The sequence below is a fragment of the Actinomadura sp. J1-007 genome (genome assembly GCF_009793335.1).
Classification (GTDB): Bacteria; Actinomycetota; Actinomycetes; order Streptosporangiales; family Streptosporangiaceae; genus Spirillospora; species Spirillospora yumaensis.
This window is the reverse complement of the sequence record NZ_WING01000001.1, coordinates 3,754,565-3,809,167: the sequence shown is the minus strand read 5'-3', so window position 1 is coordinate 3,809,167 and position 54,603 is coordinate 3,754,565. Positions and strand designations below refer to the sequence as shown.

Annotated in this window: 59 protein-coding genes and 4 pseudogenes (2 of these 63 only partly in view); 35 read left to right on the top strand and 28 right to left on the bottom strand. The window is 70.2% G+C overall.

Annotated elements, in window-relative coordinates:
* The 3 genes in view from GEV43_RS17335 to GEV43_RS17325 are tightly spaced (at most 29 nt apart) and all read right to left on the bottom strand, a layout consistent with a single transcriptional unit that may run on beyond the window.
* Nucleotides 1-709, bottom strand: partial view of a 1-deoxy-D-xylulose-5-phosphate synthase N-terminal domain-containing protein gene (locus GEV43_RS17335; RefSeq protein ID WP_206681196.1) — the beginning only. Its footprint begins 872 nt before the window's first position; the window shows 709 of its 1,581 coding nt (coding positions 1-709); its start codon is at nucleotides 707-709; the stop codon falls past the left edge of the window.
* A 29-nt stretch (nucleotides 710-738) separates the two neighbouring features.
* The gene (locus tag GEV43_RS17330) at nucleotides 739-1,572 is read right to left on the bottom strand and encodes an SDR family oxidoreductase (RefSeq protein WP_160821600.1); all 834 of its coding nucleotides are present in this window, start codon (nucleotides 1,570-1,572) and stop codon (nucleotides 739-741) included.
* Between the two features lies 1 nt (nucleotide 1,573).
* Nucleotides 1,574-2,626 carry an N-acetylneuraminate synthase family protein gene (locus GEV43_RS17325; RefSeq protein ID WP_160821599.1) on the bottom strand — a complete coding sequence of 351 codons (1,053 nt, stop codon included), beginning with the start codon at nucleotides 2,624-2,626 and terminating at the stop codon, nucleotides 1,574-1,576.
* A 499-nt stretch (nucleotides 2,627-3,125) separates the two neighbouring features.
* Between GEV43_RS17325 and GEV43_RS17320 the strand changes: the two genes are divergently transcribed.
* The gene (locus GEV43_RS17320) at nucleotides 3,126-3,980 is read left to right on the top strand and encodes an aldo/keto reductase (RefSeq protein ID WP_160821598.1); all 855 of its coding nucleotides are present in this window, start codon (nucleotides 3,126-3,128) and stop codon (nucleotides 3,978-3,980) included.
* A 2-nt stretch (nucleotides 3,981-3,982) separates the two neighbouring features.
* Nucleotides 3,983-4,957 carry a quinone oxidoreductase gene (locus GEV43_RS17315; protein ID WP_160821597.1) on the top strand — a complete coding sequence of 325 codons (975 nt, stop codon included), beginning with the start codon at nucleotides 3,983-3,985 and terminating at the stop codon, nucleotides 4,955-4,957.
* On the opposite strand, the gene GEV43_RS17310 is transcribed toward GEV43_RS17315, so the two are convergent.
* Nucleotides 4,906-5,862, bottom strand: coding sequence for a LysR family transcriptional regulator (locus GEV43_RS17310; protein ID WP_160821596.1), 957 nt, complete (start codon nucleotides 5,860-5,862; stop codon nucleotides 4,906-4,908). The two genes, GEV43_RS17315 and GEV43_RS17310, sit on opposite strands and share 52 nt — an antisense overlap.
* 695 nt (nucleotides 5,863-6,557) lie before the next feature.
* Between GEV43_RS17310 and GEV43_RS54925 the strand changes: the two are divergent.
* Nucleotides 6,558-6,869 (top strand): annotated as a pseudogene (locus GEV43_RS54925) (N-6 DNA methylase); the annotation flags it as partial.
* 59 nt (nucleotides 6,870-6,928) lie between these two features.
* Here GEV43_RS54925 and GEV43_RS54920 read toward each other — a convergent pair.
* Nucleotides 6,929-7,240, bottom strand: coding sequence for a hypothetical protein (locus GEV43_RS54920; RefSeq protein ID WP_309240071.1), 312 nt, complete (start codon nucleotides 7,238-7,240; stop codon nucleotides 6,929-6,931).
* Between the two features lie 170 nt (nucleotides 7,241-7,410).
* Here GEV43_RS54920 and GEV43_RS17300 point away from each other — a divergent pair, with 170 nt between their 5' ends.
* The 3 genes from GEV43_RS17300 to GEV43_RS17290 all read left to right on the top strand — a co-directional run bounded on the left by GEV43_RS17300 (nucleotide 7,411) and on the right by GEV43_RS17290 (nucleotide 9,760).
* Nucleotides 7,411-7,980: a hypothetical protein gene (locus GEV43_RS17300; protein WP_160821595.1), complete on the top strand. Its 570-nt coding sequence runs from the start codon at nucleotides 7,411-7,413 to the stop codon at nucleotides 7,978-7,980.
* 677 nt (nucleotides 7,981-8,657) lie between these two features.
* The gene (locus GEV43_RS17295; RefSeq protein ID WP_160821594.1) at nucleotides 8,658-9,458 is read left to right on the top strand and encodes a hypothetical protein; all 801 of its coding nucleotides are present in this window, start codon (nucleotides 8,658-8,660) and stop codon (nucleotides 9,456-9,458) included.
* A complete protein-coding gene (locus tag GEV43_RS17290) occupies nucleotides 9,455-9,760 on the top strand; it encodes a hypothetical protein (RefSeq protein WP_160821593.1) in 306 nt (101 codons plus the stop codon). The genes GEV43_RS17295 and GEV43_RS17290 overlap by 4 nt, the downstream gene beginning before the upstream one ends.
* A gap of 132 nt (nucleotides 9,761-9,892) precedes the next feature.
* On the opposite strand, the gene GEV43_RS17285 is transcribed toward GEV43_RS17290, so the two are convergent.
* Nucleotides 9,893-10,261 (bottom strand): VOC family protein, encoded by a 369-nt coding sequence (locus GEV43_RS17285; RefSeq protein WP_160821592.1) that lies wholly within the window; start codon nucleotides 10,259-10,261, stop codon nucleotides 9,893-9,895.
* A gap of 339 nt (nucleotides 10,262-10,600) precedes the next feature.
* Nucleotides 10,601-11,461, bottom strand: a complete 861-nt coding sequence (locus GEV43_RS17280; protein WP_206681194.1) for a LysR substrate-binding domain-containing protein — start codon at nucleotides 11,459-11,461, stop codon at nucleotides 10,601-10,603.
* Nucleotides 11,462-11,565: 104 nt separating this feature from the next.
* Here GEV43_RS17280 and GEV43_RS56140 point away from each other — a divergent pair.
* A pseudogene (locus GEV43_RS56140) lies at nucleotides 11,566-11,811 on the top strand (tautomerase family protein); the annotation flags it as partial.
* A 534-nt stretch (nucleotides 11,812-12,345) separates the two neighbouring features.
* On the opposite strand, the gene GEV43_RS17270 reads toward GEV43_RS56140, so the two are convergent.
* Complete coding sequence (locus GEV43_RS17270; protein WP_160821591.1) at nucleotides 12,346-13,248, bottom strand: LysR family transcriptional regulator; 903 nt, start codon at nucleotides 13,246-13,248, stop codon at nucleotides 12,346-12,348.
* 188 nt (nucleotides 13,249-13,436) lie between these two features.
* Between GEV43_RS17270 and GEV43_RS17265 the strand changes: the two genes are divergently transcribed.
* The 11 genes and pseudogenes from GEV43_RS17265 (at nucleotide 13,437) to GEV43_RS17220 (ending at nucleotide 20,684) form a co-directional block, all read left to right on the top strand.
* Nucleotides 13,437-13,742 (top strand): DUF1330 domain-containing protein, encoded by a 306-nt coding sequence (locus tag GEV43_RS17265; protein WP_160821590.1) that lies wholly within the window; start codon nucleotides 13,437-13,439, stop codon nucleotides 13,740-13,742.
* Nucleotides 13,743-14,816: 1,074 nt separating this feature from the next.
* Nucleotides 14,817-15,224, top strand: a pseudogene (locus GEV43_RS54915) (DUF6192 family protein); the annotation flags it as partial.
* Nucleotides 15,220-15,747 carry a DUF6192 family protein gene (locus GEV43_RS48075; protein WP_309240015.1) on the top strand — a complete coding sequence of 176 codons (528 nt, stop codon included), beginning with the start codon at nucleotides 15,220-15,222 and terminating at the stop codon, nucleotides 15,745-15,747. The pseudogene GEV43_RS54915 and the gene GEV43_RS48075, both read left to right, overlap by 5 nt.
* Nucleotides 15,748-15,782: 35 nt before the next feature.
* The gene (locus tag GEV43_RS17255) at nucleotides 15,783-16,220 is read left to right on the top strand and encodes a hypothetical protein (RefSeq protein ID WP_160821589.1); all 438 of its coding nucleotides are present in this window, start codon (nucleotides 15,783-15,785) and stop codon (nucleotides 16,218-16,220) included.
* A 54-nt stretch (nucleotides 16,221-16,274) separates the two neighbouring features.
* Nucleotides 16,275-17,312, top strand: coding sequence for an IS5 family transposase (locus GEV43_RS17250; protein ID WP_160821588.1), 1,038 nt, complete (start codon nucleotides 16,275-16,277; stop codon nucleotides 17,310-17,312).
* Between the two features lie 251 nt (nucleotides 17,313-17,563).
* The gene (locus GEV43_RS17245) at nucleotides 17,564-17,746 is read left to right on the top strand and encodes a hypothetical protein (protein WP_160821587.1); all 183 of its coding nucleotides are present in this window, start codon (nucleotides 17,564-17,566) and stop codon (nucleotides 17,744-17,746) included.
* A gap of 54 nt (nucleotides 17,747-17,800) precedes the next feature.
* On the top strand, nucleotides 17,801-18,346 hold the full coding sequence (locus tag GEV43_RS17240; RefSeq protein WP_175250075.1) for a DinB family protein: 546 nt from the start codon (nucleotides 17,801-17,803) through the stop codon (nucleotides 18,344-18,346).
* Nucleotides 18,347-18,730, top strand: coding sequence for a cytochrome P450 (locus GEV43_RS17235; protein ID WP_302931241.1), 384 nt, complete (start codon nucleotides 18,347-18,349; stop codon nucleotides 18,728-18,730).
* 274 nt (nucleotides 18,731-19,004) lie between these two features.
* Entirely contained in the window at nucleotides 19,005-19,634 is a 630-nt protein-coding gene (locus tag GEV43_RS17230; RefSeq protein WP_160821585.1) for a hypothetical protein, read from the top strand.
* Nucleotides 19,631-20,047, top strand: coding sequence for a hypothetical protein (locus GEV43_RS17225; RefSeq protein ID WP_160821584.1), 417 nt, complete (start codon nucleotides 19,631-19,633; stop codon nucleotides 20,045-20,047). The genes GEV43_RS17230 and GEV43_RS17225 overlap by 4 nt, the downstream gene beginning before the upstream one ends.
* A gap of 196 nt (nucleotides 20,048-20,243) precedes the next feature.
* A complete protein-coding gene (locus GEV43_RS17220) occupies nucleotides 20,244-20,684 on the top strand; it encodes a hypothetical protein (protein ID WP_160821583.1) in 441 nt (146 codons plus the stop codon).
* Nucleotides 20,685-20,790: 106 nt separating this feature from the next.
* Here GEV43_RS17220 and GEV43_RS17215 read toward each other — a convergent pair whose 3' ends face one another.
* Together GEV43_RS17215 and GEV43_RS17210 are read right to left on the bottom strand one after the other, a co-directional pair.
* The gene (locus GEV43_RS17215; RefSeq protein WP_160821582.1) at nucleotides 20,791-21,198 is read right to left on the bottom strand and encodes a hypothetical protein; all 408 of its coding nucleotides are present in this window, start codon (nucleotides 21,196-21,198) and stop codon (nucleotides 20,791-20,793) included.
* A 203-nt stretch (nucleotides 21,199-21,401) separates the two neighbouring features.
* Nucleotides 21,402-21,578: a hypothetical protein gene (locus GEV43_RS17210; RefSeq protein WP_160821581.1), complete on the bottom strand. Its 177-nt coding sequence runs from the start codon at nucleotides 21,576-21,578 to the stop codon at nucleotides 21,402-21,404.
* A gap of 475 nt (nucleotides 21,579-22,053) precedes the next feature.
* Here GEV43_RS17210 and GEV43_RS17205 point away from each other — a divergent pair, with 475 nt between their 5' ends.
* Nucleotides 22,054-22,470, top strand: a complete 417-nt coding sequence (locus tag GEV43_RS17205) for a DUF3592 domain-containing protein (RefSeq protein ID WP_160821580.1) — start codon at nucleotides 22,054-22,056, stop codon at nucleotides 22,468-22,470.
* 174 nt (nucleotides 22,471-22,644) lie between these two features.
* Complete coding sequence (locus GEV43_RS17200) at nucleotides 22,645-22,875, top strand: hypothetical protein (protein WP_160821579.1); 231 nt, start codon at nucleotides 22,645-22,647, stop codon at nucleotides 22,873-22,875.
* Nucleotides 22,876-23,467: 592 nt separating this feature from the next.
* Here the strand turns inward: GEV43_RS17200 and GEV43_RS17195 are convergent.
* On the bottom strand, nucleotides 23,468-24,067 hold the full coding sequence (locus GEV43_RS17195; protein ID WP_206681191.1) for a hypothetical protein: 600 nt from the start codon (nucleotides 24,065-24,067) through the stop codon (nucleotides 23,468-23,470).
* A gap of 7 nt (nucleotides 24,068-24,074) precedes the next feature.
* Here GEV43_RS17195 and GEV43_RS46875 point away from each other — a divergent pair, with 7 nt between their 5' ends.
* A complete protein-coding gene (locus GEV43_RS46875) occupies nucleotides 24,075-24,272 on the top strand; it encodes a hypothetical protein (protein WP_164717138.1) in 198 nt (65 codons plus the stop codon).
* 444 nt (nucleotides 24,273-24,716) lie between these two features.
* On the top strand, nucleotides 24,717-25,070 hold the full coding sequence (locus GEV43_RS17190; protein ID WP_160821577.1) for a permease-like cell division protein FtsX: 354 nt from the start codon (nucleotides 24,717-24,719) through the stop codon (nucleotides 25,068-25,070).
* 48 nt (nucleotides 25,071-25,118) lie between these two features.
* Here the strand turns inward: GEV43_RS17190 and GEV43_RS54910 are convergent.
* Nucleotides 25,119-25,265, bottom strand: a pseudogene (locus GEV43_RS54910) (SAM-dependent methyltransferase); the annotation flags it as partial.
* Nucleotides 25,266-25,411: 146 nt separating this feature from the next.
* Between GEV43_RS54910 and GEV43_RS17180 the strand changes: the two are divergent.
* The 3 genes from GEV43_RS17180 to GEV43_RS17170 all read left to right on the top strand — a co-directional run bounded on the left by GEV43_RS17180 (nucleotide 25,412) and on the right by GEV43_RS17170 (nucleotide 27,678).
* The gene (locus tag GEV43_RS17180) at nucleotides 25,412-25,552 is read left to right on the top strand and encodes a hypothetical protein (RefSeq protein ID WP_160821576.1); all 141 of its coding nucleotides are present in this window, start codon (nucleotides 25,412-25,414) and stop codon (nucleotides 25,550-25,552) included.
* A 177-nt stretch (nucleotides 25,553-25,729) separates the two neighbouring features.
* Nucleotides 25,730-27,172: an MFS transporter gene (locus GEV43_RS17175; RefSeq protein ID WP_309239681.1), complete on the top strand. Its 1,443-nt coding sequence runs from the start codon at nucleotides 25,730-25,732 to the stop codon at nucleotides 27,170-27,172.
* Nucleotides 27,169-27,678, top strand: a complete 510-nt coding sequence (locus GEV43_RS17170) for a MarR family winged helix-turn-helix transcriptional regulator (RefSeq protein ID WP_206681190.1) — start codon at nucleotides 27,169-27,171, stop codon at nucleotides 27,676-27,678. Before GEV43_RS17175 ends, GEV43_RS17170 begins: the two co-directional genes overlap by 4 nt.
* A 352-nt stretch (nucleotides 27,679-28,030) precedes the next feature.
* Here the strand turns inward: GEV43_RS17170 and GEV43_RS17165 are convergent, their stop codons facing one another.
* Together GEV43_RS17165 and GEV43_RS17160 are read right to left on the bottom strand one after the other, a co-directional pair.
* On the bottom strand, nucleotides 28,031-29,488 hold the full coding sequence (locus GEV43_RS17165; RefSeq protein WP_160821575.1) for an MFS transporter: 1,458 nt from the start codon (nucleotides 29,486-29,488) through the stop codon (nucleotides 28,031-28,033).
* A gap of 98 nt (nucleotides 29,489-29,586) precedes the next feature.
* Nucleotides 29,587-29,991 (bottom strand): hypothetical protein, encoded by a 405-nt coding sequence (locus GEV43_RS17160; protein WP_160821574.1) that lies wholly within the window; start codon nucleotides 29,989-29,991, stop codon nucleotides 29,587-29,589.
* 113 nt (nucleotides 29,992-30,104) lie between these two features.
* Between GEV43_RS17160 and GEV43_RS17155 the strand changes: the two genes are divergently transcribed.
* Nucleotides 30,105-30,938, top strand: a complete 834-nt coding sequence (locus GEV43_RS17155) for a MerR family transcriptional regulator (protein WP_160821573.1) — start codon at nucleotides 30,105-30,107, stop codon at nucleotides 30,936-30,938.
* Nucleotides 30,939-31,247: 309 nt separating this feature from the next.
* Here the strand turns inward: GEV43_RS17155 and GEV43_RS17150 are convergent, their stop codons facing one another.
* Nucleotides 31,248-32,165: a UbiA family prenyltransferase gene (locus GEV43_RS17150; protein WP_160821572.1), complete on the bottom strand. Its 918-nt coding sequence runs from the start codon at nucleotides 32,163-32,165 to the stop codon at nucleotides 31,248-31,250.
* A 524-nt stretch (nucleotides 32,166-32,689) separates the two neighbouring features.
* A complete protein-coding gene (locus GEV43_RS17145; RefSeq protein ID WP_160821571.1) occupies nucleotides 32,690-33,049 on the bottom strand; it encodes a hypothetical protein in 360 nt (119 codons plus the stop codon).
* Between the two features lie 1,079 nt (nucleotides 33,050-34,128).
* On the opposite strand from GEV43_RS17145, the gene GEV43_RS53810 reads away from it, so the two are divergent.
* From GEV43_RS53810 to GEV43_RS17130, 3 genes are read left to right on the top strand one after another with little or no spacing between them, the layout of a single operon-like run.
* Entirely contained in the window at nucleotides 34,129-35,019 is an 891-nt protein-coding gene (locus GEV43_RS53810; protein WP_302930843.1) for a trypsin-like serine protease, read from the top strand.
* 2 nt (nucleotides 35,020-35,021) lie between these two features.
* Nucleotides 35,022-35,201, top strand: a complete 180-nt coding sequence (locus GEV43_RS17135) for a hypothetical protein (RefSeq protein WP_160821569.1) — start codon at nucleotides 35,022-35,024, stop codon at nucleotides 35,199-35,201.
* An 18-nt stretch (nucleotides 35,202-35,219) separates the two neighbouring features.
* A complete protein-coding gene (locus GEV43_RS17130) occupies nucleotides 35,220-35,579 on the top strand; it encodes a snapalysin family zinc-dependent metalloprotease (RefSeq protein ID WP_309240014.1) in 360 nt (119 codons plus the stop codon).
* A 122-nt stretch (nucleotides 35,580-35,701) separates the two neighbouring features.
* Here GEV43_RS17130 and trpS read toward each other — a convergent pair whose 3' ends face one another.
* Nucleotides 35,702-36,682, bottom strand: a complete 981-nt coding sequence (gene trpS / locus GEV43_RS17125) for a tryptophan--tRNA ligase (RefSeq protein WP_160821567.1) — start codon at nucleotides 36,680-36,682, stop codon at nucleotides 35,702-35,704.
* 268 nt (nucleotides 36,683-36,950) lie between these two features.
* Here trpS and GEV43_RS17120 point away from each other — a divergent pair, with 268 nt between their 5' ends.
* Nucleotides 36,951-40,547, top strand: a complete 3,597-nt coding sequence (locus tag GEV43_RS17120; protein ID WP_160821566.1) for a hypothetical protein — start codon at nucleotides 36,951-36,953, stop codon at nucleotides 40,545-40,547.
* Between the two features lie 465 nt (nucleotides 40,548-41,012).
* Here the strand turns inward: GEV43_RS17120 and GEV43_RS17115 are convergent, their stop codons facing one another.
* A complete protein-coding gene (locus tag GEV43_RS17115; RefSeq protein WP_160824574.1) occupies nucleotides 41,013-41,816 on the bottom strand; it encodes an IclR family transcriptional regulator in 804 nt (267 codons plus the stop codon).
* A 325-nt stretch (nucleotides 41,817-42,141) separates the two neighbouring features.
* Between GEV43_RS17115 and GEV43_RS17110 the strand changes: the two genes are divergently transcribed.
* A complete protein-coding gene (locus GEV43_RS17110) occupies nucleotides 42,142-42,438 on the top strand; it encodes a hypothetical protein (protein WP_160821565.1) in 297 nt (98 codons plus the stop codon).
* A 232-nt stretch (nucleotides 42,439-42,670) separates the two neighbouring features.
* On the opposite strand, the gene GEV43_RS17105 is transcribed toward GEV43_RS17110, so the two are convergent.
* Nucleotides 42,671-43,078, bottom strand: coding sequence for an STAS domain-containing protein (locus tag GEV43_RS17105; protein WP_160821564.1), 408 nt, complete (start codon nucleotides 43,076-43,078; stop codon nucleotides 42,671-42,673).
* Nucleotides 43,079-43,154: 76 nt separating this feature from the next.
* Nucleotides 43,155-43,745 carry a DUF5994 family protein gene (locus GEV43_RS17100; protein ID WP_160821563.1) on the bottom strand — a complete coding sequence of 197 codons (591 nt, stop codon included), beginning with the start codon at nucleotides 43,743-43,745 and terminating at the stop codon, nucleotides 43,155-43,157.
* Nucleotides 43,746-44,568: 823 nt separating this feature from the next.
* Here GEV43_RS17100 and GEV43_RS17095 point away from each other — a divergent pair.
* Both GEV43_RS17095 and GEV43_RS46870 read left to right on the top strand, forming a co-directional pair.
* Nucleotides 44,569-44,925: a PRC-barrel domain-containing protein gene (locus GEV43_RS17095; RefSeq protein WP_160821562.1), complete on the top strand. Its 357-nt coding sequence runs from the start codon at nucleotides 44,569-44,571 to the stop codon at nucleotides 44,923-44,925.
* A 30-nt stretch (nucleotides 44,926-44,955) separates the two neighbouring features.
* Entirely contained in the window at nucleotides 44,956-45,120 is a 165-nt protein-coding gene (locus GEV43_RS46870) for a hypothetical protein (RefSeq protein ID WP_164717198.1), read from the top strand.
* Between the two features lie 26 nt (nucleotides 45,121-45,146).
* Here GEV43_RS46870 and GEV43_RS17090 read toward each other — a convergent pair whose 3' ends face one another.
* The gene (locus GEV43_RS17090) at nucleotides 45,147-46,121 is read right to left on the bottom strand and encodes a YihY/virulence factor BrkB family protein (RefSeq protein WP_175250073.1); all 975 of its coding nucleotides are present in this window, start codon (nucleotides 46,119-46,121) and stop codon (nucleotides 45,147-45,149) included.
* 166 nt (nucleotides 46,122-46,287) lie between these two features.
* Nucleotides 46,288-46,698, bottom strand: coding sequence for a DUF4440 domain-containing protein (locus GEV43_RS17085; RefSeq protein WP_206681189.1), 411 nt, complete (start codon nucleotides 46,696-46,698; stop codon nucleotides 46,288-46,290).
* A gap of 49 nt (nucleotides 46,699-46,747) precedes the next feature.
* Here GEV43_RS17085 and GEV43_RS17080 point away from each other — a divergent pair, with 49 nt between their 5' ends.
* On the top strand, nucleotides 46,748-47,338 hold the full coding sequence (locus GEV43_RS17080) for a TetR/AcrR family transcriptional regulator (protein ID WP_160821559.1): 591 nt from the start codon (nucleotides 46,748-46,750) through the stop codon (nucleotides 47,336-47,338).
* A gap of 48 nt (nucleotides 47,339-47,386) precedes the next feature.
* Here GEV43_RS17080 and GEV43_RS17075 read toward each other — a convergent pair whose 3' ends face one another.
* From GEV43_RS17075 to GEV43_RS17055, 5 genes are all read right to left on the bottom strand, one after another.
* Entirely contained in the window at nucleotides 47,387-48,712 is a 1,326-nt protein-coding gene (locus GEV43_RS17075; RefSeq protein WP_160821558.1) for a nucleobase:cation symporter-2 family protein, read from the bottom strand.
* A gap of 94 nt (nucleotides 48,713-48,806) precedes the next feature.
* Entirely contained in the window at nucleotides 48,807-49,637 is an 831-nt protein-coding gene (locus tag GEV43_RS17070; protein ID WP_160821557.1) for an SDR family NAD(P)-dependent oxidoreductase, read from the bottom strand.
* Nucleotides 49,630-50,046, bottom strand: coding sequence for a cupin domain-containing protein (locus GEV43_RS17065; protein ID WP_309239680.1), 417 nt, complete (start codon nucleotides 50,044-50,046; stop codon nucleotides 49,630-49,632). Before GEV43_RS17065 ends, GEV43_RS17070 begins: the two co-directional genes overlap by 8 nt.
* Nucleotides 50,047-50,116: 70 nt before the next feature.
* A complete protein-coding gene (locus tag GEV43_RS17060) occupies nucleotides 50,117-50,944 on the bottom strand; it encodes a phosphoenolpyruvate hydrolase family protein (RefSeq protein ID WP_160821555.1) in 828 nt (275 codons plus the stop codon).
* Nucleotides 50,941-52,182 (bottom strand): Tm-1-like ATP-binding domain-containing protein, encoded by a 1,242-nt coding sequence (locus GEV43_RS17055; RefSeq protein ID WP_160824573.1) that lies wholly within the window; start codon nucleotides 52,180-52,182, stop codon nucleotides 50,941-50,943. Before GEV43_RS17055 ends, GEV43_RS17060 begins: the two co-directional genes overlap by 4 nt.
* A 125-nt stretch (nucleotides 52,183-52,307) precedes the next feature.
* Between GEV43_RS17055 and GEV43_RS17050 the strand changes: the two genes are divergently transcribed.
* Nucleotides 52,308-53,750, top strand: a complete 1,443-nt coding sequence (locus GEV43_RS17050) for a PLP-dependent aminotransferase family protein (RefSeq protein ID WP_160821554.1) — start codon at nucleotides 52,308-52,310, stop codon at nucleotides 53,748-53,750.
* 61 nt (nucleotides 53,751-53,811) lie between these two features.
* Here the strand turns inward: GEV43_RS17050 and GEV43_RS17045 are convergent, their stop codons facing one another.
* On the bottom strand, nucleotides 53,812-54,603 hold the 3' end of the coding sequence (locus GEV43_RS17045; protein WP_160821553.1) for an ABC transporter ATP-binding protein. Its footprint extends 915 nt past the window's final position; 792 of the gene's 1,707 nt are visible here — the last part of the coding sequence; its start codon lies off the right edge, out of view; its stop codon occupies nucleotides 53,812-53,814.

Genomic DNA, 54,603 nt, shown 5'->3' with positions numbered 1-54,603 from the left:
TGATGACGGCCGGACGGCCGGCGTACTGCTCGGCACGCTGCCGGAACGCTGTGCCGATCTGGTCGAAGTCGTGCCCGTCGCAGCGCAGCACCGCCCAGCCGAACCCGGCGAACCGGGCTTCGAGATCTCCCAGGTCGTTGACATCGCGCACCCAGGTGTCCGACTGGATCCCGTTGTGGTCGACGATGACCGTCAGCTCGCCCATGCCCGCGTTGACGGCACCGCCCAGTGCCTCGTAGTTCTGTCCCTCCTGTAGTTCACCGTCCCCGGTCAGCACGAACACGCGCTGGTGGAGTCCGAGCATCCGGTTGGCCAGGACGAGGCCCTTGGCCTTGGAGATGCCCATGCCGAGTGAACCGGTGTTGAAGGGCATGTGCGGCGTCCGGACGTCGGGGTGGCCGGGCAACCCGCCGAGTCGCCGCAGCCGGTGCACCAGGTCCTCCTCCAGCCGACCGAGCCCGATGAGCGCGGCGTAGAGGCCCGGAGCGTCGTGCCCCTTGGAGGAGAAGAGCACGTCCACGTCGGCCAGCTCGTCCAGCAGGAGCCGGCTGACGAGGTCGGCAGCGCTGAAGCTGGACCCGAGATGGCCCGACCCCGCCTTCATGACCATGTAGAGGGTGTTGAACCGGCTGAGCGCGGAGAAGGCGCGCAGCCGCTCATGGCGATCGGTGATACCGCCGAGCACGCGGTCGAACTCGCCGGTCGGCAACCATTGCAAGACATCCTCCGGGTCTGTCGTCACCAGCACGAATAGCCGCCGTCGACGAGCAGTTCGGTGCCCGTCACATAGCCGCTGAGGTCCGAGGCGAGGAACAGCATCGGCCCGACCAGCTCGTCCGTCCGCGCCATCCGGCCCATGGGTGTGCGCGCGCCGAACAGCTCCCGGAACCGCCGGTCCTGCCCGCCGCTCACCCCGCCGGGCGAGAGCGTGTTGACGCGCACGCCCTGCCGCCCCCAGAGGGCCGCCAGATAGCGCGACAACGCGCACACTCCGGCTTTGGACATGCCGTAGGCGGGGGGTTTGAGGAACGGCGGGTCCTGGGCCAGGTGCTCGTACAGCCGGGGGTCGGGCGCCATCCCGGCGTACAACGACCCGATGTTGATGATCGAGCCGCGGCCGCGCCGCGCCATCTCACTGCCGAACACCTGGCACGCGCGCAGCACGCCGAGCGTGTTGACGTCGACGATGGCCGTGCTCACCTCGTCCGGGATGTCCCCGAAGCGCCAACTGTCTCCGTCGGCGGTCGGTGGCCGGTCGATGCCCGCGTTGTTGATCAGCACGGTCGGCGGCCCGAAGGCGTCCACACACTCGGCCAGCGCCTTCGCGAGCTCGTCCCGCACCGTGACATCGGATTCGAGCAGCAGAAGCCGGTCCGGCTCGTACTCCTTCAGTGAGGGAGGCGCATCGGTACTCAGGTCGAGACCTACGACGCGGGCGCCCGCGTCGAGCAGGGCGCCTGCCCAGATCGGTCCGAGCTTGCCCAGCGCGCCAGTGACGACGGCGGTCTCGCCGGTCAGATCGATGCCCGGACCGGAGGGTGCGGTGGTCCCGCCGGCCGACTGGTCGGCCATGTCAGGCGACGACATCGAAGGTGAAGTCGCTGTCGGCGGCCAGCTGACCGGTCAACGTCCGGCCCACCAGCTCCCCGATCAGGTACGGCCGCAGCCCGTCGCCCGGCGACTTGATGGCGATGTCACGCTCGCTGAGCACGTGACCGGCGGGCAGGTCGCGTGCGGCCACCAGCTTCTTGGCCATCTTGCGCAACGCGGCGGCCTCCGACGGCATCTGCCGCTTGGCCTGTCGCCCGAGCGCCTTGCGGGCCTCCCGCAGCCCCGACACCAGCTTGGTCAGGTGCGCCGGCTCCAGAGAGAAGTGGTGGTCGCTGCCCGGACGGTCGCGGTCGAGCGTGAAGTGCTTCTCCACGACGCGGGCGCCCAGCGCGTAGGCCACCATGCTCAGCTCGGTACCGAGGTCGTGGCCGGAGAAACCGACCACGACCTCGGGGAACTCGCGGCGGAACGTCTCGATGACCGACAGGTGCAGGTCGGCGGGCCCGGCCGGGTAGACCGCGGTGCACTGGAGCACGGCGAGTTCGGGGTTGATCGGCAGGATGGTGTCGACCGCGCGCCGGACGTCCTCCATGTTCGCGCCGCCGGTGGAGATGATGAGCGGCTTGCCGGTCTTGGCGGCGTACGCCAGCAGCGGCGTGTTGGTCAGGTCGGCCGAGGCCATCTTGATGGCCGGCACGTCCAGCTCGGCCAGGAAGTCCACGCTGGCGAAGTCGAACGCCGTGGAGATGAAATCGATCCCCACCTCCTTGGCCAGCTTGGCCAGCTCGGTGTACTCGTGGTGGCCGAACTCCAGCGCCTCCCGGTGCTTTCCATAGGTCGGGCCGTAGCTGTTGCGGCCGGTGTAGGGCTCGTTGTACATGCTGGCAGTGAACAGCGACCTGTTGTCGCGCTTCTGCAACTTGGCCGCACTGGCGCCGGATTCCGCAGCACGCACGACCAGTTCCCGCGCTTTGCCCACATCGCCTTCGTGGTTGTGCCCGATCTCCGCGATGACGTATGCATCGGTGTCGTCCGAAACGATGCGTTCGCCGATCGTGAGCTTCCGAACAGCCATTTTCTCTCCCGAACCTTGAAGGGTTGGCCGGCAGCACCTGGTGACTTGGCCGCCGTTGCGTCGACTTTCCCGCGGGGATTCAAATGATTAATACACACCACTCAATGACGGCGTCAACAGGGCGATCACCCCGGTCACCATGGGCGGATGAGAGATCTTTGAGTGTCGGGTATAGCAGGTCTAACCGATTCAATGGAAACGATCGGCTACGGAGCGCGGCACGCCCGGAGCACACTGTCGGCACAGGGCGGAAGCTATTGCGGTACTACAACAACGATCTGCTGCCTCCAACGTCACTCAGGACTTCATCAAGCACCTCTGAATAGCCACGAGAGAGATCCGGAACCAAGAGTTCCGGATCCCGGAGGCAGGGTTAAGCCGCACCGGAGGCCGCGGTTAAGAATCTTTCATGTCCCACAGCCGAATCCGATCTCCCGGATGAGGACCTTTCTTGGCAGAATGAAATTTCCCCGACACTCTCTGTCAGGAGGAAAGTCCGATGCACGACTCCACCCTTGCCATCGGCGGCGATCTCGTCGTCCATCGTCTCGGTTTCGGTGCCATGCACCTGACCGGCCCCGGAGTATGGGGGCCTCCGGCCGACCGCGAGGCCGCCGTCAAGGTCGCGCGACGGGCGGTCGAGCTGGGCGTCGACTTCATCGACACCGCCGACTCCTATGGTCCGGGCGCCAACGAGGAGCTGCTCGCCGACGCCTTGCATCCCTACCCCGAGAAGCTGGTCATCGGGACGAAGGTCGGGCAGAGCCGGCCGAGCGCCCGCGAATGGCGGCCCCTCGGCCGTCCCGAGTACATCCGCCAGCAGGCCGAGCTCAGCCTGCGCCGCCTCCGGCTGGACCGCATCGACCTGTACCAGTTGCACCGCATCGACCCGGCGGTCCCCGCGGAAGAGCAGTTCGGCGCGCTCGAACAGCTCCAGCGGGAGGGGAAGATCCGTCACATCGGGCTGTCGGAGGTGACGGTCGAACAGATCGAACTGGCCCGCCGCCAGATCGAGGTGGTCAGCGTGCAGAACCTCTACAATCTGGCCGACCGCAGGCACGAGGCGGTGCTCGACTACTGCGAACGTGAGGGCATCGCCTTCATCCCGTGGGTGCCGATCGCCTCGGGCTCGCTGGTCGGCCCGTCCGGCGTGATCGCCGAGGTCGCCGGGGAGTTGGGAGCGACTCCGGCCCAGGTCTGCCTGGCCTGGCTGCTCCACCGCTCCCCCGTGATGATCCCTATCCCGGGCACCAGCTCGGCCGACCACCTGGCCGAGAACGTGGCGTCGGCCGGCCTGGAGCTGTCGCAGGAGCAGTGCCGGCGGCTGTCCGGGGCCGGTCCGGAGATCGGCTGAACATGCGGGCGATCGTCTTCACCGAGCACGGCCCGCCCGACGTGCTCCGGTCGGTGCGGCTGCCGGATCCGCGGCCCGGTCCGGGCGAGGTACTGGTCGAGGTGGCCGCGGCCGGCGTCAACTTCATCGATGTCTACCAGCGGAGCGGCGTCTACCGGGTGCCGCTGCCCTATGTGGCCGGGGTCGAGGGCGCGGGCGTCGTCGCGGCCGTCGGCCCGGACGCGGACGGGGCCGGGTTCCGGCCCGGCGACCGGGCCGGTTGGGTCAACCTGCCCGGCGCATACGCCGAGCGCGCCGTCGTCCCCGCCGACCGCCTGGTCGCGATCCCGGACGGCATCGATCTGACAACCGCCGCCGCGGCGCTCCTGCAGGGGATGACCGCGCACTATCTCACCCACGACACCTACGCGGTGCGGCCCGGCGACACGGTGCTGGTCCATGCGGCGGCGGGCGGCATGGGTCTCATGCTCACACAGATGGTCAGGCTGCTCGGGGGACGTGTCATCGGCACTGTCTCGACCGAGAAGAAGCAACGGCTGGCGGAGGCCGCCGGAGCCGATCACGTGATCCGCTACCGCGACGCCGACGTGGTCGCACAGGTTCGCGAGCTGACCGGCGGACACGGCGTCGCGGCTGTTTACGACGGCGTCGGCGGGCCGACGTTCGAGGCGAGCTTGGCCGCGCTACGGCCGCGGGGGGTACTGGCCCTCTACGGCCAAGCCGGCGGCGCGGTGCCGCCAGTGGACCCGCAGCGGCTGAACACGGCCGGTTCGGTGTTCCTGACCAGGCCGAACCTCCAGCACCACATCACCGACCCCGCCGAATTGCGCGCGCGTAGTGTCGACCTGTTCCGTTGGATCGCCGAGGAGGCGTTGGAAGTGGGCATCCGGCGAGACCTGCGGCTCGCCGAGGCGCCGGTGGCCCATCAGCTGCTGGAGACCGGCGCATCGGCCGGAAAACTGGTCTTGGTGTTGTAGCTCAGCTCCGTGGGCAGGGCCGTTTCGACCAGTGCGTCGGTGGCGGCGCGAATGGCGGGCCGACGCGCCGATTCACGCCGCCACACCGCGTACACATGTCGGCTGAGCAGCGGCCGAACACCGATCACGCGCACCCCGGGCGGCACCGGTTCCCGGCCGAGCCTCGGGATCAGGCAGATGCCGAGGCCGGACGAGACCAGCGCCAACTGTGTGGAGTAGTCAGCGGCGGTATGCACTACATGGGGCTCGACGCCGCACGCCCGGAAGGTCTGCATCAGCCAGCTGTGACAGACCGAGCCCGGCGTCCAGGTGATCCAGTTCTCGTCGGCCAGATCGTCCAGTTCCAGCATGTGCCGTTGGGCCAGGGGGTTCTGGGCGGGCAGCGCCACGTCTGCGACGTCGTCCAGCAGTGACGCCTTCATCAGCCCTTCAGGCAGGTCGAGCGGGGCGTTGAACCAATCCTGGACCACCGCGATGTCGACGTCGCCGCGCACCAACTGCCGGATCGACATGTTGGGCTCGTCCTCGCAGATCTTCAGGCCCAGTTTCGGATGTTTCTCCTTCAGCGCGATGATCGCCGGTGGCAGCAGCCCTCGGACGGCTGTTGAGAACCCGGCAATGGAGAGTTGTCCAGCGATCGCACCACGATGCCCGTCCAGGGCCGATTCGGCCTCGTTGACCAACGACAGGATGCGCTCGGCGTAGTCGACGAGGATTACCGCTGCGTCGGTGAGCCGTACTCCGCGGCCCAACCGCTCAATCATCCGCTGGCCGGTCTCACGCTCCAGCTTGGTGATCCGCTGAGAAACCGCCGAAGTCGTAATGTGGAGAGTTTCCGCAGCACTGCTGAGCGAGCCATGCTTATGAACTGCATACAAGGCATGCAGCAAGGGAATCTCGAGCATCGCCGTCTGTTGCCCCCTTTGCGGGCAGTGCCCGCTCCCCCGTGCCGTTCCACTTGACAGATTGACCATATTATCGAAAATGGAAATGGTCAATGTCAAGCGACAATAACTTCACCCTTGCTTCTTGTCACTGAGCATGACCGATATCGGCCAACCGGAGCGCGCCCACGAGGCAGACCCGCCGGGTACCAGGAAGTGGGACCGCACATCGCCGACGCAGGCACCTACGAAGGGCCAGCAGGGCGGACGCTGTCGCTTCTATCTCCCTCCGAAGACCTGCCCAGCCGCCATATCAGGCCAAGCGCGAGGCTCTCTACTTGAGAGTTCCCGCAGGAGTGGATCGGGTGCACCTCCAGCCGCTTGCCATCGGCGGCCGAGAGCGGCAACTACCGTCGCCGCGACGAGCCAGTCAAACCTCTGAATGACCTTCCAGATCGGCAGCGTCGCGGATGGTTTCGCCGTAGTGGGCGAGGTCTTGGGAAGTCCGCGGATTCTGCGGCGCACGGCGGCGTGCGAGCCGCGGTCTTGGGCGACGAGTTCGAGCGTGACGACTTTGCCACGATGGTTCGCGGTGAGATATCGCCCAGGCAAAAGGTGAGTGTGGTCGCTCCGGTGTTCGGACGGACACCGGTCACCACAATGCCCCTTTTTCATCCTGTGGTGGCGCGGGACGCTGGTCACAGCATGATCGTGACGTGCTGGTTGGGGTCGTGGCGCAGAGAGACCCTGGTAGACGGGTTGATCACTACAATCATGTCGTCTGGACCAGGGGCCTGTGCGTGCTGTTCTATCGTGCCGCAGTCGGTTTGTCGCGTTCAACGCTGAACTACGTCGCGGGGCTGATCTGCCGCCGGCGCAAGGCGATCGACCCGGTGTGGCTCCTGCTGGCGATCGTCAAGGCCAAGAAGACCGAACTGCTCTTTCTCGCTCTGTTCTTGCGCCTACTCAAGCCCGGCGGTCGGGCCGCCGTGATCGTCCCAGACGGCGTCCTCTTCGGCTCGACGGGCGCACTCAAGAAACTGCGCCGCATCCTCGTTGAAGATTACAAACTCGACGCGGTAGTCAACTACCGGACGGCGTCTTCAAGCCCTACGCCAGGGTCTCCACCGCCATCCTGTCCTTCGCCAAGACCAACAACGGCGGCACCGACAGCGTCTGGTTTTACGAGGTCGCCGCCGACGGCTTCAGCCTCGACGACAAACGGACCCCGCTCCCGGCCGACGCGATCGGGAAGCGCCGCCAGCAGTTCAACCAGATGTACGATGTTCCAAAGGACACTCAGCATCTCGCCGGGAACGTACTCAACAACCCGAATTACCCGCAGCGCCGAAATCCCGACGGAACACTCGACTTCCTCACGGGCAACGACCTCCCTCACCACTTGCAGTCGTACTGGCAGGGGGCCAGAATCTACAGCCCAGCCGGCGACCCTTTGAGTCAGGTTCGCGTGGTGCAGAAGGGCGACGTGCTCGGCTGGGTGGGCCGCGACAGCAATGGAGTGCACAATTATGGGAAGATCACTCGATACCCGTTCTCGAAGTGGTTCACGTGAGTGAAGCTGACGTGGCGGACCGGCTCGCAGCGACTGGCCTAGCCTTCCAGAATTGGCATGAGAAGGACCGGAACTACATACCTGTAGGTCTCACGGCGCTGTCCATCCACTTCCCCGACGTTCCGGGACGCATGTACTCGTCGGTCGCGAACGACGATCCCGATATCTTGGAGAAGGCCAACGTCGGCTGGTACCGGACAGCCCGGGACGGGAACCTCTTCGAGTCGGCCGACCCGCGCTTCCTGGTGGGAGCGAAACCGACCACGGACGCCCGCGTCTGGCAATGGGCGGTGGTCCGTCTCACCGAGCCCTGGGACATCATGGGCGCGGGCGGTAGAACGGGCACGCTCGGCGTAGCCTGGTGCCGGCCGGGCTTCGCGATGCTCTCCCTCGACGGCGAGGTGATCGTGCGCGGCGATACCTGGGAGAACGAGATCGGCACCGTGCGAGTCCGCACTCCGCGCCATCGAGAGTTCCTCGATTTCGCGCGCACCATCGCCGACGACCCCAGCGAGCCACCCGCTTTCCGCACCGAAATCAAGACCTGGCTCCAAACCTTCGAATGATGATCCGACCGGCCCGCGCGGCCTGAACCCAGCACGACAGATTGGGACCGGCCCCCGCATTTCCGGTGGCACCGAAGGGCACAGTTCTCGCAAAAATTCCCGGTACAAACAGGCGCAGGCGAGAGAGAACCTGGCCTTGCATCCCTTCAACGTTCCCCGCGCGTGACGGCAATGTCGAGCCGCACGCGAGCGTCGGAATCTGCATGCGGGCTCGCACCAACTTAACCGGGTGGATGCATACTATGCGCCAAGCGGAATGCGGTAGGGCATAACGAGCGGCGAATGGGCAGGCCATGTGCTGTCGGTACGTGTCCCCCCTCGGGCACGCACCGACTGCACTTTTGGAGGGTCCGGGATGAACCGGGCCTCCACTTCGTGTCTTCGGGGATAGCAGGGCCGCGGACGCGGCGAAGTGCCAGTGGGCTTGGACGCGGGTCCCCTCCCGGGCTCGCGGGCTTAACGTCCCCGGTATGTTCTCCCGCAGCCTGTGGCGTGGTGTAGCCGCGAACCTGCGTCCTACGGCGTTGTTGTCGTGCGGTTGGTTTCGAACGCTACTGGTGGCCGTCGTCACAGTGCTGGCTGTGGGCGGCTTCGGCGGGTGCAAGGGTGGAAACAGCGACTCGGGAGATACTCCCCGCGGAAAGACGGGTCCGGCGCAGCGGCCATCGATGGAGTCCGTGGCTCGTGCCGTCGACGGCGCGCCGCTGTTGCACTGGACCGGCTCGTGGATGGTGCGCGGTGAGTCGGTGGAGCTGGACCTTCGGGCCATGGGAGACGGCGACGCGATGGGGACTGTGGAGCGTGACGGCGACTCCGCAGAGGTCATCGTCATCGACGGGAACACCGTCCTGCTCAAGGGCGGACGGGCGTACTGGCGGCACGGGGAGGCCGGCTCCGCGGACGTCCCCCGGTTCGCCGACCGATGGGTCCATGTGAACGGCATGGTGTGGGGCGCCCGCTTGGGTGAGCTATCGCCCAAGGCGCTGGGGCGCGCGCTGCTCGGGGTGGGGAGCAACTTGTCCGGCTGGGACCCCGGACCCGCACCGGGCCCGATCCCTTCGGCCGTGCCGTCCAATGCTCTCGGATTCGAGGTGGACTCCTCGGTCATGCCACTCAAGGAGGGCACCTACTGGGTCTCGGCTGCCTCTGGGAACCGGCTCGCCGGCTACTCGGGCACGGACCTTCCCGGGAGCAGCGCCGATGAGGGTTTGGACGAGGAGTCTCCCGAGAAGACCGTGACGTTCGCCGTGCGAACCGGTAGCGCTTCGGAGGCCGAGGAGGCGTACACGCGGATGGCCTCCGAGGTTCGGACGATGCCGGAGACCCTCCCACTCGCCGGGGCCGACCGGGACGATCTCGACGTCGACGCGGAACCCCTTGGAACGGCTGCCGGGGTGGAAACTGCCGCGTTGAGGTCGAAGTGGCCAACGACCTGGGTCCGACCATGCCGTCGACTGTGGAGGCGGTGGTCAGAGTGACGCTGTACGGCGACGGGGGCGAGGGCAAGAAGAAGGCCGGCACCTGCACCATCCGGATGCCCGCCGCCGCGCCGGAAAGACCCGCACATGACTCCTGCAACGTGATCGATTCTCGGATCGAAAAGATCTGGAACTCCTCGAAGCCGGACTGTGCGCCCACGGAGTGCGTCAAGACCACCCAATGGAGTACGGACGCCAACGTCACGAGTATCAAAGGGCAGGTGACGGTCGCCCCGGCTCGGCTAGCCGCCAAGCTACGCGCCCGCGCGAAAAGTGCTCCCACCGCGCCCCAGAAGCCGTAAAGCGATGGGTGAGTGAGTCAGCTTTCAAGCCGAACCGTCCAAGCTCTGCCCTCCCGTATTCGGAAATGCATCACCGCAGGTCAGGGCCTTGTCGTCGGTTCCCGCCCCGAAGCGGCCAGCTGGCGTGCCACCTCAGGGGGTGGCGTGGGTGTGGATATTGAGGACGCTGCCGTCCGGCGCCTGGACGAAGAAGCGGCGGATGCCCCACGCCTCGTTGGTGAGCGGATACACGATGGTGAGCCCGCGCCGCTGCGCTTCGGCGTACGCCGCGTCGACGTCCTCGACTTCGATCGTCATTGTGGTGCGGTGCGTGTTGGGATCCCACGCGGAGGCTTCGCTGGAGATGACGGTCATCTGAGCGGTGGGGTTGCTCGGGGATGACAGCATGAGAAAGCCGGGCTCGTCCATGCTGATCGTCAGGCCGAGGAAGTCGCCGTAGAACTCCCGGCTCTTGGCCAGGTCGGCGGCCACGACGTTGGGCATCACGCGACGGATCTTCATCCGGGCAACGTACTCGGGCCTTGAGCCGCAACCGAGCGGCCAGTCACGGTAAGGAGCCCACGCACGGTCACGGGCGGTGGGCGGCGACCGGCGGACGGGGCGGGGTTCCGGTCCGGCCGCGACGGGATAAGGCGCGCCGGTTGCAAGCGTGTCATGAGCCCTGAACCGCGGTGATTCGGCTGGTCGATGCCCCCGATGCACGTCCAGGAGCGATCACGCTGTTGCCCACACGTCGCCTCGAAACCGCGGCTCGGCCGCTGCGGCGGACCGAGCAGGTTCCCGGTCCGACAGCGCGGCGCTGGGCAGGACCTGGCCCACGCGACCTCGCGGTGGTGGCGGTCAGTGGCCCGCTGTGGCGCGCAGGGCGGAGGCGAAGGTGCGCAGCGCCCTGCGAGCGGTCGGCTCGGATGGGCGTGATCGCAGGACGACGCTGCGGGTGGGCAGCGGGGGGAGGCCGAGTGATGCGCCCATGTCCATGGTGCCGGGTGGGGCCACGCGCGGGCTGAGCGCCGCCACGGCCAAGCCTGCTGCCGCGGCCGCGCCGATGGTCGCGATGCCGCCGCCCACGAACACCTCTTGCCAGGCGATGCCCGCTTCGTTCAGCGCGGTTACCGCCATCTCGTGCACATGGCAGGACTCGGCCTGGAGGGCGAGGCGCAGAGGCTCGCCGGAGCGGTGTTCGAAGTCGGGCGAGGCCATCCAGCCGAAGGGCTCCTCCATCAGGACTTCACCGTCGGTGCGGCGGCCCTCGTGACGCAGCACGATGGCCGCGTCCAGCGCACCGCCGTCGAACAGGTCAAGGAGCTCCCATGAGCTGGCGATGCTCACCTCCAGCGTCAGGTCTGGCTCTGTTCGCCCTATCTGGCGGAGAAGGTGGGGCAGTTCGGCGCCGACGACGTGGTGGCTTATGCCGATCGACAGGCGTTGCCGCTGGACGCCGAACGAGCCCAGCGCGCCGGCGTGAGCGGCCAGCAGTTCACGTGCGGGCCCGAGGAAGGCGGCGCCGTCTTGCGACAGGCGGACCAGGCGGGGCGTACGGTCCAGCAAGCGGCGGCCCAAGGCGTCCTCCAGCCGTTTGATCTTCAGGCTCACGGCGGACTGCGTGGAGTCCATCGCCTCCGCCGCGCGCGTGAAGCTCTTCATCTCGGCGGTCAGCACGAAGGCCTGCACAGCGTCCAGAGCGAGCATCTTCATCGCCATACCGATCATTAGGTTATTTAATGACTGAAATATCTTAAGATGGCTTTTTTGAATGATCAAGTGATGGCTACGCTGCGAACCGTCCCGAGGAACGGAGTCAGGCCATGCCCTTGGTCCAAGTGTCGTTGCGGCGAGGCAAGTCCCCCGAGTACCACCGGGCCCTCTTCGAGGGCGTCTACCGCGCCATGCGTGAGACCTTCAACGTGCCGGAGGACGACCGCTTCATGACGATCACCGAGCACGACGACAGCACCTTCAGCGTCAGCCCCACCTACTACGGTGTCGAACGGAGCGACGAGGTGGTCATCATCCGGATCACCGCCAACAACACGCGCGGGCTCGCCCAGAAGCAGGCGCTCTACCAGCGCATCGTCGAACTCTTGCAGGCGGACCCCGGCGTACGCCCGAAGACGTGTTCATCAACCTTGTGGAAGTACTGCCGGAGAACTGGTCGATCGGCAATGGCATCGCGCAGTACGCGGCGCAGCAGGGCTGAGGGAACGGTCCACTCCGCGCCTTCTGGGCCACCGACGAAACCCGGCCCGGCGTGGCCCCCGCGCCGTCGAGGACGAGCCGCGGCCTGGGGTCATGGTGTGGATCACGTCGCCGAGCAGGGTGATGTTGATGGTCGGCCAGGCGGGGATCGGCACCGAAGTGGAATGCCGGTTGGAGACGGCGGTGGCGGTGGGGGCGCTGAGCTCGAACAGCCGGTGCAGGTCGGGGGACCAGCCGGGCGACATGCGCCTGGCCATGTCGATCACGCCGGTGCCCTCGGCGTCGGCGAGCCCGGGCAGACCGCCGTCGTCATCACCGCGAAGTCTGCCGGGCGCAAGGTCTTCGGCCTCGCCACCGCAGGCCGTACGTCTCGCTTGACCTCCTGCGCGTCAGGCCGGCAGCCAGTGCAGCTCGTGCGCCAGGGTTTTGGCGACGGCACGGATGCGGCGGTGCAGCGGCGACTGCTCGCGTGGGAGGACCAGGTGGATCGTCATGCTGGGCGCGTCTCGCAGCGGTCGCCAGGTGAGACCGGCCGGTTGCGCCGTGCCCGCGGCTTCTCCGGCCGGGGCGAGGGTGACCCCGTCGCGCAGGTCGCGCTGAGCCATGTCGAAAGAGACTGCGGGCGTGCGGAATCGGGGCGGTGGTCGGGTGTCTCGGAACAGTGCGGACAGCTGATCGTGGATCACGGGGTTGGCCGCACGGTCCGGGAGTCGCAGCGGATACGCGGCCGCGTCGGCGATCTCGATCTCCGGGTGTTCGGCCAGCGGATGGTCCTGCGCCAGCTGGACCCCGACGCGCATGCGCCGCAGCAGGAACCGGCGCACGCCACGGCCCGGCTGTTCACCGCGGGTGATCCCGGCATCGATGCGGCCTTCGGCGACCGCGGGGGAGATCTCCGGTGTCGCCATCGGGGCCGCGCCGACCTCGAGCCCGCTGTTGCCGCGGATCAGCCTGTCCACCAGGGCCGGTGCCGTCTCGGCCCCGGCGCTGAGGCTGTATCCGATGCGCAGCGTGCCCAGTTCACCGGCCGCCGCGCTCCGGGCGGTGTCCCATGCCCGGTCCAGCGCCGCCAGCGCGGACGGCGCGGACTCCGCCAGAGCCGCACCGGCCGTGGTCAACACGACGCTACGCGTGTTGCGGACCAGCAGGGCCGTACCGAGTTCCGCCTCCAATCGGCGCATCCGCGCGCTGAGTGCGGGCTGTGCGATACCGATCCGTGCGGCCGCGCGGGTGAAGTTCAACTCCTGCGCCAGCACCAGGAAGTACCGCAGGCTCACCGTATCCGGCGCCACGTGCCCTCCCTGCCGATTGATAACGATCCGTTCTGACTCTATCCCGTACCGGTCTTTCCCTCGACCGCATATCAAGCTCTAACCTGCGCATATGCCGATTCAACCGGCCGCAGTACCGGTCGCCGGGATCGATCGATCTGAGTGTCAATTCGAAGTCGGACGTGTCCGGCCGAACACGGGAGGTTTCCATGGCTAAGGGCTACTGGGTCAGTGTCTACCCCACCATTTCCGATCCTGAAAGGCTGTCTGCCTACGACAAGTTGGCCGGTCCGGCCGTCCAGGCTGCCGGCGGGCGCAACCTGGCCCTCCTCCCGTCCCGTGGCGGACGGATCGTCGCCCACGAGGCCGGACTCACGCAACGCGTCGTTCTGATCGAGTTCGACAGCTTCGAACAGGCCGTCGCGGCATACGAGAGCGAGGCGTACCAGAAGGCGCTGGTGGCCCTCCCTGACGGCTTCGAGCGCGACTTCCGCATCATCGAAGGCATCGACTGACCGGCGGGCCCAGCCATCGCTGAGCATCCGCCACCTCGAAGGCGCGCAGCGACTTCTCTCGCGGGAACGCGGCGGCTTTAATGCGACGTTCGGAACGGCGGCGGCGCGGTCGTCGCACTCTGCCGTCAGTAGCTCGGCCAGAGAACACAGGTAGAACATCTGAACGCGGGCGCCATCGGCGGCCAGGCCACCGAGCCGGCCGCGGACCGTCGGCAGCCACAGCATCGTGCAGGATTGGTCGATCGCGGTCTGGGCGGCTTGCTCGGTCAGGCCACGGTGGCGCTTTTCGGTCATGACTCTCCTTCGGCGGAACGATCCGCACCAGGACGCGGGCGGCGCAGCAGTTGGTCATGAACCTTCACCGAGGGCAGCGGCCAGATATCGGGCGACAGGTGAGCCAGCCGCCGTTCGGTCAGAAACGTCGCCGTCGCGGCCTCACCGGCGGGTGGATCGGTGCTGGCGGGTTCGCCCTGGTCGGCCTCGGCGGCCTTTCGCGCCTTTCGACGCGACGGCGTCGGAGGTTATCGCGCCGGCCTTCAGTGGCTGTTTTCGATCCTTGTGATCGAGTAGGTACGCCTGGCCTGGGCGCTTCTTGTCGCGGTCGGCGGGGTGGGACGAGGTTGGATGGGTGGCGTCGCGGGCCCGGAGCTGTTTGTGTTGCGGTCGCGCTCTGGGCGCGAACGTGCGTGCTCACGCGCGGTTTTGCGGTGACGCGTGTCGGCGGCGGCATGGCCGGTGGGTCGCCGCTACGCGTGCCCGGGTGGCGGCGATGCGGGATGGGACGGCGCCGGAGGTGGTGTGTCCGGTGTGCGGGACGGTGTGGCTGGAGGGGATCGAGCGCCGACGCGGGGCGGTCTACTGTTCGGCGGCGTGCCGGACGAGGGCGTGGAGGGCGCGGGAAACCGGGCGGAAAAGCGTCACGGTGACCGATGTTCGCCAGTTTTCTCCGGGATCTTGTTGACGTGTCTGTCTTGTCTGGAACACCTCTATTATCTGGGGATTGTGACCATGTGTGAGTGAGCCGAGACTCACGGCCAAGTCGCTCGAACGTATCGGGCGCCAGCCGGGAGGAGCATGGTCATGGGGAACGCGGACGAGCGCACCGAGGCGGGCGGGAGCCGGATCGGTGCGGTGAGCCTGGAGCGTTACGAGCAGTTGGTGGCGCGACTGCTGGAGCTGGACGAGCAGCACATGCTGGCGCAGTTCGAGACCGGGGACGCGGCGCTGGAGATCGCGCCGATGCAGCCGCGGGGCGGGGCGCACGCGGCCGACGCGCTGTTCTCGGTGGAGGCGTCGATCGAGCGGCTGGCCGACGACACCCGGATCCCGGTGAGCACGCTGTCTGGGCGCAGGTGGGTGTCGTCGCGGTGGCCGGCCGAGCGGCGGCGGCGCGGGGTGTCGTATGTGGTCCACACGACCCTGGCGGCGATCGCCGACGAGCAGGAGCGGTGGCGCAAGATCGACGATCCGCCGCTGAATCCGCGGACCGGGCCGCCAGGAGTGGACCGAGGACGCCGCCAAGCGCGAGGTCGGCCGGAAGGTCAACCACCCGGTCACGGTGATCGAGAAGGTCCGCGCGATCCACGACCTGGCGGTGTATGAGCAGGTCGCCTCGTCGGTGGCGGCCGATCTGCTGCGCCGCCCTGATGTCGCGTTCAAGGCGATGGGCGACCGGGTCGCCCGGGACTCGGTGAACCGGGCGCAGGTCGAGCGGTCTCGGCAGGCGGTCGAGCACAACATGCCGCCAGCCGCGGCCGAGCGGCTGGAGGAGTTGCGCCAGTCGAGCGAGTTCCTGGACCTGGTCACCGCCTGCTCGGCGTTCACCGGCTCGATCGGCCGAACGATCGGCAACCTGCGCGGCCACCAGCTCACCGAGGCCGAGAAGAGCACGGTTCTCCAGCAGATCGCGAAGGTGAGGGCGACCGCCGACTGGCTGGAGAGCGCGGTCGGCACCGGGAACCTCACCTTGGACAAGGGCCTGGCCGCGCTGCTGCGCGGTCAGTAGCCGGGCCTGGTGACCGGCGGGACGGAGCCCACGTCATGCCAAGGACCAAGGGGTCGGTGAACGTGGCGGCCAACGTCTGCGGGGAGCGGGTGCGGATCGCGCTGATGGAGGCCCGGCCCGCCGGCCTCACCCTCAAGCAGTTGATGCAGGCCACGGGCATGTCGGCGCACCACGTCCGCAAAGGCCTGAACTACATCAAGGACACCTCCGCGCTGGAGCACCTGACCCCGCTCACCTACGACGCCAGGAACGGCTACCGGTTTCCGGTGAACGTCGCCGACTGGATCGCCTACGAGCTGGGCGGCGTCCAGACCCTGTTCAACCGGGCCAGCCGCCTGATCACCTCCACCATCGCCCCGCACGCCGCCGCGCGGCCCGAGGACGAGTTCGCCCGCAACGCCCTGGAGCAGATCAACGGACTCAAGGCGGGACTGGCGATGATCATCATGGCCGGGACGCATCGGCGGCCCTGACCACACCCAAGAGCCGGACACCGGCGAGCCGAATGCGGTGAGAGGAGGGGGCCAGTGACCAGGCGCCGCTACACCTGCGACACCACCGCCGCCGAGTGGGCGCTGATCGAGCCGCTGCTGCCGGTCCCGGCCTGCCGCACCACCGCCGGCGGCAGGCCGGAGAAGCACCACCGCCGCGACATCGTCGACGCCATCCGCTACGTCACCGACAACGGCTGCAAATGGCGGGCGCTGCCGCACGACTACGGCGTCCCCTGGCAGACCGTCTACGGCTTCTTCGCCCGCTGGGCACGCGCCAGCGTCCTGACCCGCATCCGCGACGCCCTGCGCGAGATGGTCCGCGCCCGCGCCGGCCGCTGCCCGAGACCGGTCACCGCGATCCTCGACTCCCAGACCGTCAAGGCGGCCGAGACCGTCGCCAAGGACCAGCGCGGCTACGACGCGGCCAAGAAGATCAACGGCCGCAAGCGGCACGTCGCGGTCGACACCCAGTGCCTGCCGCTGCTGGTCATGGTCACCCCCGCCGACCGCCCCGACCGCGACCTGCTGGCGCGCCTGCGGATCCTGCACCCCCAGCTCGCCCTGGCCTGGGCCGACTCGGCCTATGCCGGCACCCTGATCGCCTGGGCCGACCGGTTCCTGCACCTGACCCTCAAGACCGTCCGCCGCCCGATCGGACAGAAAGGGTTCGTCGTCCTGCCCCGCCGCTGGATTGTCGAGCGGACCCTGGGCTGGTTCATGCGCGCCCGCCGCAACGCTCAACGCGTTTCGGTGAAACGCCTACTGAACGCCAACGCCTACCGCGGCCGCCCATCGCGCCGCTGCTGCTCGCGCAGCGCGGCCAGCCAGCCCGGCACGACCCCCTGGCGCTCCCGCCACGCCGCCAGCCGGCACCGCGGCGAGCAGTACTGCGCATCCGAACGCTTGCGCACCCCCACCGGCCACGACCGGCCGCACACCGGACACCGCGCCACCGGCCGCAGCGCCCGCATCTCAGCACCGGTCGGACCCCGCGCCGCCCCGGCCTCCACCAGCCGCGCCAACGCCGCGTCATACTCCGCCCGCGCCCGCCGCCCCTCCCGCCACGCCTGAGACCGGCACGCCGCCGAACAGAACCTCCGCGACGACCGCGCCCCCTCCGGCAACGGCCCACCGCACAACCCGCACACCCTCGGCGCCCGCCACTCCACACCCCGACCATCTCAACCCGCCCACATAGCGTCACCACCCCGACGCGCCCTAGTTCCAAGATCCGGACTTACGAGACGGGCACTTACGACCACGTCCTGCGCCAGGGTTGGCCGATTGCCACGGGCGTCGTCGAAGGCGTAGTGCGTCATATCGTGGCCGGCCGGCTCGACGTTTCCGGCGCCCGCTGGGGACTGCATGGAGCCGACGCGGTCCTGAAACTGCGCACGATCGTCGCCAACGGGATCTTCACCGACTACTGGCACCACCACCTCGCCGAAGAACACCAACGCGTTGACCACGCCCGCGGCCAGCACGAATACGACCTCGCCGCGTGAGCCCCCCGAGCCGCGAATACCGGCAAAGCAGGCCACGTCGCCATAATCTCGTGCATGCCCAAGTTCGCTGACCTGTTCGTCGCACCCGAGAATGATCCTCGCACCGATGTGTCCGCCCGGGCCGATGAGAAGACCATGCTCGTCGGCTTCCTACGCTGGCAACGTCAGACGCTCGCGCTCAAATGCTCGGGCTTGGACCCCCGGGCCCTCGCCCGGCGATCGGTGGCATTCTCCGGACTGTCCCTGCTTGGACTGGTCCGGCATATGGCCGAGGTCGAGCGCATATGGTTTCGCGACAGGATGGCCGGTCAACGAACCACCCCGCACTACGACACCGGCGACCACCCCGACGCGGCGTTCGACGACGCGGCCCCCGACCCTGAGATGGTCGCCGAGGCATGGCGCATCTGGCAGGCGGAGGTCGACTTCGCCGAAGCCTTCGTCGCCCAGGCGACCGACCTCGACGCCATGGGGGCCGACCCCTCACGCAGTCAGGTCACGCTCCGCTGGGTGCTGATCCACATGGTGGAGGAGTACGCCCGACACAACGGCCACGCGGACTTCCTGCGACAAGGCATCGACGGCGCAGTGGGCCAATGACTGGAGACCGCCGTCCGCGAACTGATGCGCTTTGATCCACCGGTGCAGGCTCAGGAGAAGTTGATCGTCCAGGACATCTGCTTGGGCGGCCAGCGGCTCGGCCGTGGCCAGACGGTGACGGTACTGCTGGGATCGGCCTGCCATGACCCCGCCCAGTTCATCGATCCCGGCCGGCTGAGACTGGACCGCAGACCTAACCGACACCTGGCGCTGGGTGACGGCCCACACCGCTGCCTAGGGGCCTCACTGGACATGGCCCAGGCCAAAGGCTCCTTGCCGCTGCTCGCACGGCACGCGCCCCGGCTGCACCCGACAGGCCCGCCGGTCCGTGAACCCAACCCAGTGCTGCGCGGCATCACCGCCGCCCCCTTGCGCCTCACCTGACCGGCATACCAGCCGAGAACCGGGGAAGGTCCCTGGCCCGACCCCGTCGAGACCAACCCGTACGGGGCCGCCGCGAACACCCCGCCGCACTGACAACAACTCCGCGCACAACACCTGACCGCGTCCTAAGCGAAGGGACCTGCGCGAACGCGTTCGGCTGACGCCCGCGCGGATTCTCGTTCCGATGCTCGTCAACCCCCTGCGTCCGGGCGGCAGACCGGATCTTGGGGAACGGCGGGCGCTGTCTGCAAGGTGCGGTGGGAAGCCCTCCGGCATGGGCAAGAGCAAGGGATCAGGCAGCGGCTCCGCGCGGGCGCGTGGTGGTCTGTCCTGCGTGCTGGTGGCCGGGGTGGTCCTGGGGGCGTGGGGGGTCTGGGTTCCGGCCGCCCGCGCCGACTTCGGCGATATGGCCACCAAGCACTGGCAGTGCGCCGACAACAAGCACTTCGACCAGGACAAGGACAAGAGGCAGGAGATCCAGAACTGGAACTGCCTGATCTACGACGAGAAGGGACCGCCCGGCTACCTCAGGCCCGAGATCTCCCTGGAGTGGTGCAAGCACCGCACCCGACGCGTGTCGCCGCTCACGGGCGCGCTCGGCAAGGAGTACTGGGCCTACGAGGGCTGCCGGGTCGAGAGCGGCAGCTACTCCCTCAAGAAACCCGATGGCCAGACCAAGACCGGCACCTGGCCGAAGCAGCAGACCGAGGGCTACCACTTCCACAGCCAGACCAGTCTTAAGCCGAAGGGCATCGTGGCGCACTGCATGGCGGGCGTCTACACCCTGCGCAACCAGATGACCGTGCGCGTCATCCACCACACCTTCGACATCAACGGCATCATCGAGTACGGCACCGTCAGCTTCGACCACACCGAGAAGATCACCCTCAAGGGGTGCCCGTGACCGCGCCCGCACCGACCCGGCCCGCACCGACCCGGCCGGCCGCCGAGGAGCCGACGATGCCCCACCCGCACCCGATCACGCGACTGGCCCGAGCCGGCCTGCCGCTGGCCGTGCTCGCGCTCGCCGTACTGCCCGCCGGCCCCGCCGATGCCGCCGACGCCGTATCACCGGCACCGGCCGCCGCGGCGGCGCCTCAACGCGCCGACCGGCAGGCCCGGGACGCCAAGTCGTGCATCGACAAGGCCGTCAAACTCGGAGTAGCACAAGACCTCGCCGAACACGCCTGCACGCAGAAGACCGCCGACGCCTGCAAGGAGGCCTTCCATGAGGGATACGGATGGCCCGCCGCCAAGAAGTACCAACCCGCCTGTACCGAACTCACACCGCCCAAGAGCACCCGAACCCGAGGCTGAGAACCGAGCAGGTCGAGCGAGACGGGAACCGCCGCACTGAACTGGGCGACCCGCCTACCGATCGTCATCCAGACACCGGGGCGACCAAGGGCCCAGACCGAGGGGAACGAGACCGAACACCCACTGTCACCATCCGTAATGTCAATCACAGTGGGTAACTACGGTGAGACCTTTCCCGAGCTTGAAAGAGGCCGCCATGCGGGCAACCGACCAGCCCACCCGGTTCCGCGGCCGGTGGGCGCGGCTCAGCGTCGCGGTGCTGGGCGCCGGAGTGTGCGCCGTCGCGGGGGCGGGCGGAGCGCCGTCGGCGTCGGCGGATCCCGCCACCCTCAAGATCAACGGTGCGCGCGCCCAGGGCGGGACCCGCACCGGCTACGTCAACGTCACCTACGGCTGCGCCGCCGGCGAGGCCGACTCCCTGTGGGCCGAGTTGCAGTTCGGATGGGGCACGGCGAGCATCGATCATCCCGTGAAGCCCACCTGCGACGGCAAACCCCATACCGTCGACGTCCCGGTCGCCAGCAAATACAACAAGGTCGCCGCCAAGGAGAAGACGACCGCCCACGCGACCCTGACCAAGGGCAGCCTGTCTCCGGAGGACGTCGCCCATGCCACCCGGCAGTTGACCCTGAGCTGAGACTCCCGGCGGTAGCGCGGCCGGTGAAGGCCAGCTCGGCCGTGGCGATGGCCCGCTCCCCGCAAGCTCGTCAACGCCTCTGGTCGCAGTCCGGTTGCCGCTCAGCTCAACCGCTCAGGGTCATGTCCTTGCTGTCGGACAACTGCGTGATCACCTGGTTGACGGCGACCTTGACCAGGCTGGCGCCGACGGTGGCCTTGGTGCTGGCCTTCCAGGTTCCGGTGAAGGTGGATTGCGGATCGGCCTTCACCGCGGCGGTATGGGATTTGCCGTCGCAGGTGGGCGTGATGTTCCCGGCGCCCACGCGTTCGTACTTCTGGCCGGAGTTGCGCGGAGGCTGGCCGGCCACCGCGGTCAGGTGGGTGGCGTCGGTGCAGGTGTAGGTGAGCGAGATCGTCAGGCTCTTGCCATCGGCGGAGACCTTGGCGCCCTCGACGGTCAGGGCGTCGGCCGCCGCCCTCGCCACCGGGGCCGCCGGCGTCCGGAACCGGGAGAGAGTGGTCGGCGAGTCCACCGCCGGGGCGGTCGGGGCGGTGAGAGCCGCGGCGGCGACGTGCGCACGTGCGCGCGGAGGCGACTCCGGAAAGTCCCGTACGCGGGCGCGCATCGGCGTGTCCCGAAAGTCCCGAAACGGCGGGCTTGAGGTACCGGGGTGGCATGGGGTGGGCGGCGTTCGTCCCGTCCCATCCCCGTACGGCCGGAGGTGGCCTGGGGGTTCTACGGGCGGTCTGGGGCGGTGAGGCAGGCGTACCAGGACGAGGGCCCGTACACGGTCCGGGCGTGTTCGTCGCGGTCCCAGCCGGTCACGGTCCGGCCGGTCAACTCCCATACGGCGGCGGCCGCGGCGTCCTGGGCGCCGCGGGTGTCGCGGGCGGCGATCCCGTGCCCGAGCAACCCGAACTCGGGGACCTCGATGGCTTCGTCCGGCGCACCAAGCGGCGTGACCGGTCATTTCCTGCCGGACGTGCCCCTGGTGGCGCCACCTGCCCACGCTGCCACACCGTCCAGCCTGGCCCAGCAATCGACCGCCACTGACACAAACCCCGCGCCGTCCGAAGCTATCTGCGGGTACCGCCAATGGCTGTCCGCAGGTTCCTTCCCCCCGATGTCGCGGACCAGGCGTGGACCTCGATCAGGGCGGCGCGCGGGCCGCGCGCGCAGTCGGCGGCCGACCGGGGCGCCGGCGACGGCGGACGCTGACCCGGCCCATGCGTCTGGCGTCGGCGACATCGTCCCCCAGGGGCTCGGGGACGTCGCGCGCGGCGGCGCGGGCGAGGCACCGGTCGATTCAAGAAGGCCCGCCCCTGATCCTGTTACAAGCTCTTTGAGACTTACCTCGGCACTACGCCAAGGATGGTTCTGTTATGTCATGAGCGGAACCAGTGAGCCCTTCGCTTTGTTGGTCGCCGGTGGGGTCTTCTTGGCTTTCGGTGTACCAGGCGTGCTCCGGGTCAGAACCCTGCGGCGGACGGGAGCCTCGGCGGTCGGGCGGGTCGTCGATATCCGCAGTGATGTATCAGACGGCGGGACAGTGGTGTACTCCCCGGTTGTGGTTTGGCAGACCCCTGACGGCTGTGAGCACGAGTACTGCCCCTCGGAGTATTCGAGCTCGAAGAGACGCTTCAGGGTAGGCACTCACCTGACGATCTACTACGATCCGGCCAATCCCGATCATCGACCGAAGCTTAAGGGCAGCGTCGGAAACGTCTTGGACTGGATCTCCGCGGTGGCCGGTGCCGCAATCTTCTGCTGGGGGCTGGTCCTCTTGGTGCGGCTCTTGTTGTGACACCGCTGTACCGCCATGCGGCCGCGGGCGGCTGCCACAGCTCCTGCCCTTCGGAGGAGCCCTGTCACGACGTCACGCCCGGGGACGTCGTGACGGCTCCGCTCGCGCGCAGTTTCCGCAGCTCGCGTGCCGGGCGCGGGCGCCGTGTCCGGCGTCTGGCCTGTGTCTATAGCCGTGAGCGTCACCGAAGCCGCCCGCACCCTGAAGATCGGGCGATCCACCGCCTACGAGGCGCTCAGCACCATGCGCGACGACGAGCAGGCCGCGCGGGCCGAACTGGACGCCATGCTGGCCGCCCTGCCCGCCGACGCGCGCCCGGCCCCCTCGGTCGCGCCCTACCTGTCAGCGCCCTGCCAGACCTGTTCACTAACACGCAACAACAACGCGAGGAATGACCCGCTCTAACGAGTTCAAAAACAGGCACTCAACACCACCGCCAGGCCCGCGACCAAGTGCTCGTGGCCCGCTGTACTTCCTGCCCGACAGTGACCTTCCGGCAACCGGGCGGTGATCTGCCCTGACGGATGGGATGGGCGGCGGCCACGGCGACACCGGCGCCCTCAACGGTGCGACGGACAAGCTGAACTGCGACGAATTCGCGTTCAACGCCACCTACAGCAATGGCGGAATGCCCGTGCTCGCGGGCGGCCTGAACCCGGTCAGCAGCGGCGATGCCTGTGTGCAGGCCCTTGCGGGGCGGAGGGTGACACCGTGCACCCGTTCAACATCGATGGTCTGGCGCCAACGTGGAAGGAGGTCTGCGGATGGTCCGCGTTCTCGGGAAGCGACAACAGCGGTTCGATGGCCGCGTTCCCGGCTTTTACATGGATCAGCGTCTGCTGGACCGGGGTCCGTACTGGCTGAACTCCAATATGAGCGCGGCGCGCTCCAGCGACAGCACGACCGTGAAGTGCACCATGACCGCGAATAACGAATAGCAGCATCCCGCCGATAAGGGGCGTCACGCCGACAGGGCGCGGTGCCCTGGCGCTGCCGTTCACAGTGGCGAGGGCAGATGCACTGCGGGCAGCAGGCCCTGCTCGATCTCCCGACGCGGCAGTGACAGCCCGAGATGCTCGCCCACTGCCCTGAACAGCCGCCTGGCCAACTCCTCATTCTCGTCCTCGGGATCCGCGCAGCCGGGGAAGGTGTCTCGCACCGCACCGGCCTGACGCATGGCCGCGTCCAGCCCGGCGAACGCCCCGAGCCGGTCCTCGGGCGGGATCGCGGTCTCCAGCAGGCTGTCACCGGGCTCGATGGAACGCGCTTCACCGACGGCGTCGACGTAAAACATCCACGGCTGCTCGTGCAGGAAACGATCCAGGCAGACGAGTTCCACGCCCTGCCCCACCACCAGGTCCTGGCCCAGCCGGTCAAGGAAGATCAGGTGCCAGGTGGCCTGTTCGATCTCCAGGACGTACGCCCACTCGCCGCTGCGGCCGAACATCGCCACGCTGTCGCCCCACGCCACGCTCGGCCGGTCGAAATCCTTGAACAGCGCGGGCCGTTCGGCCATGCGGCGGTCGGCACCGAGGCGAACCACGAAGTCCACCGGGTCCATGCCCCGTACCGCCGTGAGACAGATGTCCGAAAGCATCCCATCCTTGACGAGCCCACCGAAGTACCAGTGCTCGCCGATCCACGCCAAGCCGTCCGTCATCGCGTCGAGCCCTCTCCGCAGACTTCGCGCACACGGTACCGAGCCCCGGGGCGTCTCCACCCGGCGGGCGATCGGCCTGCACCCGCTGCTGCTCGCGCTGGACTCCAACCAGGCCGCGACGTGCTGGGGGATGATGCGGTAAGCCTGCGCCGGGACCATTCCCGTTCGTCGGCGTCGCGGGGGACCGGGACGTGCTCGCCGGTGGGCAGGTCGAGATGGCCCTCGCGCTTCGGCTGGTCTGGGCGTTCGCGGATCATCGCCGAGACGGTGGCGGCCGGGGTCGGTGATCGAGGTCATCTCGTGGTGGTCGCGCCGGAAGATCCGGTCGACGCTGCCCGGCGCGTTGAGCGCGCTGCCCTGCTGAATCCGGCCTGGGGCCCCGGTCGGTCCGGGCCTACTCTGTGCTGGTGCTCGAACCCTCCCCCGCCGCCGGGGACGCGTCGCCGGCCTCGCCCCGCCCGACCGCCCGCCGCCGAGCGCTGGTCGGCCTGACCGGCGTGATCGCCCTCACGGCGGCGGGTGCCGGCGGTTCCTCCTGGGCCGCACATCAGCTGAACCGGGACTGCCCGAGCACGTCGAAATCGCCGTGTGGCTGTGCATCGCCGCGGAATCGGGCTGCGACGGCCGGGAGGCCACGCAGGAACAGAGCAGTGAGATCCTCGTCCGGCTCCGCAAGCTGAGAGATCCCGCCGAGATCCGCTTCGTGGCGCACCAGGAGGCGTACCGCGAGTACCAGAAGGCATTGCCCGGTCTTCGGCACCGCCATCCCTGGCTCGACGTTCCGGACACCACCTCGCCCTCGGAACTGCCCGAGTCGTTCCACCTCCGCTACAAGGGCCTTGACGATTTCAGCTTCGTCCAGGCCGCCATCGACCCGATGCCAGGGGTGTCGCAGGTGGCGGTGAGCGCAACCAAGTTGAACGGGCTGAAGGGGACCTGACTCGTTCGCCTCCCGCGTCCGGCCGCCCCGCGTCTCGTCCGGCACGCCGCGCCGGGCAATCTCGCGGACGTTGCCGACGGTTGGCAGCCCGGTTCCGATGTCCAGGAGCCGTTCGATCCCGGTCTCCTCGGTCAGAACCGTACGGCGCGGCAGTTCGAGTTCGCAGAACCGGCCGCACGCGCGCCCGGTCGTCACCTGCGCCTGCACGGCCTGGTCCGCCGCACGCCTTGAAGCGGTCGGCCCACCGGAAGGTCGCCAGATCACCGGCGCGACCGGCGTGACGAGCCACCTGCCCGGCCACACCGCCGCCAGTGCCTAGCTTTGGAGAAGCCCCGGTCGATGTGGATTCGGTCGGTCGGGACGCCGAGTCCGAGAAGCTGCTCGGTCTGGACGACGACGTCCTGCTCGTCGGTGGAACAGCGGGCGTGGCCGACCCGAACGGCACCGAGGGCCGTGGCGTTCGCGGCGTTCACGCGCTCTAGATAGGGCCTCGTCACCTGGGCAGTTGGCGGAATGCTCTTGCGGGACGCCTCGGCCTGGGGCGCCGTCCCGGGCGGTGGGTTTTTCGATGGGGGATCCCCTAACGGAGCATCAGCGCAAGATCATGCTGGCTGGCAATTTAGTTGTTGCGACACAATAATTATTGTATAACAACCTTTGTGAGTTTTTCGGCCGTGCCTTCTCGCGAGCTGTCACCGCGCGGACGGACCATTGTGCTGTCGACCTGCTTGGTGAGCGTGGTCGTGGCGGGGCTGGACACGACGATCGCCAATGTGGCGCTGCCCTCGATCCAGAAGGCACTGCACGCTCCGCTCAGCGGTTTGCAGTGGGTGGTCGACGCCTACACGCTGGTCATCGCCTGCCTGCTGATGTTCTCGGGCTCGGTGGCCGACCGGTTCGGCCGGCGCCGGGTGTTCCAGGTCGGGCTGGGACTCTTCTCGCTCGGTTCGCTGCTCTGCGGCCTTGCGCCCTCTCTGGGGGCCCTGGTCGCCTTCCGCGCGCTCCAAGCGGTGGGCGGCGCGATGCTGAACCCGGTCGCGATGTCGATCATCGCCGCCACCTTCACCGACTCCAAGGAGCGCGCTCGCGCGGTGGGCGCATGGGGAGCGGTGGCGGGTCTGAGCGGGGCCGTCGGCCCGGTGCTCGGCGGCCTGCTGGTCAGCGGTCTGGGGTGGCGGTCCATCTTCTGGGTGAACGTGCCCGTCGGCGCCCTGGCCATCTACCTGACCCAGCGGTTCGTCCCCGAGTCCAAGGCGGCGCGCGGCAAGCGGTTCGACCCCCTTGGCCAGCTGCTCGTGATCGCCTTCCTCGGTCCGGTCACCGCAGCCGTCATCGAAGGGCCCCGGTACGGCTGGAGCTCACCGTTCATCATCGCGCTGTTCGTCCTGGCCGCCGCCGCGGTGGCCGGGTTGATCGCGACCGAGTCTCGGTGCGCCGAGCCGCTGGTGGACATCCGGGTCTTTCGCAGTCCCGCGTTCTCGGGGGCGGCGATCATCTCGGTGATCGCCTTGATGAGCCTGAGCGGGTTCTTGTTCCTCAACACCCTCTATTTGCAGGACGTTCGCGGCTACAGCGCGCTGCACACGGGGCTGCTCCTCTTCCCGATGGCGGCCGCAATGGCGGCCTGCGCGATGATCTCCGGGCGGATCGCGGTCACCCGGGCCGCCAGGCCGGCGTTCGTGCTGGCCGGGCTGCTGCTGGCGGCAGGTACCGGCCTGCTCCTCGGGACCGGGCACGGAACCGGGTCCTGGTACCTCGTTCTCGCCTACCTGCTGTTCGGCGCGGGTTTCGGCCTGGTCGGCACCCCGCTGACCAACACCGCCCTGTCAGGCATGCCACGCGATCAGGCGGGGGTCGCTGCGGCGATCGCCTCGACATGCCGCCAGACCGGCGGCGCGGTCGGCGTGGCGGTGTCCGGTTCGATCGTCGCGGGCGGCTCGGCCGGGTTCATCGCATCGAGCCATACCGCCTGGACCTTTCTGACCGGCTGCGGCATCGCGACCGCGCTGCTCGCCCTGCTCTCGACCGGGCGCTGGGCCCGTACCCAGGCCGAACGCAGCGCCCGACGGTCGAGCACGCACGCATTGGAGGCGACCCGATGAACGTCGAACCGACGACCCCCGGTCCGGTGATCACAGGCAGGACGACCGCCGGCAGCGACTCGGGCACGCTCGCCCTGGCGACGCGGGCCTGGACGGAAATGCAAGCGTTCGTCACCGACGCGGACCGCCGTCGCGCCCTGCGCGCCGAGCTGGGCCTCGGTCCCAAGAGAGCAAGGGTGCTGATCGAACTCACCGAAGGCCCGATGACACTGCGCGAGATCGCTGAGACCGCCGACGTCGATCCCCCCGCCGCCACCATCGCCGTGAACCAGTTCCAGCGACGCGGACTCGCCCGCCGGGATCCCCATCCCGACGACAACCGCCGCAAGCTCGTCCACATCACCGACGCCGGAGCGCAGGCGGCCCAGGCGGCCCGAAGAATCCTCACCGCCCCGCCCCCTGCACTGGCCGCGCTGGACGCCGACGATCTGACCACCCTCACCCGCATCCTCACCACGTTGAACTCCACGCCCCAGCCGGCGTCGACCGATCCGAAAAGCAGCTGACCGCCGCGAACGAGGGGGTTGGGACGTGCAGGCAGCACCGCACCGGTACGGTGTGACGTCCATCAGGACCTGGTCGAAGGCCCGTCCGGCGGTGTAGAGGCGAGCCCTCCGGCGGCGAGCGGGCCTAGGGACTGCGCTCAAGAGCGATTCTGTTGGTTGGCGCGGTGGCGGTCGTCTCACTGGTTGGAGTCCTTCGAGCTGCGAAACGAGCAAGGTTGGTTGCGACGCTTCCGTCTCGCGAGAACCGGCCTTCCAGGGACTCGCTGGCTCTTTGGCCCGCCGGTGGGTGATGTTTTCGGGGGTCAACGGGGTGTGCTCCGTTGGGTTGCGATTTCGCGTCTGGGATGACCGGTCAGTCCGGGGCGGCGGCCCTGGGAAGGATCTGCACGAGGACGGCGACGGCCACGGTGAACGCGGTCAGCAGGGCGACGCCCCATTCGAAGGCGTGTGCGTAGGAGGCTGGGTGCCCGTGGCCGAGGACGCCGAAGAACACCACGCCGATGGCCGCGACGCCGAGTGCGTTGCCGCACTCTTGGGCGGTGGACAGCACTCCGGCCGAAGCGGCGGCGTGATCGGGGGCGACACGGGCGAGGACGGTCGGTGTCACAGGGTTGGCGAACAGGGCCATGCCGGCCCCGGAGACCAGCAGTCCGGCCATCAGCAGGGGCGAGGCTCCGGAGACGCCGATCGCGTGCACGGTGCCGGCCAGAAGAACGTACCCGGCCGCGACGACCAGGGCTCCGACGGTGAGGACCTGCTTGCCCAGGCGTTCGGCCAGCCGGGGTGCGGCGAACGCGGCGGGGACGTACCCGACGCCCAGAGCGCCGAAGAGCAGGCCGGAGTCCAGCGGTGACATGCCTCGTCCGTCCTGGAGGTACAAGGCGAGCACCAGCATGAACGACGCCATCGCCGCGAAGAAGCCCAGAACGAGCACGACACCGACCGAGAACGCCCGGTCCTGGAACAGGCTCAGGGAGATCAGCGGCGCGCGGCCGTGCCGTTCCAGCCGGTGCTGACGCACGGCGAAGCCGGCCAGCAGTGGAACCGCGGCGCACAGGCACATCCACGACCACACCGGCCAGCCCTGCTCGCGCCCCAGGACCAAGGGCAGGACGATGGCGAGGAGGCCGGCCGAGCCCAGCACCGCGCCGACCAGGTCCAGGCCCGGACGACCGGTGCCCTGTGACTCGGCGATGACCTTGGGCATCAGGACCAGCGCGGCCAAGCCGATCGGCACGTTGATCAGGAAGATGGTGCGCCAGCCCAGCCCGGCGACGTCCAGGTGGATCAGTACGCCTCCGATGAGCTGGCCGAACGTCGCGCCGACTCCCATGGACAGGGCGAACGCGGTGAACGCGCGCGTCCGCTGGCGCCCGGTGAAGGAGGTGTTCAAGATCGCCAGCATCTGCGGGGTCATCACGGCCGCGCCGACGCCCTGGAGAACCCGCGCGCCGATCAGCGCCCCCGGGGTGGGCGCCCATCCGGCGGCCAGCGAGGCCAGGGTGAACAGCGCCATGCCCGCGGCGAACATCCGGCGCCTGCCGTACAGGTCGCCGAGGCGTCCTGCCGTGATCATGCCGGCGGCGTAGGCGAGGTTGAACCCCGAGACGATGAACTCGATGGCCGCGGTTCCGGCGTGCAGATCCGTGCGGGTGGCGGGGATGGCCACGTTGACCACGAAGAAGTCCAACGTGATCATGAACATGCCGGAGACCACGATGAGCATTCTGATCAGTGCGGGCCCGGCCGAGCCCGGCTCGGCCACCGCCGCGCCGGGCTCGGCCGGGCGGGTGTTGATCTCACTTGTCATGATGAGCGCTTTCGGTGGTGGAGTCCGTCGGGTGCTTGCGGGTTGCGCAGATCGGGCCAGGCGTGGTCGCCCGGCCCGACGCGTCCCGCTGAGCCGAGCTACTGGACGTCGAAGGATTTGACGGTGAACTGGTAGTCGCGGCGGACCAGGCCGTCCTCGTCCAGCAGCAGGAACACGCGCGCAGCCCAGGCGACCTCGTCGTTGGAGGTCAACTGGATGGTGAAGGTGACGTGGTCGCGGTCGCCGACCGCATCGCCCGCAGAGGTGACGGTGTACTTGCCGCTCTCCACGAACTCCCGGTGGGCGTCGGCGATCCTGGCCCCGAGTTCCCGGTGTCCGCGGAACCGCGTGCCCTCCACGATCTCGACGCCGTCAGGTGCCCACAGTCCGGCGACGGCGCTGCGGCGCGCGAGGGGATCGGGCTCGTTCCACACGGTCACGTAGCGGGCGGCGATCTCCTCGATCCCGCCCGGAGCCGGTTCGGTGTTCGTCGTGTGCGTCATGGCCGCCTTTCCTCTGTCGTCGTCGAGGCGAGGTTCCCGGCTGCCATGACGGAAGGGTCAAGCCGTGTTCCGGACAGGACTCTCCCCCTGGGGGAGATCGCACAATGGACGCTGTGATCAGCTATCTGTCCATCGGGGACTTCTCCCGTGCCACCCACATGACCGTGAAATCGCTGCGTCACTATCACCGGATCGGGTTGCTCGAACCAGCCGATGTCGATCCGCACACCGGCTACCGGCGCTACACCACCGAGCAGATCCCCAGCGCCCAGGTCATCCGGCGCTTCCGGGAGCTGGACATGCCGTTGGAGGACATCCAGGCCGTGCTGGCCGCTCCGGACCTGAAGACCCGCAACGACCGGATCACCGCCCACCTGGCCCGGCTGGAGGATGCCCTCGACCGCACGCGATGCGCCGTGGCCTCGCTGCGTGACCTCCTCGCGCCGCCCTCACCCCAGGCTCCCCTCGGCATCGAGGTGCGCAGTGTCGCGGCGACGCCCGCCGCCGCCATCACCGGCGTCGTCGATGCCGAGGACTCGGCGTCCTGGCTCCAAGGGGCTCTGGGCGAGATCTACGCGACCCTGACCGCCCAGCACGTCGCCGCCGACGGGCCCGCAGGCGGGATCTTCGCCGACGACGTGTTCACCCACCACCGCGGGCAGGTGACGGTCTTCGTCTCCGGCTCCGGTCCCGTCCGGCCGACGGGCAGGGTCACCTCTCTGGTGGTACCGGCCTGCGAGCTGGCGGTCATCACCTACTCGGGACCTCCTGCCCGCGCCGATCGCGCCTACGGCGCCCTGGCCACCTACGTGGCGCGCCATGCCCTGGCCGTCGACGGCGCCATCCGCGAGCACTACCTGGTCGGCCAACGTGACACCGCCGACCCATCCCAATGGCGAACCGAGATCGGCTGGCCGGTCTTCCAGACAGCAACCGGCCTTACCTGAACGCGCGGTCCCGACAGACTCACGCTCCGGCTGACCAGCAACCCGAACGGGTGCGGGCGCCCGCCGGACGGCGGCAGCGCACCACCGCGGCGAAGCCCTCACCGACCTTCCGCGGCCACCACGCGCCTAGAGAAGAGGCCCGGGGCGGGACTTCCGTCTCCTCCGGCGATCGCGCTCTCCGGGCGGACGTGTGCTCGATGGCATGGCGCTACCTGGCTCGGCCCAAGTCGGTCTGTACCAGGTATCGCCGAAGGACCTCGCCCGCGGGTTGTCGTCGGCCAGCCGTTCTAGGTGGCGGTGAGGCGTGGGTCAGGAGCAGGTGTTGGTGAGGATCAGGCTGAGGCAGCCGACGTGGAACAGAGGCCAGTACCGTTTGCCGGCTCCGCGCGCGTCCGAGGTGCGCTGGAAGCGGTAGGCGAGCCAGAGGCGTAGTGCCAGACCTGTTGCGATCACTGTGGCGTCCCAGCCGGGGTCGCGGTCCGTGGCGATGACTCCGAAGGTGAGCGTCAAGTCCCCGATGGCGAGCAGGGCAAGGTACCTGCGGTTGCCGCTGGGACCCAGACGTACCGCCAGTGTGCGCCGTCCCGCGGTGCGGTCTCCGCTCATGTCGACGGTGTTGAGGTAGGAGTTCAACGTCACGTACCACGCACCGACCAGTACGGCCTGCATCACCAGGTGTCCTGTCGGTCTCGCTCCGGCCAGCAGCGGCGCTGCGATGACCAGGCTCGCGGCGAAGTACATCATCACCACTTCGCCGTAGCCGCGATAGCTCAGGCGCAGCCCCCATGAATAGTGCGGGACGACGATGACGAGTCCGGCCACCAGGGCGAGGACGGCGGTGGGCCGAGCGGGGGCCCGGGCGATCAGCACGCACCACGACAGCGCTCCCCACAGCCACGCGGTGACAGCGAACCCCCATGCCCGTCGTAGCATGATCACATCGGACAGCAACGGCTTGTTGGCCAGGCTGCGCTGGTAGCCGGGCTGCCGGTAGTTGGCCGCGTCGCTGCCGTCCCGCCGCCCCTGGACGTCATCGAGCACCGACGTGGCGATGAACACGCCACCCGCCCCGAGCAGGGTCATGACGATGCCGTCGGCCGAGCATCGTGCCACCGGCAGCCAGGACAGCCCGACCAGCACGGGCAAGGCATAACTGCCGGTGGACTGGGCCTTGGCCAGCATGACCCACGCTTTGGCCCTGACGGCCAGCGGTTCATCCGCGCCCACGCGTCCAGCCTCTCCAAACCCCCCGTCCCGTTCTGACCCATCCACCAGGGACGACACGAACTCCGACAGTAACGGCTACGGTGCGTGACCGAGAGACGGTCGTTGCTTCCCAACAGGCGCCAGTGAGGGAAGGGCCCTCGGGGGTGCGGCCGAAGTACGACGGACGCATACCGCCGCCGAGATGCTGACCGGACAGAAGCTCTGCGCGGGCGAAACGGGAGGCGCTGGAGTACACCGAGCGGCAAGACCGCCCAGAGCGGCGCCGGGCCGCGGGCGCAGTCGGCGGCCGACCGGCGCGCTTGGCGACAGCGGACGCCCAGTCGGCCAACATGTCTCGCGCCGGAGACGGCACGAGCGCGTATCTGGCGCGGATTGCGGTGCTTTCGGTCGGTTTCGATGCGCCAGCGAGGTGGTTTCGCCTGGTCCAGGGTCCGGCGGCGATGCCGCCTTTCCTGATGATCAGGGGTGACCTCGGGCCAGACGCCCGGGGAACGTGAGGCAGCTCGGTTGATCGCCGATGCGGGTCAGTCGGTGAACCCGTTGAGCCAGCAGCTCTTTGGGCGATGGGTCACCGCGATGTGCCGGTAGGGGTCGCCCTTCTCGTCGCGCACGCTGGTACCGGCGTCCTCGCAGACCAGCGCGATGCGGTGGCTCTTGTCGCGCACCGTGACGGGTTTGGGCAGCGAGGCGCCTACGGCTGTGGGAGCGCCGTTGGAGGGCAGGCAGGCAGTCCCCTCCAGAAAGGGCCGGCCTTCTGCGGTCTTCCGCGATGTCAACTTCTCGCAGGTGTAGGTGGGCGGAGCCGGAGCGGCGCGTGCGGGCACGGCGCCGAGACCGGTGAGAGACAGTGCGCCGACGAGCGCGATCGCGAGCCTGTGGTCCATGGGAACCTCGTTTCTGTGTCGTGGTGCCGGTGCGGGACGGCCGCGACCGGCAGGTCGAGACGACGGTGCTGTATCGACCACCTCCCCCTCCATGGCCCACCCCCCTGCGGTGCCGACCGCCGCCGATCGGCCACACCACCAAGGCAGCCGGGGGCACGGTCCCGTACACCGCGGCGCGGCCCACGCACGGCGTAGTCCGATGTTCTTTCAATGCCATCTCTTCCCCGGGGGCGGCAAACACCGTGCCGTGTACGGGTAAGCGCTCGCCATGGCACCGGACCCGCCAGCACGACGCGGTTACGGCGTGTGATGGTCCGGTGATCGCCGGACCATCACCTCCTGTCCGCCGGGCTCCTCGCCCAGGCCGCCGTCCTGCACAGCCCGCGGGACCTGTGCGTCGTCGTGCTCATCGTTGGCGGCCCGTGGGGCGGGGAGTGGGGGTAGGGGTGGGCGCGCTGGCTGCCGCACCTGCGCCCTCCCCGGGCGGCCCGGTCGTGGCCGTCGGGGACCGCGTCGCCGGGCTGGAGTCGGAGATTCGGGGACGGCGGCAGATGCTGGGGGCGTTGGCGGATCGGTCGCTGCTCCGCGAAGCGGACGTCCTCGTGGTCGGGGACGGGGCGCGGCGGCTGCGCGGCCTCATCGAGGGGACCGCAGTGCGGGTCTTCTGGGTCTGCCTGGGCAGGGGCGGTCGGGTTGCTCGGGGGCGCCGGGTTGGGTGGGCTCTTGGCCTCGGGGACGGGTCGGGCGGTCTCTACGTAGTCGATCGGGGTCGGTTGTTCGGGGGTCGCAGCTCAGCTTGACCGGGCGTAAATGTTGCCATCAGGGGTGGCTGATTTTGGGAGAGATGAGGGGGTCATGGCAACGGCTCGCGGTGGTATAAATCGTGTGCGAATCGATGGCCTCACAAGATCTTGTCCACTATTCGGAAAGGAGGCCGGCGTATAGCCGTCCGATAGGAACGTCTTCTGTCGGGGCGGTGTGTGAGGTCCCACCCCCTGCTCCCCTTTCCCCCGCATTCTGCATCTCCTGTATGGACTCGGCCGGCCCCTGACGCCGTCCAGGAACCCCATGGCTCGTCGATGCCGAGCCCGGCCTCGCGTGTAGGCGCTGGTCGCGGCGGAGCTCGGTCATGCCCGGTTGCCTGGAGACGGGTTCCCCGACCCGTGAGCGCCCGCCATTGCGGGGCCGCCGCGCCACTTCAGTCGCGGGGGGCCTCCGGCGGTACGCACCGCCGATTGGAGAATTGCCATGCGGAAATTTATGCAAGCGGCGCTGTGTGCGGCCGCTCTCGCTCTCGCGGTGGGCGGTACGACCGCCGCGCACGCCGCCGATCCCCCGGCGGCGGGGGCCAGCCCATTATCGGTGGGCACAACGCCACCGAAACGTACTCCTGGATGGTGTCGCTGAGTAATGGCTGCGGCGGCAGCCTGGTGGCTTCGCAGTGGATCGTCACGGCGAACCACTGCGGCTCGGCTTCGCAGGGACGGATCGGCTCGACCAGCAAGAATTCCGGGGGCGAGGTCGGTCAGATCGACAGGCGCGTCACCAGGCCGGGCACCGACCTCACGCTGATGCACCTGCGCACGCCGGCCCGGTCCGCTCCGGTGAAGATGGCGCAGTCCAACCCCGCCGCGAACACTCCGGTGCGGCTGCTCGGCTTCGGCTGCATGAGCTGGCCGGGGTGCAGGACCGCCACCACCCTCCAGGAGATCGACCTGACCGTGCTGCCCAGCAGCGCGTGCTACGCCGGGGGCGGCACCGCGAACGACGTCTGCGTGTCGGGCGACCGGACGCACTCCGCCTGCCACGGCGACTCCGGCGGGCCCGCGGTCGTCGGCACCCGCGGCGACTGGACGCTCGTCGGCGAGACCCACGGGCCGGGCGACAACCGGGGCGAGTGCGCGACCAGCACCCTCTACACCGGGATCGCGCCCTACCTGTCCTGGATCAACCAGCAGATCGGCAGCTGACCATGTCCTTGCGCCGGATCATCGCGGCACTGGCCGTCACCCTCGGGCTGTCCCTGCTGTCGCCCGCGCTGGCCGTCGGTTCCGCGTCCGCCGCGGCTCCGGTCGCGGTCCGTACGATCTACTACGACGCCACCAACGCGCAGGAGTTCAAGGCGGCCGTCGACGAGGGCGCCGCCGCGTGAAACGCGGCCGTTCCGACGATCGCGCTCAAGCCCGCGACCGGGTCGCAGGCCACCGTCAAGGTCTACGCCGACGACGGCTGGCCGCGCACCATCCCGAACGGCTTCGGCCGCGGCATCGTCTACATGGGCCGCCAAGCGGTGGACGACGGCTTCTACCCGCCGCGGATCGCCGCGCACGAGCTCGGGCACATCCTCGGGCTTCCCGACAACCGCAACGGGCGCTGCGACTATCTGATGTCCGGTCACAGCTCCCCGACCTCCTGCCAGAGCACCACGCCGCATTCGACCGAAGCGGCGCAGGTCAGGCGCAACGCGGGCGGCGGCGCCCCCGCGACGCTCACCCGGCACCGCGTCTACGCGGACTGCTTCAGGTTCTGACCGCCCTCGCCGCGGGCACGCCGACCCCGGCGTGCCCGCGGCACGGCGTCCGGATCCGGGTCCATGGCTCGGATCCCCAGCGCGTGTGGAGGATCGGGTCCAGCCCTGCGACGCGTGACGGCTCAGGCGGGGAGGAGGCCGATCGCGGCTTTGGCCTTGCGGACTTTGGCGGCGGCGTGGGCGCGGGCTCGTTCGGCGCCGGTTCGTAGCAGGGCCTGGACGTGAGGCTGGTCGTCCGCGAGTTCCAGGTAGCGGGCGCGGACGGGGGCCAGGGTGTCCACGACCGCGTCGGCGACCGCCTTCTTCAGGGTGCCGTAGCGGTCGAACCGCCCGGCCAGTTCGTCGGGCCGGTCGCCGGTGCAGGCGGCCAGGATCGCGAGCAGGTTGGAGACCCCGGGCTGGCGCGCCGGGTCGTACGTCACGTCGCTGCCGGTGTCGGTGACCGCGCGCATCACCTTGCGCCGGAGGGTGTCGGGGTCGTCCAGCAGGCGCAGGGCGCCCGCGGCCGAGGACGCCGACTTGCTCATCTTGGCGTCAGGGGACGACAGGTCCATGATGCGGGCCGCGACCGGCGGGTTGACCGCTCGCGGGATCGTGAACGTGGGGCCGTAACGGCTGTTGAAGCGTTGCGCGATGTCGCGGGCGAGTTCCACGTGCTGGCTCTGGTCCTCGCCGACCGGGACCTCGTCGGCGTCGTAGAGCAGGATGTCGGCGGCCATCAGGATCGGGTAGGTCAGCAGCGACATCCGCACCTGGTGCTGGCGGCCCGCCTTCTCCTTGAACTGGATCATGCGCTGCGCCTCGCCGTACCCGGTGGCGCACTCCAGCAGGTAGTGCAGTTCGGTGTGCTCGGGGACGTGGGACTGGACCAGGAACAGGGAACGGCCGGGGTCCGCGCCCGCCGCCAGCAGGAGCGTCGCGAACTCCAGCGTGCGCCGCCGCACCTCGGCCGGGTCGTGCTCCAGGGTCAGGGCGTGCAGGTCGGAGATGAACACCACCGTGTCCTCGGTGTGCTGCCGGGAGACGATCGGCGCGATGGCGCCGATGTAGTTGCCCAGGTGCAGATCGCCGGACGGGGTGAATCCCGTGAGTCGTCGTGGCATCGGATGGCTCCTTCGAACGTCTGGGGAGCCGCCCGACCGGGCCGCCGGGGCCGGAGACGGAGAACGGCCGCCCGGTCAGGGCGGCCGCGGTGTCGGATACGCGGATGAACGGTGCCGCCCTCAGGGGCGCCACCAGCCGAGGCACATGGAGATCATCCGCATGTCCCGAGCGTACCACCGGTGCGGTCCGCTGAGTGGAACGGCCGTGGAACGGCCGGATTCGCCTATGGCACGCTCCCGCGACATGACGCAATCGGGGAGGCGCGAGATGATCGACACCGCGGGCGCGGGCGTTCGGGAGAACGAGGCGCGGGGGCCGGCCGTCCATTCCTTGGACCCGGTCGCGATGGTCGCCTACCGCGACCATCTGCGCGGGACGTGGACGAACATGGTCGGCCGCGTCGTGGTCGACGCGAAAAGGATTTCCGAACAGCAGGCGCTCCAGCAACTGGCCAACCGCTTTCACCAGGACTTCACGGTTTCGAGCACCGAATCGCGGCCCGTGAACGAGATCCTCATCCCGATCCTGCGGGAGATCCTGACGGCGCCCACCGGCGGAACGTTCGGCTTCGGCGTCCCGGCCGCGCAGATCCCGGCGCGGGGCGACGCGACGGCGCGCCGTTACCTCGACACGCTGATCGGGCTCACCAAGGTCAGCGCCGCGGAGCTGTCGCTGCGCTACCGGACGGACTTCGGCCGCCAGGACGGCGAGACGTCCTCGGCCGTGGCGGAGAACATCCGCACGCTCCAGGCGTTCTTCCGGGACGGCTTCCAGAGCGCGCCGGACCCCGTGCACACGGACCCGGACGTGCTCGGCCAGCCGATCGTGCCGAAGGTCATGCAGGGCAGGGCGCCGTTCTTCCTGGAGGAGGACGAATGGCTCGCCCGTCGGCGGCCCGTTCCGCTGGAGAACTATTTCCAGATCCGCACGATATTCAGCATCGAGGTCAAGCCCGAGGAGAGGGAGGAGATCAGGAAACGCGCTGTGGGCGTCGGCACGCGGCCGGAGCTGTTCCGGCTCTATTCCGGCGCGATCGACGTCATGGAGAAGATCGAGAAGGCGTACCGGTATCTGGACCTCAGGGAGTACCGGGCGGCGTACGACCTGGCCGCGTCCGCCGCCGGCGACACTTTCGGGCACCTCCAGAACGACCATGTCGAGAAGGTCAACGTGGTGGAGGAGTTCGGGAAGAGGAAGCAGATCGAGGTCGCCTCACTGAACGACCTCACGAAGATCACCGACCTGTGGACGGTCACCGGGCCGGGCAACGGGCAGTGGGACCAGTGGGCCGACGGCGAACGGCTGCGCATCGTCTGCGGCCTGGTCTACGCCGACGCCTTCACCCTGCCGGCGCTGCTCGCCCAGGCCGCGCTCGGGCTCGGCGACTACTCGATGGCGGCGCGCCTGTCCGCCCGGGTCGCGGCGTTCGCGATCGGCAAGGGCGCGGCGGACGCGAAGTACGCCTGGCGGTCCCACTACCTGTTCGCCGAGGAGGGGGACGACACCGCGTGGAGCGGCTTCAGGCTCTACCACGACGGGCCGCTGCCGTACACCGTCGACACCGCCGAGACGCGCCAGCTTCCGACGCCCGACGACGATGACGACTACTACTGGGGCGCGGGACGGGACGAATGGCCGTCGTGGAAGTTCACCCGCCTGCTGATCCCGGCGGGCATGCACCCGGTGGAGCTGCGGTACTTCGAGCTCCAACTGGGCGTCGCGATGCTCGACTGGGCCGACACCCTCTACCGGACGGACGAGCCCGCCAACGTCCAGCGGGCCCGCGAGCTCTACAAGGGCGTCTACTACCTGCACGGCGAGGCGCCGCCGATCGGCCCCGCGTGGTCGAACCCGCCCGTCCCGCCCGCGGCCGAACGCCCCAACCCCGCGCACACGTCCCAGCTCAGCCGGGCGCGGCTGGGGTTCTCGCAGATCTCGGCGGGCCTGAACTGCTTCGGTTTCGCGCCCGACATGGTGCCGCTGCTGCGCTACTCCACGCTGAAGGCCGCGGCCGACACCCTCGCGGCGTCCGCGCAGTCGGTGCAGGAGGACTTCCTGAACGCGATGGCGCAGCTCGAAGGCTCGCTGATCGAGAACATGAAGGACTCCGCCATGCTGCAACGGGCGAGCCTCCAGTCGCGGATCGCGCGGCAGCAGGCGGGCGTGGCCGCCGACCAGATCGTCATGGCCACCGACGTGGTCGGCCAGGTGCGCAAGCAGATCGAGAGCGTCAAGGCCGAGATCGCCGACCACGACAGCTTCTTCGGCCAGCTCGGCGACTACCTCGGCGGGATGGGCGACATCGTCAGCGGCCTGCCCGGCTGGGCGACCGGCCCGGTCGGGACGAGCGCCGCCGTCGAGGCGGGCTTCTCCAGCGAGGTGTCCACGGGGCTGCTCGGGATGGGCACCGCGGCGACCACCGTGACGGGGATGGGCGCGTTCTTCGTCGCCAGCTACATCACCCTGTCCAGCATGGCGAGCACGGCGAACGGCCGCCGGGCCCACCTCGCCGAGCTCCAGAACAGGACGCTCCCGGTGGCCGAGGCGCAGCTCGACATCGCCCAGCGTTCCGCCGCGATCGCCGGGCTCCAGCAGCGGATCGCGGACGTCGACGCGCAGCTCGCGGCCGACCTGCTCGAATTCGCGCAGGTCCGCTTCCTGAACGTGGAGTTCTGGTCGTCCATGGCCACGCTCCTCCAGCGCATCCTGCGCCGCTACCTCGACCTCGCGACCCGTACGGCGTGGCTCGCCGAACGCGCGCTGGCGTACGAGCACAACACCGCCGTCGATCTCGTCCGGACCGACTACTTCCCGGTCGCGCGCGGCGGCGCGGGCGGCGCGGACCAGCTCCGCCTCGACCTCGCGAACCTCCAGATCCGCCACCTGGAGAGCGTCCGGGAACTCGTCCCGGTCAAGCACACCATCTCCCTCGCCCGCGACCTGCCGCTCCAGTTCGCGCAGCTGCGGGCCACGGGGCGGTGCCGGTTCCAGACGCTGGAGGCCGCCGTCCGGGCGGCCTACCCCGGCACGTACGGCCACCGCGTCATGGCCGTGACGCCCCGGGTGCTCCAGGCCGCGGGCACCGCGCCGGTGCGGGGCCTGCTGTCGAACACGGGCGTCTCCCAGATCGGCGCGCCGGACGGGACGATGGAGCCGTCGGTACGGCCCGCGGACGCGCTGCCGATCTCCGAGTTCGACCTCGGCACCGCGGACCGCGAGATCTACGGCCTGCCCGGCAGCGCGCTGATGCAGTTCGAGGGCGGCGGGTTCCAGAGCCAGTGGACCCTGGAGTTCCCCGCGGCGGCCAACCTGTCCGGGATGCGCGACGTCGTCGACGTCCTGGTCACGTTCGACCTCCGGGCCCAGTACACCTCGGCGCTCCACCACGGGCAGGCGGCGGCGGCCGCGCCGACCGAGATCGACCGGTTCATCCTCGTCTCGGCCTTCCAGTCCGGGCTGGAAGGGCTCAAGGACCTGCGGGAGGGCAGGCTGCACGCCGTCCTCGCGTTCAACCTGGCCAAGCTGGGACTTCCCGCGGCCGAGAAGTCCCGGACCATCAACAACCTCGCCGTCCTGGTCTGCGGAGCCGAGGGAGAGGAGCCGATCAAGGCGAAGGTGTCGGTCACCCTTCCCCGGCCCGTGTCCGTTCCCGTCTCGATGCCCAAGGGGATCGCGTTCTCCAACCGCCCGCCGATCACCGACCCGCAGTCCACGGCCCCGCCGTCGCCGCTGAACGTTCTCGGCGGCGTCCCCGCCGACCAGACGGTCTCGGTGACGATCGACCACATCGACAACACCGACGTGGACTTCGAGAACGTCCGGGACGTCCTGCTGGGCGTCGACTACAAGGCGCAGATCTCCTGACCGGGCGCGCGCCGGGCCGCGTTGCCGACCGGCACTGCGGCCCGGCGCCGCGGCTCGGCGCCGCCCTCTCCAAGCCCGCCCCACCGCCTCCCGACCGTTCGCCGGGCACTGGCCGACGCGCCCACCGCCGCCCAGTGCCCGGCGAACTCACGCCGAACGGGCGGTACGCACCGGCTCCGTCGGCAGGCCCGCCGACGCTCCGCGCAGCGGCGAGCGCCTCGGCGTACGGCCCCGGCCAGCTCCGCGGTCAACGCCCGGGTACGGTCCCGGCCGGCTCCGCAGTCAACGGCCGCTCGTACCGCCCAGCGCGAACACGGAGCGGCCAACCGTCCACACTGCCCAGCGCGAACACGGAGCAGCCGGCCGTTCGTACCGCCCAGCGCGAACGCGGAGCAGCCAGCCGTCCGCACCGCCCAGCGCGAACGCGGAGCAGCCAACCGTCCGTACTGCCCGGCGGGAACGTGGTCAGCGGGCGTTCGTACCGCCCAGGGGGAACAGCGTGCGTCCGGCTCCGGGGATCCGCGCCAGGTTCGCCGAGATCCGTCCGGCGGTGTCGCGGACGGCGTCGACCAGCGACTGCGGCCTCTGCCGCTCCAGCACCGTCACCCCGACCGCCGCCACCACGATCCCGCCGGGCGCGTACACCGGCGCGGCGGCGCAGGCCACCGGCTCCACGGTCATCTCCAGGTCGAGCGCGAACCCGTCGTCCCGCGCGCGCCTGACGCGCCCGGCCCACTCGGCGTCGGCGGAGACCGGGGAGACGGCGGCGGCGTCGGGGCGGGCGGCGGCGATGACCGCCTCCGCGGCGCTGCCGACGGGCAGCACCACCCCGGGGCGCAGCGGGAACACCTCGTCGCAGCGGCCGGCCGTACCCACGACGACCAGCAGTTCGCTGGCGTCCATCACCGTCAGGCTCACGCTGTCGCCGGTCGCGGCGGCCAGCCGCCGGATCGGCAGGGCGGCGGCGGCGCGCAGCACCGGCGCCGGCTGCCACCCCTGGCCCAGGCAGAACGCCCGCGCCCCGACCCGGTACCGGCCGCCCGTCCCGCGATGCGCCATCCCGACGCCGACGAGCTGGTCCAGCAGCCGGTGCGTCGTCGCCTTCGGCAGCCCGGTCGCCGCCGCCAGCTCGGTCAGGCCCGACTCGCCCCGCCGCGCCAGCTCCTGCAACACCGCGAAAGCGCCTTCCAACACGCCGCGTCCCCCGCCGGGCCCCTGCCCTGAGGCGGCGCCGTCCTCCTCGCCCGCAGCGGGGAACGCGTCCACCATGCGTCCTGGCATCATCCACCAGCCCCCTGGAAGAACGAGGACCGGTCGCCGCAGAGGCCACCGGCCCGCGAGCCGCACCACAAAGTCACGGTCGCACAGCGGACGGTGAAACGGCATCCGGGTTAACCCGTACTCCCCCGGCGGGTCCGTCAGACCGTGCGTTCGTGGACGTGGATCAAGGCCGCCGACCCGACGCCTCGTCCCTCGAACGTGGTGGGGGGAACGGAGCCGATCTCGTCCACGCGGCTCTGACGGACGCGACGCCGAAACCTCTATGTTGAGTGACCGGGCCCCTGCGGGCCGTTGACCCGAGGAGATGAGTCCCATGAGCGGAACGGCGCCCCAGATCTGGATCGGGGCGGGCGGGAGCCATGACATGGTCCGCGCTGACGCGATCGTGATGCTCCGCCTGGACGAGACCGGGCGGTTGACCGCGCAGCTCCGCGACGACGCGAAGGTCAGTGTGACCCTCCTGGAAGGCTCGTCCGGCGCACGCCCGCCCGAGGACTTCCATCGCCAGCTCATCCGGGCGGTGGCCGAGCTCGCCGACTCCAGCGGCGCGCAGTTCCTGCGCGCACGGCATGAGGCAGGCGGCTGGCGCTGGATCAGCGAACCTCTCTAGGGCGCGCGTCCGAGGCCGCCACCGGGCGGACGGCGGATCCGCTCCCGCGCCGCCGACTCGGACCGTTCGCCGGAACCGGATCTCGACTCCGGCCGCGGCATGTCCGACCGGCTCGGCCGGCCGGCCTCAGCGGACCGGAACACGGGCGTCGCCGCGCTCCTCACCTTGGCGGTGCCGGTACGGGACCGGAGGCAGGGTTCTTACCGGCCCTCTCCGGCCAGCGTTCCCGGGATCATGCGGCGATCCCGGCACGGTCGCCCGTGGCAGGGCGGACGGTGAGGGCGCGGTCGAGCCCCATGGCGCGGAGCCGTTCGGCCACCTGCGGAACGGGGGCGGCGAGGCGCAGGGTGATGCCGAGCCCGGCGGCACGGCGGCGGATGCCGATCAGCACGGCCAGCCCGGCGGCGTCGGCGGACGCCACCTCGCTCAGGTCGAGTATCAGCAGCCGGCCGCTGCGCCGCAGCGCGCCGATCAGGTGCTCGCGCAGCGCCGGAGCGGCGGCGCCGTCCAGGACGCCCGACAACCCGACGATGGTGTGGCCGGGCCGCCGATGCGCGGGCATCCGCACTTCCTCGGGCCCCGGGACGATGCCCGAGGCGGCGGGCGCGGCAGCGGGCGTGTGGGCGGTGAACGTGGTCATGGTGATCTCCGATCGCAGGTGGGCGGAGGCGGCGCGCCCGGAAGGGCGGACGACGGACCGGTCGCGGCGGGCCGGGTCAACGTGGCGCGAGGTCCTCTCGCAGCCGTCCGCCCTCGGTCTCCCAGTCGTTCTCCGAGCCCGCCGGGGCGTCGGCCCGGTCCGTCCCGGCGGACGGTGAGGTCAGGGCGGCCAGCAGGCCGGGAGCGTGGATGTGGTTGTCGGGGTGGGACGCCAGTTCCATCGAAGCCTCGGCTTCGGTACCGGACGTGGAGGCCGGGACCGTGAACAGGTCAACGCGCCGGCCGTCGGCGTAGACCGCCGTGAGCAGCCCGGAGGGAAGGGAGTCGAACCAGCTCAGCCGCACCACGCGGATATCGGCCGGGCCGTCGACGCGCAGACGGCGGGGACGGCTGTCCCAGTCGCCCGTGCGGAGCAGGACGTGGGTGATGGGGCGGTGATCGTCGATGGGACCGCGGTCCTGGAGTGCCAGGATCAGGCCCGGCAGTTCCGCGACCGGGTCGGCCGATCGGGGCCACCAGGCGCCGTCCAGCGCGGCCCGCGCCGAGCCGGGAGGGGCCGGCGGACGGGCCGCGGGACGCAGCCGCAGCCGGGGTGTCGATGGCGGTGACAGGCTGATCGTCGTGCGGCGTTCGGTGGTGGTCCACATGGCCGTCGCCTTCCTTGGAGTGTCGAGCGGTGCGGCGGGCCGGTCTCTCATCGCGGGGCCGGGCACCGCTCGCGGAGCCGGGACGGGCCCTGCGCCGAGCAGGTGATCCGGGGCCGGGCGGCTTGGGCGGGGCCGCGAACCGGGCCGTCCGCTGATACGCGGCCTGTGCGAGGACGGCGTGACTCCCCCCTCTCGGGGGCGAGCCGGCGTGACGGACCGACCTTCAGAATGGGGGGTCGTCGTTTGCCGGATACTTTGATTCTACTCGATTAATTGTCAATGTGCGAAAAAAACAAAATAATTATCGGGGTTGTTGAGGCGGCGGGCGGGGCGCCGTTTCATTTCTTGCCGGGTCTCCGTCGCGGCGGCGGTTATCAGTGCGGGTGATGGCGTGTGCCCGGATTGGTGGTGTCCACCGCCGGGTCGCCAGGATCAGCTCTGGCCTCTCCTGTCGCTGCCGGGCAGGCTGGGCCTGGGTGATCCAGGGCCATCTCGCGCAGAAACTCCGTCCGCGAGCGGCGACAATTCGGTGTGAAGGCCGACGCCGATGACTTTTTCGTCGGCGCTGGTGTGCGACATCCTTCCCGCTCCGGCGCTCCGGGCCGTTCAGCAGGTGCAGGCGTACGTGACTCCGCGCCACGCGAGAAGACTGGACGGACCCGCCGCCGCACCGCCTCCCGCACGGCCGCACCGCCTCCACATGGCCGCGTGCGACACGGACGTCCCCGGTCGCGCACCTTCGCGAAGGATCGGCCGGTCTGGGGCGAATTAGACGGCGCAGACTGGGGAGGGTGGACGCATCGAGCCGGCGGAAGGGGCCCTGATGATCCAGATAGCCGACATTCGCGAATGGCGCACCCACACCGTCCTCGACTCCGGCGGGCGCAAGATCGGCACGATGGAGTCGGTCTACGTCGACACCAGCACGGACGCTCCCGCCATGGCCACCGTGCGGATCGGCCTGCCCACCCGGCACCGGCTGACGTTCGTCCCTCTGGACGGGGCGACCGTCGGACCCGGCTACGTGCGGGTCGTCCACGACCGGTCGCTGGTCAAGCACTGCCCGGCGATCGGAACCGACGACGTCCTGCCCGCCGAGGACGAGGAGGCCGTCTTCCGGCACTACGGCCTGGACTACCGCCCAGGCGCGGACGGCGAGCGTCAGCTCGCCCGCCGCTGACCGCTCCGCATCCGACCGAACGGGCCCATCATGCTCTTGTTCCTCTTGGCGGTCATCGTCGCGCTGGTGCTGATCATCCTCGGCATCATCGTGCACGGGCTGTTCTACCTGCTCGTCATCGGCGCCGTCGTTCTCGTCGCGGATGTGGCGGTCCTGGCCGTGCGTGCGACGAGGCGACGGCGTCCGGTCCGCTGAGGCGCCCGCGAAGCCCGGCGCCGGTGTCAGCCCCCGGCGTCGCGTGGAGGCGGGTCGAAGTCGACGTCGACGTTCTGGAAGCCCTTGCGGCGTTCGGTTTCGGCGTACGAGGTGTAGGCGCGCCTGTCCCCGGAGGTCAGCTCGACGTTGTCGGTGAAGGGCGTCAGGAGGCTGCGGGGCCACAGCCGCCGGTCGCGGACGACGTTGATCTCGGCGCCGAGCACGAAGGTGGCCGCGCCCAGGTAGAGCCAGGCCAGCATGCCGAGCACGAGGCCGAACATGCCGTACGTGGCGGTGGCGCCCTTGAGCGTGTGGCCGAGCAGGAATGCACCGGACCACTGCAAAGCCTGCCAGACCACCGCCGCCGCGACGGCGCCCGTCCGGACCTGCGCGATGCTGAGGCTCCGGGCGGTCAGCACCCGGAACGCCACCGTGAACAGCACGACGTTGATCGCGACGGCGACCGCGATGGCCGCCGCCCGGACGCCGCCGCCGAAGTGGCCGGCGGAGGCGGTCACCGCCGACAGCGCCGTGGTCGCCAGGACCGCCCCGCCGCCGGCGGCGAGCAGGGCCAGGCTGCGCCCCCTGGCGGCAAGGGGGTTCGGCCGGGAATTGCGCGGCACACCCCACATCCTGTTCAGGGCGTTCTGGGCGGCCTGTACGACGCCCAGGCCGCCGTACAGGCTGCCCACGACGCCCGCGACCAGGGCCGGGACACTGCCGTGGAACGAATGGATGTTCGCGCCGATCTGGTCGCCGATGACCGGGAACTGCGCCAGCGCGGAATCGAGCACGCGTTGCTGAAGGCCGGGATCGTCCTGCAACGCGAAACCCAGGACGGTGACCAGTAGCAGCAGGAGCGGGAACAGCGACAGGAACCCGTAATAGGTGATCAACGCCGTGAGGTAGGGGCCCTCGTCGTCCCCGAACTTGTAGACCACCGCCAGTGGCAGGCCCGCCCAGCGATGCCGCCTCTGATAGGCGTCCACGCGGTCGATCATTCCCACACGGTCACCCTTCCCCCGCGGTCCCCGACCGACGCGCCCGGCGTGCGCGACCGCGTCGGCTCACCCGTACCCTCGCACGCTCCGACCGGCGGCGGGTGCGGGAGCCGGCCGGCGTCCGGGCGGGACGGCCTGGAAGCCGCAGACGACCGTCCGAGGACTGCTAGCCCGGTACGTCGTCCCAGGCGGCGGAGCTCATCTTCCAGCCGTCGGGGGTCCGGATGAACTGCGTGGTCTGGCGGCCGAAGCCCTCGAACCACTCGCCGTCCCGGTAGCCGGACTTGCCGTACTCGCTGAAGCGCTGCGCGATCGACCCGAAGATCTCCGTCCGCTCGGCGATCTCCCATTCGGTGAACTCGGTGAGCGTCCCGTCGGTGAGGAACCGCTCCCGGGGCGCGATGAACGAGTCCAGGTCGTAGATCTCGGTCTCGCCCCCCACGTTCTTGATGATCATGCCTTCCGGGATGAACACCTCGCGGACGGCGCCGAGGTTCGGCCGGCCGCCGGTGTTGTCGAACGCGCCGAACAGGGTGCGCATCAGCCCGTCGAGCTCGGCCTTGACGTCGGCGGTCATGGGACCTCCCATTCACATAACGGATGTTTTGTGAATGTAGCCTGATCCCATGCCGCGCCACAAGGGAGACCATGACGCCCGGCGTCGCGACGTGTCGGCCGCGGTGTGGCGGGTGCTGGCCGCGCACGGGTTCGGCGGCCTGACGCTGCGGGCGGTCGCGACCGAGATGGGCGCGACGACCGGCCTGCTCACGCACTACTTCCCGAGCAAGAAGGACCTGGTCGCGCACGCGCTGACGCTGCTGGACGAGCGCCGCGCGGGCCGTCCGGACCGCCCCGCGCCGGACGGGCTCGGCGCGCTGCGCGCGATGCTGCTGGACATCCTGCCGTCCACGCCGCGGGCCGCCGCGGACAACCGGATCTGGGTCGGCTCGTGGGACGCCGCGCTGGCCGACCCCGACCTGGCGGCCGGGCACGCGGCCCGCTACGCCGGGTCGCGCGAGCGGATCCGGCAGCACGTCCGGACGGCGCAGAGTCTGGGGGAGCTGCCGCCCGCCGATCCTGACGACGTCGCGGCGGCGGTCCAGTCGTTCGCGCTCGGCTTGATCGTCCAGGCCCTGTTCGCCCCGGACGAGTTCCCGCCCGAACGCCAGACCCGGCTCCTGGACGGCTACCTCGCCACGCTCGCCGGAGACCGTTGAGCGGTACGGCGCGGCGGCCCGTGCCCGCACGCGCGTCCGGCGGACGGGTCAGTCGGCGCCCGTCGCCGCGGGGACCTCGGCCGCCGGGGCGCGTACGCCGTGGAAGGCGATGTTGAGCAGGATCGCGGAGACGGCGCTGATGATGATGCCGCTCTGGAGGACCACCTGGAGCTGCTCGGGGTAGTCGCGGAAGAAGGCCGGGTAGGCGACCGGGATCATGCCCAGCCCGATGCTGACGGCGACGGTGATCAGGTTGCCGTCGCGGTGCAGCTCGGCGCGGCCGAGGGTCTGGACGCCGATGGCGGTGATGATCCCGAACAGGACCAGCAGGGCCCCGCCGACGGCCGGCTTGGGCAGCGCGGCGGCGAGCGCGGCGAGTTTGGGCAGGCACGCCATGAGCGCCATGAACACGGCGGCGGCGGCGCAGACCCAGCGGCTGCGGACGCCGCTGGCGCGGACGAGCCCGATGTTGCCGGTGAACGTCGTGGGCGGGATCGAGTTGAAGGCGCCGCCGAGCACGGTGGCGACGCCCTCGGCCCGTACGCCGCGGGTCAGCTCCCGCCGGTCCGGCGTGCGGTCCACCGTCCCGCCGATGACGAAGTAGTTGGCGACGCTCTCGACCACGCCGATGAGGGTGGCGATGGTCATCGCGAGGATCGCGGCCGGGTCGAACTCGGGCGCGCCGAAGTGGAACGGGCCGACGAACTGGAACCAGCCCGCGTCGGCGACGCCGGAGAAGTCGGCGCGGCCGGTCAGGGCGCCGAGGGCGCCGCCGGCGACGAGGCCGAGCAGGATGGCGATGTTCTTGAGCAGCCCGGTCGAGAAGCGGTAGAGGACGACGATCACCGCGACGGTCGTCCCGGCGATCGCCAGGTCGGCGGGCCCGCCGAAGTCCTCGGCGGCCGGGTCGCCGCCTCCGGCCAGCGACGCGGCGACCGGGAGGATCGCGATGCCGACCATCATGATCACGGCTCCGGTGACGGCCGGCGGGAAGAACCGCATCAGCCGCCCGTAGAGCGGGGCGACCAGCGTCAGGACGACGCCCGCCGCCATGGTCGCTCCGAAGACGGCGGGGAGCCCTCCGGCGCCGCCGCCGTGCGCGAGCCCGATCGTGAACGTCGGGCCGAGCACGACGGCGGATCCGCCGAGGACGACCGGCAGCCTGATGCCGATCCGCCACAGCCCGATCGTCTGGACGAGCGTGCCCACTCCCCCGGCGAACAGCGCCGCGCTGAGCAGCAGCCCGGTCTCGCGGGCGGGCAGGCCGATCCCGGCGGCGATCAGGGCGGGGAGGACGACGATCGTCGCGTAGTAGGTCAGCAGATGCTGCAACCCGTAGAGGGCGAGCCGGCCGGGCGGCGGGACCTCGTCCACAGGGTGTGGAGAACGTGGTGGCGCGGTGGGGGTGTCATCGTTGCTGCTCCCTGGGGGGTGGTCCCGCGACGTCTACGCCTGGGGCGCGGGACGGTCAGTAGGGGCTGCCGCCGCCGTCGACGTTGACGCTCTGGCCGCGCACGGCCTGGACCCGGTCGGTGAGCAGGAAGGAGATCACCGAGGCCACCTCGGTCGGGTCGATGTGCCGGCCGAGCTGCTCGTTCGACATGATCTCGAAGAACGACGCGGCGTCGGTCTCCGAGCCCCGCGCGTGGTTGTCGGCGACCTGGTGCAGCATCGCGGTGGCGACCCCGCCCGGGCAGACGCAGTTGACGTTGATGCCGTGCGGCGCCCATTCGGCCGCCGCGACGCGCGTCCAGTTGATCACCGCGGCCTTGCTGGCGTTGTAGGCGATCATGCCGGGGTGGCCCTGCTTGCCGGCCTCCGAGGCGACGTTCACGACGGCGCCGGCGACGCCCTGCTCGATCATGTGCCGCACGACGAGGCGGGCCAGGTCGAACGGCCCGAAGACGTTGACGGCGAACTGGTCCTCCCACAGCGGCCGCTCGTGGTCGAGCGCGGGCGCCATCTTCACGATCCCCGCGACGTTGGCCAGCCCGTCGATGCCGCCGAGCAGCTCGACGCTCCGGGCGGCGGCGTCGCGGACCGAGGTCTCGTCGCGCAGGTCCACCGCGATCGCGTGCACGCCCCGTTCGGCGCCGCCCAGGCGGTCGGCGAGCGCGGTCTGCTCGACGACGTCGGCGGCGACGACCCGGGCGCCCTCGCGGACGAGCAGGTCCACGGTCGCCTGGCCGATCCCCCCTCCGGCGCCGGTCACCAGGAACCGCTTGCCCTCGTGGACGGGGAAGGCCCGCGGGGTCCGGACGGGGAGCCGGTGGCCGGTGTGGTGCCGGATCTCAGCCATGGTCGTCGGCCTTCCAGGTCGGAACGGTCCCGGCGGGCAGCTCGGCGAAGCCGGGCAGGTCGCGCAGCGCGTCCTCGGCGCCGCCGGGGGTGTAGGTGGCGATGATCCGCAGGGGGCGCCAGCCGGTGTTGAACGTCGAGTGCAGGGTGCCGCGGGGGATCCACACGGCCTCGCCCGCCTTCACCGGGAACTCCGCGCCGTCGCCGACGGTCTGCCGGCCCTCCCCGTCGATGATGTAGAGGATCTCGTCGGACTCCGGGTGCTCGTGCCGCTCGTGGCCCCGGCCCGGGTTGATGATCACTTCGCCCAGCGTGGAGCTCGCTCCCGGAACGCCGCCCGGGGCGACCAGCCAGGTGATCGAACCCCAGTCGAACACCATGGTGGGCAGCGCGTTCGGATCTCTGTGCACGGTCGTCCTCACTTCTCGTCGGTGCCCGCCGCCGGCGTGGACGCCTCGCGGCGCGGTTCGCGGGACCGCCTCAGGCGGTGGTGGGGATCTCCTTGAAGGCGCGCGCCTGGGCGGCGATCGCGCGTTCGGTGGGCAGGCGCTCCATGGAGGACGCGCCGAAGAACCCGGCGATCCCGGTGGTGTGCTCCATGACGTACGCGACGTCCGCGGGTTCGGCGATCGGGCCGCCGTGGCAGAGCACGAGCACGCCGGGATCGACGGCCGCGGCGGCGTCGCGCATGGCCTGCACGCGGACCGCGGCCTCCTCCAGGGTGACGGCGGTCTTCGCGCCGATGGTGCCGCTGGTGGTCAGGCCGAGGTGCGGGACGACGATGTCGGCGCCCGCCCGGGTCATCGCGGCCGCCTGGTCCTCGTCGAAGACGTACGGCGCGGTCAGCAGGCCGCGCTCGGCCGCGGCGGCGATCATCGCGATCTCGTGCTCGAAGCCCATGCCGGTCTCCTCCAGGTTGGTCCGGAAGACACCGTCGATCAGCCCCACGGTGGGGAAGTTCTGCACCCCCGCGAACCCGAGCCCCTGGAGCCGGTCGAGGAAGCGCGGGATGTCGCGGAACGGATCGGTGCCGCACACTCCCGCGAGGACGGGCGTCGAGGTCACCACGGGCAGGACCTCGGCGGCCATCTCGACGACGATCGCGTTGGCGTCGCCGTACGGGAGCAGCCCGGCCAGCGACCCGCGGCCCGCCATCCGGAACCGCCCCGAGTTGTAGATGATCAACAGGTCGATCCCGCCGAGTTCGGCGGCCTTCGCCGACAGGCCCGTGCCGGCGCCGGCGCCGATGATCGGCCGTCCGCTCTCGCGCAGCGTCCGGAACCTGTGAAGGGCCTGGTCGCGGTTCATGCGTCGTCCTCTCGGTGGTCCCCCGCCCCGGTGACGAGCCGGTGGAGCTCGTCGGCCGCGGCCAGGGCGAAGTCCTCGTCGTTGATGTTGTGCCCGCTGGTGGCGACCTCGACGGGGGTGCCGTCCAGCCGCGCCAGCGCCGCGCCGACGCACGCCTCGTCGGCCCCGGGGTCCCAGAACGGCCCGCCCTCCGCGTCCACGGCGGAGAACCCGCCGCGCGGCACCCGCAGGCTGACGGGGCCCGTGGCGGCGGCGAGCTTGCGGCCGAGCAGGTCCCCGATCCGGGCGGCCTCGCTCGCGCTGGTGCGCATCAGCGTCACGTCCGCGTTGTGGACCAGCAGCTTCCGGTCGGCGAACCGTGAAGGGACGCTCGCCTCCGGGCCGAAGTTGACCATGTCGAGCGCCCCGAAGCTGACCACCTGCGGGACGCCCCGTCCGGCCGCGGCGTCGAGGCGCTCGGGCCCGGCGCTCAGCACTCCCCCGACGACCTCGTCGGCGAGTTCGGTGGTGGTCAGGTCGAGCACGCCGGCGACGTGCCCTCCCGCGATCAGCGACTCCATCGTGCGCCCGCCGGAGCCCGTCGCGTGGAAGACGAGCACCTCGTACCCGAGGTCCTCCAGGCGCCGCCGGGCGGTGTCGACCGCCGGGGTGGTCACGCCGAACATGGACGCCGCGACCAGCGGCCGGTCGGACGGGCCGCCCCGCGCCGCGGACCGCTCCCGGTAGGCCGCCGCCATGCCGGCCATCGCGCCGGCCGCGTTCTCCAGGACGGTGCGGGACAGGCGGTTCAGGCCCGCCAGGTCCACCACGCTGTGCATGATCGTCACGTCGGACGTGCCGACGTAGCCGGAGACGTCACCGGCCGCCATCGTGGAGACCAGCAGCTTCGGAAGCCCGATCGGCACCGCGCGCATCGCGGCGGCGGCGATGGACGACCCGCCGCTGCCGCCGAGCGCGAGCACGCCGCTCAGCTCTCCGGAGCCGTGGAGGCGCCTCGCGACGGCCGCGGCGCCCTCGGCCATCACCGCGAGCGCGGCGCCGCGGTCGCGCGCCGTCCGCAACGCGGCCAGGTCACCGCCTCCGGCGGCCGCCACCTCGGCGGCGGTGATGTCCGGCCGCGCGGACGGCTCGCCGACGACGCCGACGTCCACCAGCACCGTCTCGATGCCCGCGCGGGTGAGCCGTTCCTGGACGAAGGCGTACTCCGCGTGCTTGGTGTCGAGCGTTCCTAGCAGCATGACGGCCACGGCGGGGGCTCCTTTCCTCGTCGACCGGACTTGCGCGTCGGGGTGCGATGCTATGGACCACGCGATTGGCCCACACAGGCCAATTCGCGGTCGAATGGCCTACAGGGGAGGAGTTCATGGCCTCGGGGGACGTCGCCCGTCTCGCCCGGCTCCTGGGCGGCTGGGACGCGGCGCCGGGACGGCTGCCGCAGCGCCTCGCCCAGGCCCTCGCCGACCTGATCCTGCACGGCGACCTGGCCGACGGCGACCGGCTCCCCTCGGAACGCCACCTCGCCGAGGCGCTGTCGGTCAGCCGCGGGACCGTGACCGGCGCGTACGACCTGCTCCGGGCGGCCGACCACGTCTCCAGCCGCGTCGGTGCGGGTTCGGTGGTCACCGCCCGGCGCGCCCACTCCGCGCAGGGCGACGCCCGGCTCTCCAGCTTCCGGTCCCGGGAGTACGGCCGCATCGACCTGTCCAGCGGCGCGCCGGGAGGGCTCGTCGACCTCGTCATGGAGCACACCAGGGCCGTGGTGGACGGGCCCGAGCTGCCCGGCGCGATGGCCGGGGACGGCTACGAGCCGCACGGCGTGGCGCCGCTCCGCGAGGCGCTCCGCCGCCACTACGAGGACCTCGGGGTGCCCACCCGCGCCGACCAGCTGCTCGTCACGAACGGCTCGCAGCAGGCGCTCACCCTCATCGCGGGCGCGCTGGTCAGCCGGTCCGACACCGTCCTGGTCGAGGACCCCACCTACCGGGGCGCGATCGAGGCGTTCCGGCGGCGCGGCGCGCGCATCGTCCCGGTGCCGACCGGCCCGGCCGGTCCCGACGTCCGCCTCCTCGAACGGCTGCTCAGGCAGCTCGCCCCGCGCATGCTGTACCTGCTGCCGGTCGCGCACAACCCGACCGGCTCGATCGTCTCGGAGGCGGGCGCCCGGCGCGTCGCCGAGCTCGTCCGGGGCACCGGCACCATCCTGGTCGAGGACCGTTCGCCCGCCGACCTGCTGATCAGGGACGACGCGCCGCCCGCGCCCATCGGGTCCCGGATGGGCTCCGGCGCCTGGATCACCATCGGCTCGGCGTCCAAGGTGTTCTGGGGAGGTCTGCGCACCGGCTGGATCAGGGCCGACCAGGCCACCGTCCAGGCGCTGTCGCGCGCCAGGGTGAACAGCGACCTCGGCGGCTCGATCATCGGCCAGCTCGTCACCGCGCGCTGCCTCGCCGACCTGAGCCGCGCCCGGGAGGCCCGCCGCGCGCAACTGCGCGCCGGGCTCCGGACCGCGCTGGACGCCCTCCACGACCACGCGCCCGAATGGTCATGGGCCGAGCCGCTCGGCGGGAGCGCCCTGTGGGTCCGCCTCCCCGGGACCGACACCACCGCGTTCGCGCGCCTCGCGCAACGGCGCAACATCTCCGTCGTTCCCGGACCCGTGTTCTCCGCGGTCGGGGGCTTCACCGACCACCTGCGCCTCCCCTTCTGGCAGCCCGCGTCCGACGTCGCCGACGGCATCGCCCGCCTCGCGGACCTGTGGCGGCGGAGCGGAAGCGAGACGTCCAACGGCCACCGGGCCCGCCCCTGACGGGCGAACCCGGTGGCCGTCCGGGCTTCGACGCGTTGGCCCCGGCGCTGCACCGGGTCGTTCAGACGGGTGTCTGGCTGATGTTCCAGTAGTCGGCGTAGCGGGCGCTGCTGCGCAGGAGCTCCTCGTGGTCGCCTTCGTGCGCGATCCGGCCGCCGTCCAGGAACGCGATGCGGTCGGCGCGCCGGACGGTGCGCATCCGGTGCGCGACCATGACGACCGTACGGCCCGCCATCAGGCGTTCGATGCCGTCGTGGACGGCCGCCTCGTTCACCGGGTCCAGCGCCGAGGTCACCTCGTCCAGCAGGACGATCGGGGCGTCCTTCAGCAGGGCGCGGGCGATGGAGACGCGCTGGCGTTCGCCTCCGGACAGCAGCGCGCCCCCCTCGCCGACCTCGGTCGCCCATCCCGCGGGCAGCCGTTCGACGACCTCGTCCAGCCGCGCGGCGGTCGCCGCCGCCCGCACCTCGGCGTCGTCCGCGTCGGGACGGCCGAGGCGGACGTTCTCCTCGATCGTCCCCTCGAAGAGGTAGACGTCCTGGAAGACGATGGCGATCTGCTCCATCAGCACCGCGGAGTCGACGTCGCGCACGTCCACGCCCCCGACGCGTACCGCGCCGCCGTCCACGTCGTAGAACCGCGCGATCAGCTGGAGCAGGGTGCTCTTGCCCGCGCCCGACGGGCCGACGACGGCGAGCCGCCGCCCCTGCGGCACCGTCAGCGACACGCCGTCGATCACCGTGCGGTCGCCGTGCCGGAAGGTGACCGCGTCGAACTCCAGGTCGTGGCGGGACGGCCGGACCGGCTCGCCGGGCTCGGGCAGCGGCTCGGTGCGCAGCACCTTGTCGAGCCT

Excerpts from the sequence above, each read along its gene's own strand:
- GEV43_RS17105 (WP_160821564.1), bottom strand. The coding sequence starts at position 43,078 with ATGACCACGTTCACCGCCCACACGCCCGCTGCCGCGCCCGCCGCCTCG.
- GEV43_RS17070 (WP_160821557.1), bottom strand. The coding sequence starts at position 49,637 with ATGGCTGAGATCCGGCACCACACCGGCCACCGGCTCCCCGTCCGGACC.
- GEV43_RS17240 (WP_175250075.1), top strand. The coding sequence starts at position 17,801 with ATGCCCAAGTTCGCTGACCTGTTCGTCGCACCCGAGAATGATCCTCGC.
- GEV43_RS17160 (WP_160821574.1), bottom strand. The coding sequence starts at position 29,991 with ATGACGCACACGACGAACACCGAACCGGCTCCGGGCGGGATCGAGGAG.
- trpS (WP_160821567.1), bottom strand. The coding sequence starts at position 36,682 with ATGCCACGACGACTCACGGGATTCACCCCGTCCGGCGATCTGCACCTG.
- GEV43_RS17050 (WP_160821554.1), top strand. The coding sequence starts at position 52,308 with ATGGCCTCGGGGGACGTCGCCCGTCTCGCCCGGCTCCTGGGCGGCTGG.
- GEV43_RS17110 (WP_160821565.1), top strand. The coding sequence starts at position 42,142 with ATGAGCGGAACGGCGCCCCAGATCTGGATCGGGGCGGGCGGGAGCCAT.
- GEV43_RS17330 (WP_160821600.1), bottom strand. The coding sequence starts at position 1,572 with ATGGCCGACCAGTCGGCCGGCGGGACCACCGCACCCTCCGGTCCGGGC.
- GEV43_RS17255 (WP_160821589.1), top strand. The coding sequence starts at position 15,783 with ATGCCAAGGACCAAGGGGTCGGTGAACGTGGCGGCCAACGTCTGCGGG.
- GEV43_RS46870 (WP_164717198.1), top strand. The coding sequence starts at position 44,956 with ATGCTCTTGTTCCTCTTGGCGGTCATCGTCGCGCTGGTGCTGATCATC.
- GEV43_RS17280 (WP_206681194.1), bottom strand. The coding sequence starts at position 11,461 with ATGGCGATGAAGATGCTCGCTCTGGACGCTGTGCAGGCCTTCGTGCTG.
- GEV43_RS17320 (WP_160821598.1), top strand. The coding sequence starts at position 3,126 with ATGCACGACTCCACCCTTGCCATCGGCGGCGATCTCGTCGTCCATCGT.
- GEV43_RS17080 (WP_160821559.1), top strand. The coding sequence starts at position 46,748 with ATGCCGCGCCACAAGGGAGACCATGACGCCCGGCGTCGCGACGTGTCG.
- GEV43_RS17220 (WP_160821583.1), top strand. The coding sequence starts at position 20,244 with ATGCGGGCAACCGACCAGCCCACCCGGTTCCGCGGCCGGTGGGCGCGG.
- GEV43_RS17195 (WP_206681191.1), bottom strand. The coding sequence starts at position 24,067 with ATGCTTTCGGACATCTGTCTCACGGCGGTACGGGGCATGGACCCGGTG.
- GEV43_RS17170 (WP_206681190.1), top strand. The coding sequence starts at position 27,169 with ATGAACGTCGAACCGACGACCCCCGGTCCGGTGATCACAGGCAGGACG.
- GEV43_RS17120 (WP_160821566.1), top strand. The coding sequence starts at position 36,951 with ATGATCGACACCGCGGGCGCGGGCGTTCGGGAGAACGAGGCGCGGGGG.
- GEV43_RS17115 (WP_160824574.1), bottom strand. The coding sequence starts at position 41,816 with ATGGTGGACGCGTTCCCCGCTGCGGGCGAGGAGGACGGCGCCGCCTCA.
- GEV43_RS17055 (WP_160824573.1), bottom strand. The coding sequence starts at position 52,182 with ATGCTGCTAGGAACGCTCGACACCAAGCACGCGGAGTACGCCTTCGTC.
- GEV43_RS17145 (WP_160821571.1), bottom strand. The coding sequence starts at position 33,049 with ATGGACCACAGGCTCGCGATCGCGCTCGTCGGCGCACTGTCTCTCACC.
- GEV43_RS17285 (WP_160821592.1), bottom strand. The coding sequence starts at position 10,261 with ATGAAGATCCGTCGCGTGATGCCCAACGTCGTGGCCGCCGACCTGGCC.
- GEV43_RS17165 (WP_160821575.1), bottom strand. The coding sequence starts at position 29,488 with ATGACAAGTGAGATCAACACCCGCCCGGCCGAGCCCGGCGCGGCGGTG.
- GEV43_RS17085 (WP_206681189.1), bottom strand. The coding sequence starts at position 46,698 with ATGACCGCCGACGTCAAGGCCGAGCTCGACGGGCTGATGCGCACCCTG.
- GEV43_RS53810 (WP_302930843.1), top strand. The coding sequence starts at position 34,129 with ATGCCGAGCCCGGCCTCGCGTGTAGGCGCTGGTCGCGGCGGAGCTCGG.
- GEV43_RS17230 (WP_160821585.1), top strand. The coding sequence starts at position 19,005 with ATGGGCAAGAGCAAGGGATCAGGCAGCGGCTCCGCGCGGGCGCGTGGT.
- GEV43_RS17315 (WP_160821597.1), top strand. The coding sequence starts at position 3,983 with ATGCGGGCGATCGTCTTCACCGAGCACGGCCCGCCCGACGTGCTCCGG.
- GEV43_RS17265 (WP_160821590.1), top strand. The coding sequence starts at position 13,437 with ATGGCTAAGGGCTACTGGGTCAGTGTCTACCCCACCATTTCCGATCCT.
- GEV43_RS17310 (WP_160821596.1), bottom strand. The coding sequence starts at position 5,862 with ATGCTCGAGATTCCCTTGCTGCATGCCTTGTATGCAGTTCATAAGCAT.
- GEV43_RS17095 (WP_160821562.1), top strand. The coding sequence starts at position 44,569 with ATGATCCAGATAGCCGACATTCGCGAATGGCGCACCCACACCGTCCTC.
- GEV43_RS17090 (WP_175250073.1), bottom strand. The coding sequence starts at position 46,121 with ATGATCGACCGCGTGGACGCCTATCAGAGGCGGCATCGCTGGGCGGGC.
- GEV43_RS17205 (WP_160821580.1), top strand. The coding sequence starts at position 22,054 with ATGAGCGGAACCAGTGAGCCCTTCGCTTTGTTGGTCGCCGGTGGGGTC.
- GEV43_RS17060 (WP_160821555.1), bottom strand. The coding sequence starts at position 50,944 with ATGAACCGCGACCAGGCCCTTCACAGGTTCCGGACGCTGCGCGAGAGC.
- GEV43_RS17135 (WP_160821569.1), top strand. The coding sequence starts at position 35,022 with ATGTCCTTGCGCCGGATCATCGCGGCACTGGCCGTCACCCTCGGGCTG.
- GEV43_RS17100 (WP_160821563.1), bottom strand. The coding sequence starts at position 43,745 with ATGTGGACCACCACCGAACGCCGCACGACGATCAGCCTGTCACCGCCA.
- GEV43_RS17325 (WP_160821599.1), bottom strand. The coding sequence starts at position 2,626 with ATGGCTGTTCGGAAGCTCACGATCGGCGAACGCATCGTTTCGGACGAC.